General features: G+C 63.1%; 54 protein-coding genes (2 of these 54 only partly in view). 22 read left to right on the top strand and 32 right to left on the bottom strand.

Going from position 1 to position 56,378, the window contains the following annotated elements:
- Both FB598_RS05045 and FB598_RS05040 read left to right on the top strand, forming a co-directional pair.
- Window positions 1-474 carry the final stretch of a DUF2891 domain-containing protein gene (locus tag FB598_RS05045; RefSeq protein ID WP_141913273.1) on the top strand. Its footprint begins 531 nt before the window's first position, so only the last 474 of its 1,005 coding nucleotides appear in the window; the start codon falls outside the window, past its left edge; the stop codon is at window positions 472-474.
- A 293-nt stretch (window positions 475-767) separates the two neighbouring features.
- On the top strand, window positions 768-1,715 hold the full coding sequence (locus FB598_RS05040) for an EAL domain-containing protein (protein ID WP_141913272.1): 948 nt from the start codon (window positions 768-770) through the stop codon (window positions 1,713-1,715).
- Window positions 1,716-1,852: 137 nt separating this feature from the next.
- Here the strand turns inward: FB598_RS05040 and FB598_RS05035 are convergent, their stop codons facing one another.
- From FB598_RS05035 to rpsO, 3 genes are all read right to left on the bottom strand, one after another.
- The gene (locus tag FB598_RS05035; protein ID WP_141913271.1) at window positions 1,853-3,142 is read right to left on the bottom strand and encodes an NAD(P)/FAD-dependent oxidoreductase; all 1,290 of its coding nucleotides are present in this window, start codon (window positions 3,140-3,142) and stop codon (window positions 1,853-1,855) included.
- 570 nt (window positions 3,143-3,712) lie between these two features.
- Window positions 3,713-5,851, bottom strand: coding sequence for a polyribonucleotide nucleotidyltransferase (gene pnp, locus FB598_RS05030; RefSeq protein WP_141913270.1), 2,139 nt, complete (start codon window positions 5,849-5,851; stop codon window positions 3,713-3,715).
- Window positions 5,852-6,189: 338 nt separating this feature from the next.
- On the bottom strand, window positions 6,190-6,459 hold the full coding sequence (gene rpsO / locus FB598_RS05025) for a 30S ribosomal protein S15 (RefSeq protein WP_141913269.1): 270 nt from the start codon (window positions 6,457-6,459) through the stop codon (window positions 6,190-6,192).
- A gap of 269 nt (window positions 6,460-6,728) precedes the next feature.
- Between rpsO and FB598_RS05020 the strand changes: the two genes are divergently transcribed.
- Window positions 6,729-7,253: a hypothetical protein gene (locus FB598_RS05020; protein WP_141913268.1), complete on the top strand. Its 525-nt coding sequence runs from the start codon at window positions 6,729-6,731 to the stop codon at window positions 7,251-7,253.
- Window positions 7,254-7,367: 114 nt separating this feature from the next.
- On the opposite strand, the gene FB598_RS05015 is transcribed toward FB598_RS05020, so the two are convergent.
- The 4 genes from FB598_RS05015 to FB598_RS05000 form a co-directional block, all read right to left on the bottom strand.
- On the bottom strand, window positions 7,368-8,720 hold the full coding sequence (locus FB598_RS05015) for a GntP family permease (RefSeq protein WP_141913267.1): 1,353 nt from the start codon (window positions 8,718-8,720) through the stop codon (window positions 7,368-7,370).
- Between the two features lie 134 nt (window positions 8,721-8,854).
- Window positions 8,855-9,238 carry a RidA family protein gene (locus FB598_RS05010; RefSeq protein WP_050468372.1) on the bottom strand — a complete coding sequence of 128 codons (384 nt, stop codon included), beginning with the start codon at window positions 9,236-9,238 and terminating at the stop codon, window positions 8,855-8,857.
- A gap of 95 nt (window positions 9,239-9,333) precedes the next feature.
- Window positions 9,334-10,869: an amidohydrolase family protein gene (locus tag FB598_RS05005; RefSeq protein WP_141913266.1), complete on the bottom strand. Its 1,536-nt coding sequence runs from the start codon at window positions 10,867-10,869 to the stop codon at window positions 9,334-9,336.
- 1 nt (window position 10,870) lies between these two features.
- On the bottom strand, window positions 10,871-11,755 hold the full coding sequence (locus tag FB598_RS05000; protein ID WP_141913265.1) for a MurR/RpiR family transcriptional regulator: 885 nt from the start codon (window positions 11,753-11,755) through the stop codon (window positions 10,871-10,873).
- Between the two features lie 184 nt (window positions 11,756-11,939).
- On the opposite strand from FB598_RS05000, the gene FB598_RS04995 reads away from it, so the two are divergent.
- Window positions 11,940-13,232: an amino acid deaminase gene (locus FB598_RS04995; RefSeq protein ID WP_141913264.1), complete on the top strand. Its 1,293-nt coding sequence runs from the start codon at window positions 11,940-11,942 to the stop codon at window positions 13,230-13,232.
- Between the two features lie 28 nt (window positions 13,233-13,260).
- Window positions 13,261-14,181, top strand: a complete 921-nt coding sequence (locus FB598_RS04990) for a sugar kinase (protein ID WP_141913263.1) — start codon at window positions 13,261-13,263, stop codon at window positions 14,179-14,181.
- A 53-nt stretch (window positions 14,182-14,234) separates the two neighbouring features.
- Here the strand turns inward: FB598_RS04990 and FB598_RS04985 are convergent, their stop codons facing one another.
- Entirely contained in the window at window positions 14,235-15,572 is a 1,338-nt protein-coding gene (locus tag FB598_RS04985; protein ID WP_141913262.1) for a tetratricopeptide repeat protein, read from the bottom strand.
- A 171-nt stretch (window positions 15,573-15,743) separates the two neighbouring features.
- Complete coding sequence (locus tag FB598_RS04980) at window positions 15,744-17,270, bottom strand: PLP-dependent aminotransferase family protein (RefSeq protein WP_370454626.1); 1,527 nt, start codon at window positions 17,268-17,270, stop codon at window positions 15,744-15,746.
- A 225-nt stretch (window positions 17,271-17,495) separates the two neighbouring features.
- Between FB598_RS04980 and FB598_RS04975 the strand changes: the two genes are divergently transcribed.
- From FB598_RS04975 to FB598_RS04965, 3 genes are all read left to right on the top strand, one after another.
- Entirely contained in the window at window positions 17,496-17,864 is a 369-nt protein-coding gene (locus tag FB598_RS04975; RefSeq protein WP_141913261.1) for a hypothetical protein, read from the top strand.
- Window positions 17,865-18,075: 211 nt separating this feature from the next.
- Complete coding sequence (locus FB598_RS04970) at window positions 18,076-19,581, top strand: sensor domain-containing diguanylate cyclase (protein WP_141913260.1); 1,506 nt, start codon at window positions 18,076-18,078, stop codon at window positions 19,579-19,581.
- A 3-nt stretch (window positions 19,582-19,584) separates the two neighbouring features.
- Window positions 19,585-20,310, top strand: coding sequence for an alpha/beta fold hydrolase (locus FB598_RS04965; RefSeq protein ID WP_141913259.1), 726 nt, complete (start codon window positions 19,585-19,587; stop codon window positions 20,308-20,310).
- An 85-nt stretch (window positions 20,311-20,395) separates the two neighbouring features.
- Here the strand turns inward: FB598_RS04965 and pssA are convergent, their stop codons facing one another.
- The 7 genes from pssA to FB598_RS04930 form a co-directional block, all read right to left on the bottom strand.
- Complete coding sequence (gene pssA, locus FB598_RS04960; RefSeq protein ID WP_141913258.1) at window positions 20,396-21,262, bottom strand: CDP-diacylglycerol--serine O-phosphatidyltransferase; 867 nt, start codon at window positions 21,260-21,262, stop codon at window positions 20,396-20,398.
- A gap of 74 nt (window positions 21,263-21,336) precedes the next feature.
- On the bottom strand, window positions 21,337-21,981 hold the full coding sequence (locus tag FB598_RS04955; protein WP_141913257.1) for a phosphatidylserine decarboxylase: 645 nt from the start codon (window positions 21,979-21,981) through the stop codon (window positions 21,337-21,339).
- Between the two features lie 215 nt (window positions 21,982-22,196).
- On the bottom strand, window positions 22,197-22,724 hold the full coding sequence (locus tag FB598_RS04950; RefSeq protein ID WP_141913256.1) for a vesicle formation protein: 528 nt from the start codon (window positions 22,722-22,724) through the stop codon (window positions 22,197-22,199).
- A 115-nt stretch (window positions 22,725-22,839) separates the two neighbouring features.
- A complete protein-coding gene (locus FB598_RS04945) occupies window positions 22,840-23,613 on the bottom strand; it encodes an SIMPL domain-containing protein (RefSeq protein ID WP_141913255.1) in 774 nt (257 codons plus the stop codon).
- Window positions 23,614-24,414: 801 nt separating this feature from the next.
- Entirely contained in the window at window positions 24,415-25,431 is a 1,017-nt protein-coding gene (gene ilvC, locus FB598_RS04940) for a ketol-acid reductoisomerase (RefSeq protein WP_141911472.1), read from the bottom strand.
- A gap of 77 nt (window positions 25,432-25,508) precedes the next feature.
- The gene (gene ilvN / locus FB598_RS04935; protein WP_079214366.1) at window positions 25,509-26,000 is read right to left on the bottom strand and encodes an acetolactate synthase small subunit; all 492 of its coding nucleotides are present in this window, start codon (window positions 25,998-26,000) and stop codon (window positions 25,509-25,511) included.
- A 2-nt stretch (window positions 26,001-26,002) separates the two neighbouring features.
- Window positions 26,003-27,721, bottom strand: coding sequence for an acetolactate synthase 3 catalytic subunit (locus FB598_RS04930; protein WP_141913254.1), 1,719 nt, complete (start codon window positions 27,719-27,721; stop codon window positions 26,003-26,005).
- A gap of 550 nt (window positions 27,722-28,271) precedes the next feature.
- Between FB598_RS04930 and FB598_RS04925 the strand changes: the two genes are divergently transcribed.
- From FB598_RS04925 to FB598_RS04905, 5 genes are all read left to right on the top strand, one after another.
- Window positions 28,272-28,841: an RNA polymerase sigma factor gene (locus FB598_RS04925; protein ID WP_141913253.1), complete on the top strand. Its 570-nt coding sequence runs from the start codon at window positions 28,272-28,274 to the stop codon at window positions 28,839-28,841.
- Window positions 28,838-29,248: a DUF3619 family protein gene (locus FB598_RS04920; protein ID WP_141913252.1), complete on the top strand. Its 411-nt coding sequence runs from the start codon at window positions 28,838-28,840 to the stop codon at window positions 29,246-29,248. The genes FB598_RS04925 and FB598_RS04920 overlap by 4 nt, the downstream gene beginning before the upstream one ends.
- Complete coding sequence (locus FB598_RS04915) at window positions 29,245-30,078, top strand: DUF3106 domain-containing protein (RefSeq protein ID WP_370454624.1); 834 nt, start codon at window positions 29,245-29,247, stop codon at window positions 30,076-30,078. The genes FB598_RS04920 and FB598_RS04915 overlap by 4 nt, the downstream gene beginning before the upstream one ends.
- Before the next feature lie 218 nt (window positions 30,079-30,296).
- Entirely contained in the window at window positions 30,297-30,830 is a 534-nt protein-coding gene (locus FB598_RS04910) for an RDD family protein (protein ID WP_141913251.1), read from the top strand.
- Window positions 30,831-30,953: 123 nt separating this feature from the next.
- The gene (locus FB598_RS04905; RefSeq protein WP_141913250.1) at window positions 30,954-31,883 is read left to right on the top strand and encodes an alpha/beta fold hydrolase; all 930 of its coding nucleotides are present in this window, start codon (window positions 30,954-30,956) and stop codon (window positions 31,881-31,883) included.
- Between the two features lie 84 nt (window positions 31,884-31,967).
- Here FB598_RS04905 and FB598_RS04900 read toward each other — a convergent pair whose 3' ends face one another.
- Both FB598_RS04900 and FB598_RS04895 read right to left on the bottom strand, forming a co-directional pair.
- On the bottom strand, window positions 31,968-32,315 hold the full coding sequence (locus FB598_RS04900; protein ID WP_141913249.1) for a hypothetical protein: 348 nt from the start codon (window positions 32,313-32,315) through the stop codon (window positions 31,968-31,970).
- 149 nt (window positions 32,316-32,464) lie between these two features.
- Complete coding sequence (locus FB598_RS04895) at window positions 32,465-33,310, bottom strand: ferritin-like domain-containing protein (RefSeq protein ID WP_141913248.1); 846 nt, start codon at window positions 33,308-33,310, stop codon at window positions 32,465-32,467.
- 135 nt (window positions 33,311-33,445) lie between these two features.
- Here FB598_RS04895 and FB598_RS04890 point away from each other — a divergent pair, with 135 nt between their 5' ends.
- Entirely contained in the window at window positions 33,446-33,970 is a 525-nt protein-coding gene (locus tag FB598_RS04890) for a gamma carbonic anhydrase family protein (protein WP_141913247.1), read from the top strand.
- 61 nt (window positions 33,971-34,031) lie between these two features.
- On the top strand, window positions 34,032-34,961 hold the full coding sequence (gene hslO, locus FB598_RS04885; protein WP_141913246.1) for an Hsp33 family molecular chaperone HslO: 930 nt from the start codon (window positions 34,032-34,034) through the stop codon (window positions 34,959-34,961).
- Between the two features lie 114 nt (window positions 34,962-35,075).
- Here the strand turns inward: hslO and FB598_RS04880 are convergent, their stop codons facing one another.
- Both FB598_RS04880 and FB598_RS04875 read right to left on the bottom strand, forming a co-directional pair.
- Window positions 35,076-35,792 carry a pseudouridine synthase gene (locus tag FB598_RS04880; protein WP_141913245.1) on the bottom strand — a complete coding sequence of 239 codons (717 nt, stop codon included), beginning with the start codon at window positions 35,790-35,792 and terminating at the stop codon, window positions 35,076-35,078.
- On the bottom strand, window positions 35,785-36,621 hold the full coding sequence (locus FB598_RS04875) for an RNA methyltransferase (RefSeq protein WP_141913244.1): 837 nt from the start codon (window positions 36,619-36,621) through the stop codon (window positions 35,785-35,787). Before FB598_RS04875 ends, FB598_RS04880 begins: the two co-directional genes overlap by 8 nt.
- Before the next feature lie 277 nt (window positions 36,622-36,898).
- Between FB598_RS04875 and FB598_RS04870 the strand changes: the two genes are divergently transcribed.
- The 5 genes from FB598_RS04870 to FB598_RS04850 all read left to right on the top strand — a co-directional run bounded on the left by FB598_RS04870 (window position 36,899) and on the right by FB598_RS04850 (window position 41,338).
- On the top strand, window positions 36,899-37,696 hold the full coding sequence (locus FB598_RS04870) for an inositol monophosphatase family protein (protein ID WP_141913243.1): 798 nt from the start codon (window positions 36,899-36,901) through the stop codon (window positions 37,694-37,696).
- Window positions 37,697-37,770: 74 nt separating this feature from the next.
- Window positions 37,771-38,316, top strand: coding sequence for a VOC family protein (locus tag FB598_RS04865; protein ID WP_141913242.1), 546 nt, complete (start codon window positions 37,771-37,773; stop codon window positions 38,314-38,316).
- Between the two features lie 9 nt (window positions 38,317-38,325).
- Window positions 38,326-39,081 (top strand): alpha/beta fold hydrolase, encoded by a 756-nt coding sequence (locus tag FB598_RS04860; protein WP_141913241.1) that lies wholly within the window; start codon window positions 38,326-38,328, stop codon window positions 39,079-39,081.
- A 223-nt stretch (window positions 39,082-39,304) separates the two neighbouring features.
- Window positions 39,305-40,825 (top strand): DEAD/DEAH box helicase, encoded by a 1,521-nt coding sequence (locus FB598_RS04855; protein WP_141913240.1) that lies wholly within the window; start codon window positions 39,305-39,307, stop codon window positions 40,823-40,825.
- A 27-nt stretch (window positions 40,826-40,852) separates the two neighbouring features.
- Window positions 40,853-41,338: a GNAT family N-acetyltransferase gene (locus tag FB598_RS04850; RefSeq protein ID WP_141913239.1), complete on the top strand. Its 486-nt coding sequence runs from the start codon at window positions 40,853-40,855 to the stop codon at window positions 41,336-41,338.
- Here FB598_RS04850 and FB598_RS04845 read toward each other — a convergent pair.
- The 8 genes from FB598_RS04845 to FB598_RS04810 all read right to left on the bottom strand — a co-directional run bounded on the left by FB598_RS04845 (window position 41,335) and on the right by FB598_RS04810 (window position 49,652).
- Window positions 41,335-42,372, bottom strand: a complete 1,038-nt coding sequence (locus tag FB598_RS04845; protein ID WP_141913238.1) for a fimbrial protein — start codon at window positions 42,370-42,372, stop codon at window positions 41,335-41,337. The two genes, FB598_RS04850 and FB598_RS04845, sit on opposite strands and share 4 nt — an antisense overlap.
- A gap of 161 nt (window positions 42,373-42,533) precedes the next feature.
- Window positions 42,534-43,667 (bottom strand): ABC transporter ATP-binding protein, encoded by a 1,134-nt coding sequence (locus tag FB598_RS04840; protein WP_141913237.1) that lies wholly within the window; start codon window positions 43,665-43,667, stop codon window positions 42,534-42,536.
- Entirely contained in the window at window positions 43,664-44,314 is a 651-nt protein-coding gene (locus FB598_RS04835) for an ABC transporter permease (protein WP_141913236.1), read from the bottom strand. Before FB598_RS04835 ends, FB598_RS04840 begins: the two co-directional genes overlap by 4 nt.
- 12 nt (window positions 44,315-44,326) lie before the next feature.
- Window positions 44,327-45,232 carry a glycine betaine ABC transporter substrate-binding protein gene (locus FB598_RS04830; RefSeq protein WP_141913235.1) on the bottom strand — a complete coding sequence of 302 codons (906 nt, stop codon included), beginning with the start codon at window positions 45,230-45,232 and terminating at the stop codon, window positions 44,327-44,329.
- A 15-nt stretch (window positions 45,233-45,247) separates the two neighbouring features.
- On the bottom strand, window positions 45,248-45,961 hold the full coding sequence (locus FB598_RS04825; protein WP_141913234.1) for an ABC transporter permease: 714 nt from the start codon (window positions 45,959-45,961) through the stop codon (window positions 45,248-45,250).
- A gap of 573 nt (window positions 45,962-46,534) precedes the next feature.
- Window positions 46,535-47,233, bottom strand: a complete 699-nt coding sequence (locus tag FB598_RS04820; protein WP_141913233.1) for a DUF4197 domain-containing protein — start codon at window positions 47,231-47,233, stop codon at window positions 46,535-46,537.
- Window positions 47,234-47,336: 103 nt separating this feature from the next.
- A complete protein-coding gene (locus tag FB598_RS04815; protein ID WP_141913232.1) occupies window positions 47,337-48,671 on the bottom strand; it encodes an MFS transporter in 1,335 nt (444 codons plus the stop codon).
- Window positions 48,672-48,863: 192 nt separating this feature from the next.
- Complete coding sequence (locus FB598_RS04810) at window positions 48,864-49,652, bottom strand: helix-turn-helix transcriptional regulator (protein ID WP_141913231.1); 789 nt, start codon at window positions 49,650-49,652, stop codon at window positions 48,864-48,866.
- Between the two features lie 148 nt (window positions 49,653-49,800).
- On the opposite strand from FB598_RS04810, the gene FB598_RS04805 reads away from it, so the two are divergent.
- Both FB598_RS04805 and FB598_RS04800 read left to right on the top strand, forming a co-directional pair.
- Window positions 49,801-50,715 carry a DMT family transporter gene (locus tag FB598_RS04805; RefSeq protein ID WP_141913230.1) on the top strand — a complete coding sequence of 305 codons (915 nt, stop codon included), beginning with the start codon at window positions 49,801-49,803 and terminating at the stop codon, window positions 50,713-50,715.
- A gap of 166 nt (window positions 50,716-50,881) precedes the next feature.
- Window positions 50,882-51,286, top strand: coding sequence for a TM2 domain-containing protein (locus tag FB598_RS04800; RefSeq protein WP_141913229.1), 405 nt, complete (start codon window positions 50,882-50,884; stop codon window positions 51,284-51,286).
- A gap of 246 nt (window positions 51,287-51,532) precedes the next feature.
- Here the strand turns inward: FB598_RS04800 and FB598_RS04795 are convergent, their stop codons facing one another.
- The 4 genes from FB598_RS04795 to FB598_RS04780 form a co-directional block, all read right to left on the bottom strand.
- A complete protein-coding gene (locus FB598_RS04795; protein ID WP_141913362.1) occupies window positions 51,533-52,402 on the bottom strand; it encodes a DNA ligase in 870 nt (289 codons plus the stop codon).
- A gap of 179 nt (window positions 52,403-52,581) precedes the next feature.
- Entirely contained in the window at window positions 52,582-53,919 is a 1,338-nt protein-coding gene (locus FB598_RS04790) for a hemolysin family protein (protein ID WP_141913228.1), read from the bottom strand.
- Between the two features lie 157 nt (window positions 53,920-54,076).
- The gene (locus tag FB598_RS04785) at window positions 54,077-55,612 is read right to left on the bottom strand and encodes a sulfite reductase flavoprotein subunit alpha (RefSeq protein WP_141913361.1); all 1,536 of its coding nucleotides are present in this window, start codon (window positions 55,610-55,612) and stop codon (window positions 54,077-54,079) included.
- A 97-nt stretch (window positions 55,613-55,709) separates the two neighbouring features.
- Window positions 55,710-56,378 carry the 3' portion of an FAD:protein FMN transferase gene (locus FB598_RS04780; protein WP_141913227.1) on the bottom strand. Its footprint extends 345 nt past the window's final position, so 669 of the gene's 1,014 nt are visible here — the last part of the coding sequence; its start codon lies off the right edge, out of view; it ends in the stop codon at window positions 55,710-55,712.

The following is a 56,378-nucleotide window of genomic DNA, read 5'->3' as shown; positions in this document are numbered from 1 at the left end:
CAGGCCCGCCATATTCAGGACGCCGAACTCGAAACCGCCATCATCGATGCCGCCAGGCGTTATTACGCCAACGACACCGACTACCCCGCGCACTATGAGCCGGGCGGCGACGAATACATCTCCGGCGCACTGACCGAAGCGCTGCTGATGACCAAGGCGCTGCCGGACGGTGGCTTCCAGCCCTGGTTCGACAACTACCTGCCGCGCATCGCCGACATCGCTCAACTCATGCAGCCGGCCACGGTGAGCGACCGCACCGATCCCAAGATCGCCCACCTCGACGGCCTGAACCTGTCGCGCGCCTGGTGCATGAAGCATATCCTGCGCAACCTGCACGCCGACCATCCGGCGCGCGCGGCCATCGGCGCCGCGGCCGAACGCCATATCGCGGCCTCGCTCGACCATGTGGTAGGCAGCCACTACAGCGGCGGCCACTGGCTGGCGAGCTTCGCCCTGCTGGCTCTGGAAGGCTGAAGCCGTGCGCGGCAACGGCGGCCCAGGATCGTTGCGCCTGGGCCGCCGCATCTCCCCCTCAGAATCCCCAATGCGCGCCCGTTTTACGCGGGTATGCGCTGCCAACGCTGCCTCCGGAAAGTCATTTAGTACTAGTCCGATAGGATTGAAAAGCTATTCATTCTTGTCAGATAGGGCAAATCCGCCTGGCCTCCTATACTGAATTTGCTGTGCCGCCAACCGGTTTCACAGCCACTCGAACGGCCCGCCTCAAGGGCCGGCAAGAGTTGAAACAAGAACAGGAGCCAGCAACCATGTGGAACAACATCAGCAACAACCTCGGCGATGCGCCCCGACACCTCGTGGCAGGCGTTTCCGAACAGGCCTTCCGGGAAGATGTGCTGTTGGCCAACAGCCTGCTGGACGATCTCCGCCTGAACAAGCTGGCGGTTGCCTTCCAGCCGGTCACCACGGACGGATCTTCCGAAGCCGGCTCCTCGATGTACTACGAATGCCTGCTGCGGCGCCTGGGCCCCAAAGCCGCGCATGGCGACTACAACGTGCCGGATGCGATCCAGGCGCTGGAACGCCTGGACCTGGTGGACCGCCTCGACCGCAGCATGCTGTGGACCACCCTGGGAGCATTGGCTGACAGCGAGGCGCTGAGCCTGGGTTGCAATGTCTCGGCCCGCTCCTTTGTGATTACAAGCTGGTGGAGCGAACTGATGGCGCATCTCGAGGATCGTCCCGACCTGGCGCAACGGCTGGTGATCGAAATCACGGAAACCAGCACCTTCCCCTCGGAGGCCGGCTCGCTGGCGCTGATTCAGCACCTGCAACTGCTGGGCGTTCGCATTGCGCTGGACGATATCGGCAAGGAGCCCGGTTCGCTGGCTATCCTGGACAAGGTGCACGCCGATATCGTCAAGTTCGACAAGTCCGTGCTGGAAGAGTCCGCCGATGGCGCGCTGCCGCTGCAACTGCTGCGCCAGATGGCGAGCGTGTGCAAGGCGCGCGGCGCGAGCGTGGTGGCGGAAGGCATCGATACGACCGCCAAGCTGGAGGCGGCGCTAGGCGCCGGCGCCGCCGGCGTGCAAGGCTATCTGATCGCGCGTCCATCCCTGCATTGGCACGGATTGTCCGGCCATGTGCTGCAGGTCAAGGCCAGCTTGCGCAGCAAGACCTCGTTGATACAGGGCACATACGCCAAGGACGCCGGCCGGCATGCCGCCTCCGATGGGAAAGCAAGGTTGTATGGGTAATACATGCCCTTGGGGGCTGGATGGAAAAACAAAACGGAAGCGCAAGGCAAAGGCCCTCGTGTTGCACATGCAAACACGAGGGCCTTTGCCTTTACCGCCGGATGCCGCACGCCACACACCAGACGCCGGGCAGGCGCCTACTCAAGCAGTGTCTTCTTGTCCGGCGTCTCCTGTTGCCCGTGCATGGTGCTGGAAATGACCCGCGCGCTGCGCTTGAAGGTCAGGTAGGCCCAGGCCCAGTCGCTCATCACCATCACGCGGTTGCGGAAACCGATCAGGAAGTACACGTGCACGAACAGCCAGAACAGCCACGCCGGAAAACCTGAGAACTTGAACTTGCCGACCATCGCAATGGCCGCCTTGCGGCCGATGGTGGCCAGCGAACCGTAGTCCTGGTACCTGAAGGCTTGCAGCGGCCGGTTGGCGATGCGGTTCTTGATGTTGCGCGCAGCCACCCGCCCCATCTGCTTGGCCGCCGGCGACACGCCGGGCACCGGCTTGCCATCCGACTGGGCGGCCGCCAGGTCGCCGATCACATAGACGTCGTCGCGCCCGGCGATGTTCAACTCGGGCGACACCGGCACGCGGCCGGCGCGGTCCAGCTCCACGCCCAGCGACTTGCCCAGCGGCGAAGCCGCCACGCCGGCCGACCAGATCACGGTACGCGAAGCCAGCGTCTGCTCGCCGTCGAAATTGGCATAGCGCACGCATTGCTCGTCGATATGCACCACCCGGCTGCCGGTGCGCACGTCCACGCCCAGTTTTTGCAGTTGCTCGCGCGCTTTCTCGGAGAGGTCGTGCGGATAGGCGCCGAGGATGCGGTCCGAGCCCTCGATCAGCACCACCCGCGCCGAATGCGGGTCGATGTTGCGGAATTCGCCGCGCAGCGTGTGGCGCGCGATCTCGACCAGGGTGCCGGCCATTTCCACGCCGGTGGCGCCGCCGCCGATGACGGTAAAGGTCAGCCACTCCTGGCGGCGGCGCATATCGGTTTCGCGCTCGGCATATTCGAAAGCCATCAGGATGCGGCGGCGGATGTCGAAGGCGTCTTCCAGCGTCTTCAGGCCCGGCGCCAGGCCGGCCCATTCATCGCGCCCGAAATAGCTGTGGGTGGAACCGGCAGCCACGATCAGGTGGTCGTAGCCGATGCGCGTGCCGTCTTCCAGGCAGACCGACTTGCCATCGACATCGATGGAGACGACATCGGCCATCAGCGTGGTGACATTGCGTTGCCCCGACAGGATGTTGCGGATGGGGGCGCTGATGGCCGGGGCCGACAGGCCTGCGGTGGCGACCTGGTACAGCAAGGGCTGGAACAGGTGGTGGTTGCTGCGATCTATCATGGTGATGCGCACATCCGCGCCGGCCAGTTCGCGGGCGGCGGCCAGTCCGCCGAAACCGCAGCCGATGATGACGATGTGGGGCATGGGCTTCCTTTCAAAAGTAAATTGTTTTTATGGCGACCCCGGCCTGTCGGCCGCGGCGGCGCTGTCCCCTACTCTCTATTCGGATCTGCTTGCGTTGCCCGGCCGCGCTTTCCCCATGACATTGCGGCCGCGAAGAAATTTGATCTTCCTCAATGCAGACGGACAGAATCTCACAAATTTGGTTCGAAAGCACTTGGCCACTTTGTCATACCCCAGCCGCCCTGGTAAGCGGTCCCAATCAGCGGCCCAATAAGCCCTAATGCCGTTCAGTTAAGCCGAAATTTCCCCGTCGTCCTGACGAAGGTCAGGGTCCAGCGTCGCGTCATTCGTCATTCAACGGCCATTGAGGCGCAACGAAAGACACTGGATCCCGGCCATCGCCGGGATGACGAGTTGCAGATGGAAGGCTTGACTGAACAGCATTACCCAATAAGCCCCCCAATAAGCAACCCAAGCAAGCGGCCCAAGCAAGCGGCCCACAAAAGAACATCCCCCGCAGCCTTGCGGCCACGGGGGATGTTCAAGCGTTGCTCATGTCCGGCGCCAGGGCCGGGCATTGGCAAGCAGGTCTTACTGGGCTTCGTTCGAAGCAGCCGCTTCCGGCGCCTCTTCAGCTTGCGCAGCCTTCATCGACAGCTTCAGGCGGCCGCGGTCGTCGGTCTCCAGGACCTTCACGCGCACTTGCTGGCCTTCCTTCAGGTAGTCGGCCACGGCGTTGACGCGCTCGTTGGCGATCTGGCTGATGTGCAGCAGCCCATCCTTGCCCGGCAGGACCTGGACGATCGCGCCGAAGTCCAGCAGCTTCAACACGGTGCCTTCGTAGACCTTGCCCACTTCGACCGAAGCGGTCAGCTCTTCGATGCGGCGCTTGGCTTCCTGGCCTGCCGACGCGTCGACGGAAGCGATGGTGACCACGCCTTCGTCGCTGATGTCGATCTGGGTGCCGGTTTCTTCGGTCAGCGCGCGGATCACGGCGCCGCCCTTGCCGATCACGTCACGGATCTTCTCGGGGTTGATCTTGATGGTGATCAGGCGCGGCGCGAAGTCGGACAGCTCGCCACGGCCGGCAGGCACGGCTTCCTGCATCTTGCCCAGGATGTGCTGGCGGCCTTCCTTGGCCTGCTCCAGCGCCACCTGCATGATTTCCTTGGTGATGCCCTGGATCTTGATGTCCATCTGCAGCGCGGTGATGCCTTCGGCAGTACCGGCCACCTTGAAGTCCATGTCGCCCAGGTGGTCTTCATCGCCCAGGATGTCGGTCAGCACGGCGAACTTGTTGCCTTCCTTGATCAGGCCCATGGCGATGCCGGCCACGTGCGCCTTCATCGGCACGCCGGCGTCCATCAGCGCCAGGCAGCCGCCGCAGACGGAAGCCATCGACGAGGAACCGTTGGATTCGGTGATTTCCGACACCAGGCGCACCGAGTAGCTGAACTCGTCGGCTGCCGGCAACGCAGCCAGCAGGGCGCGCTTGGCCAGGCGGCCGTGGCCGATTTCGCGGCGCTTCGGGGTGCCGACGCGGCCGGTTTCGCCGGTGGCGAACGGAGGCATGTTGTAGTGGAGCATGAAGCGGTCGGTGTACTCGCCCAGCAGGCCGTCGATCTTCTGCTCGTCGCGCGCGGTGCCCAGCGTGGCCACGACCAGCGCCTGGGTTTCGCCGCGGGTGAACAGGGCCGAGCCGTGGGTACGCGGCAGCACGCCGGTACGGATCGAGATCGGACGCACGGTGCGGGTGTCGCGGCCGTCGATGCGGGGCTCGCCTTCCAGGATCTGCGAACGCACGATCTTGGCTTCCAGGTCGAACAGGATGGAACCGACTTCAGCGGCATCGGCAGCCACGGTGCCGTTGGCCACGGCTTCGGCCACCAGCGCTTCGTTGACTTGCGCCGATACGCTCTTGAGCTTTTCGGTACGGGCTTGCTTGTCCTTGGTCTGGTAGGCTTCGCGCAGCGGGCCTTCGGCCAGTTGCGACACGCGCGAGATCAGCGCTTCGTTCTTGGCCGGTGCGGTCCATTGGACTTCCGGCTTGCCGCCGTCGCGCACCAGTGCATGAATGGCTTCGATCACGGCCTTCGATTGCTCGTGGCCGAACACGACCGCGCCCAGCATCACTTCTTCGGACAGTTGCTCGGCTTCGGATTCCACCATCAGCACGGCGGTTTCGGTGCCGGCCACGACCAGGTCCAGCTGCGAGGACTTGAGCTGGCTGGTGGTCGGGTTCAGAACGTACTGGCCATCGATGTAACCCACGCGGGCCGCGCCCACCGGGCCGTTGAAGGGGATGCCGGCCAGCGACAGCGCGGCCGAGGAGCCGATCATCGCCGGGATGTCAGGATCGATTTCCGGGTTGACCGACAGCACGTGCACGATCACCTGGACTTCGTTGAGGTAGCCTTCCGGGAACAGCGGGCGGATCGGACGATCGATCAGGCGCGAAGTCAGGGTTTCCTTTTCGGAGGGCTTGCCTTCGCGCTTGAAGAAGCCGCCGGGGATACGGCCGGCCGCATAGGTCTTTTCGATGTAGTCGACGGTCAGCGGGAAGAAATCCTGGCCGGGCTTGGCTTCCTTGCGGGCCACCACGGTAGCCAGGATGACGGTGTCTTCAACCGACACCAGCACGGCGCCGGAGGCCTGGCGGGCGATTTCGCCGGTTTCCAGCGTGACTTGGTGCTGGCCATACTGGAAGGTCTTGGTAACTTTATTAAACACGGTATTTCCTTTCTTTTATGGAGCCGGCCCCGACTGTGTCCACGGTGCGCGGGTTCCTTTTGCCGACAGATTTTCAGGCGCTGTCGTTCACCTCACCACAGCCGCAACCTATCGGCATGCGGCTTACGACGAACGTGGCCATACTGCGCCACGATGAGACTGAAACGTTGATCCGGACCTGCCAACCGCACTCAAGCCGGGAAACTTCCGCCAATGCCGCAGGCGGAAACGATTCCGCATGCAGCCATGGAATCGTAAAAAAACAAAATGCCCGCGTCAGCTGGTGACGCAGGCATTCTGGCTATGACCCGTGAAACGGATGGAAACGCGGAGTCAAATTACTTACGCAGACCGAGTTTTTCGATCAGTGCGCGGTAACGGTCGGCATCCTTGCCCTTCAGGTAGGAGAGCAGGCTCTTGCGACGGTTAACCATCTTGATCAGGCCGCGGCGGGAGTGGTGATCCTTGCTGTGTTCCTTGAAGTGGCCGTTCAGGTCGTTGATGCGCGCGGTCAGCAGCGCAACTTGCACTTCAGGAGAACCGGTGTCGTTCGTGCCACGGGCGTTATCGGAGATAATGGCAGCCTTGGCTGCTTTTTCGATGGACATGCTGTTTTACCTTTCACAAGCGGTGTGCGGAGCGACCGATCCGGGCCCTGCATACCGTGAACAAAAAATTGAATTCCGGCCAAAATGGCCAGACGCGGAAGTATATAGCAAAAACCAGTTTATTCAAATACTTAGAGACAACCGGATAGAAGGCGTATCACTGCATGGAAGAGCCATCGCACGCCCGACAGGCTGGCAACAGCCCTATACACCACTTTCCCGGCGGCACTACAATGACGGAATTACAATAAACTTCAGGACGACAAGCAATGCATAGCCCATTCCCCCTGCCGCGCCGCCCGCGCATGATGCTGGCGGCCGTACTCGCCGCGACATCAATGCTGGCCGGATGCGCGTCGCTGTTCCAGCCGCCGGTGGCGCCCGGCGAGGCTGAAGAACAAGTCCTGGCCCGCCTGGGGCCGCCGACCAACGTTTATCAGGATGGCAATACCCGCCTGTTCGAATACGGCGCCGGCGCCTTCGGCCAATACCAGTATATGGCCCGCATCGGCCCCGACCGCCGGCTGGTTTCCTACCAGCAAGTCTGGACCATCGAAAACTTCCGCGCCATCCGGGTCGGCCAGGATACGAAAGAAGATGTGCTGCACCGGGTCGGCCGCCCGACCGAGATCACCCGCTACGCGCGCATCCCGTACGAAGCATGGAACTACGGCTTCAAGGAAAGCGGCGTATGGAATTCGCAGATGACAGTCTATTTCACCGACCAGGGCACCGTGCAGAAAGTGGAAAACGGCCCCGATCCGCGTTTTGACGATTCACGCTTTCCCTTCTGACCCCCGCATCGCCATTCCATCCGCCGCACCCAAGCAAAAGGCCGCAAATGCGGCCTTTTGCTTTTGTCATACTGCGCCAATCACGGCAACAGGATGGGATGATGCCATGCCAGATCAGACCACGGTCGCCAGCGCCAGCGTGAACAGCAGCGCCACCACGGAAACGAGGGTTTCCATCACGGTCCAGGTCTTGAAGGTTTGCGGCACGGTCATGTTGAAGTACTCCTTGACCAGCCAGAAACCGCCGTCGTTGACGTGCGACAGGATCAGCGAACCGGCGCCGGTGGCCAGTACCATCAGCTCGGGACGGGTACCCGGCACGCTGGCGACGATGGGCGCCACGATGCCGCAGGCGGTGGTCATCGCCACGGTGGCCGAACCGGTCGCCACACGGATCAGCGCGGCGACGAACCAGCCCAGCAGCAGCGGCGACAGGTGCGCGTCGGTGGCGATGCCGACGATGGCCTTGGACACGCCGCCATCCATCAGGATGCGGCCGAAACCGGCGCCGGCGCCCACCACCAGGGTGATGCTGGCGATCGGCGCCAGACACTCGTTGGTGAACTTGAGGATCTGGTCGGCGCCGAAACCGCGCGCACGACCGAAAGTCCAGAAGCTGACCAGCGTGGCGATCAGCAGCGCGATCACCGAATTGCCGATCAGGCGCAGGAAGTCGTTGGCGAAGGTCTTGGGCGCGAAGAACAGGTCGGCCCAGCTGCCGATCAGCATCAGCACCACCGGCAACAGGATGGTGAACAGCGTGATGCCGAAGCCCGGCAGTTGGCGATCCTTCTTGTGCTCTTCGACGAACTGTGCGACCAGCGGATTGTCCGGATTGGGGATGACCACCTTGGAAATCAGCTTGCCGAAGATCGGGCCGGCGATGATCGCGGTCGGGATGCCGACGATCAGCGCATACATGATGGTGTGGCCGATGTCGGCGCTATAGGCGGTCACCGCCAGCAGCGCCGCCGGGTGCGGCGGGATCAGGCCGTGCACCACGGACAGGCCCGCCACCATCGGAATGCCCACCAGCACCATGTTGGTGCCGGTGCGCTTGGCCACGTTGAAGGCGATCGGCACCAGCAGCACGAAACCGACTTCGAAGAACACCGGCAAGCCGACGATGAAGGCCACGACCATCATCGCCCAGTGCACATTCTTCTCGCCGAAGGCCTGGATCATCGTATTGGCGATGCGCTCGGCGCCGCCAGACTCCGCCATCATCTTGCCCAGCATCGTGCCCAGGCCCACCACCAGGGCGATGTGCCCCAGCGCCCCGCCGACCCCGGTTTCGAAGGCCTTGACGATATTGCCCATCGGCATGCCCACGGCCAGGCCCAGTACCAGCGAGACGACGATCAGGACGATGAACGGGTTCATCTTGAATTTTGCGATCAGCACGATCAGCGCGATCACCGCCACCAGTGCGTACACCAGCAGCGCGGTTCCTTGTACAGCCTCCATCTGGCTCTCCTCTTCAGAAGGTAAAAACACCTGCCGGCATACGGCTCCCCTGCCGGCTCTTTATTTAATTCGCCAACTCATCTGCATCTGCGGCGACGCATCTTGAACCCGCTGCGCCACCGGTGCGTCGCCGGTCAGCGCTTGAACGCCACGCAATCGACCTCGACCTTGCAGTCCACCACCATGCTCGACACCACGCAGGCGCGCGCCGGCGGGTTGGCGCCGAAGTATTCCTTGAACACCTTGTTGAAGGATTGGAAGTCGCGCGGATCGTCCAGCCAGACGCCGCAACGCACCACGTGTTCCGGACCGTAGCCGGCTTCCTTCAGGATCGCCAGCACGTTCTGGATGGCCTTGTGCGACTGCGCGACGATGCCGCCGTCGATCACTTCGCCATTTTCCATCGCCACCTGGCCGGACACATACAGCCAGCCGTCGGCCGCCACCGCGCGGGCAAACGGCAAATGCTGGCCGCCGGTACCGCTGCCGCCTTCCACACCGAATCGTTGAATGCTCATTACTGCTCCTTTGATAAAAATGAATGCGCCTGCGACAGGGCATCCGGTTTGCGATTGGCTTACGTTCTTGTTGTTCGGATTCCTGCTGGCACTGCTTAATCGTGCGCGAAGGCCTGCCCGGCCTCCGCCGTGCGCGGCGAGCGCGCCAGGAAGTGCCCGGCGCGCTCGCCGGTGGCCTTCTTGTCGCTGCCGCGATAGGCCAGCTTGCCGTTGACCCAGACCGCATCGATGCCGTGCGCCGGCTGCATCGGGTCGGTGAAACTGGCGGCGTCGCGCACGGTATCGGCATCGAACAGCACCAGGTCGGCCCAATAGCCTTGCCGCACGAAGCCGCGCTCGTGCAAGCCGAAACGCAGCGCCGACAGGCCGGTCATCTTGCGCACCGCCGCCGCCAGCGAGAACAGCTTCTGCTCGCGGCTGTAATAGCCGAGCACGCGCGGGAAAGCGCCCCACAGGCGCGGGTGCGGCAACGGGTCGTTGGGCAGGCCATCGGAACCGATCACCGTGGCCGGATGGGACAGGATGCGGTTGACGTCATCGTCGGCCATGCAGTGGTAGACGGCGCCGGCCGGCATCAGGCGCGCGGCCGCGGCATGCAGGTCAAGCTGCCATTCGGCGGCGACCTGCTTCAACATCTTGCCGCCCTGCTCCGGATGCGGCTCGGACCAGGTGACCTGGATATCGTAAGCGTCGGTCACCTGTTTCAGGTCCAGGGTCGACGAACTGGCGGTATAGGGATAACAGTCGCAACCGACGTGCTGATGCTTGCCGGCCAGCTCCAGCGCCTTGAGCACTTCGCCGCTGCGGCCCCAGTTCTCGACGCCGGCGCACTTCAGGTGCGAGATCACCACCGGCACGCGCGCATGCTTGCCGATGCGGAAGGCCTCGTCCATGGCCTCGAGGATGTCGGCGAATTCGCTGCGCAGGTGGGTGGCGTACATGGCGCCGAACTCGGCCAGCGGCTCGGCCAGCGCCAGCACTTCGGCGGTAGGCGCGTTGATGGCGTTGCCGTAGGCCAGGCCGGTGGACAGGCCCAGCGCGCCATGCTCCAGCGCCTCGCGCAATTGCGCGCGCATGCCGGCGATCTCCGGTTCACTGGCGGCGCGGTCGAGGCGGTCCATGTGGTTGTTGCGCAGCGCCGTGTGGCCGACCAGCGCGGCGACGTTGATCGACGGCTGCGCGGCATCGACCGCCGCCACATAACTGGCAAAGGTCGGGTAATGGAAGGCCTCGGACTTGCCCAGCAGGTTCATCGGATCGGGCGGATCGCCCTTGAGGCTCACCGGCGCGGCGCTGATGCCGCAGTTGCCGACCACCACGGTGGTCACCCCTTGCGACAGCTTGGGAAACATCTCGGGCGTGCGGATGACGTTGGTGTCGTCATGCGTATGCACGTCGATGAAGCCGGGCGAGAGCACGCGGCCGCTAGCGTCGATGGTGGCGTGCGCCTGCCAGCCCGACAGTTGGCCGATGGCGGCGATGCGGCCGGCCGTCACGGCGACGTCGGCGGCGACCGGATCGGCGCCGGTGCCGTCAATGACGAGGGCGTTGCGGATCAGCGTGTCGCAACGGCCGGCAGCCGCGGCGGTGGCGGTGGCGGTGGCATTGGAAGTGGAATTGGCAAAGCTCATGTCAGTCTCCCAGCGGCTGGTGGCGATCGCCTCCGCCGCGATGCGTATCGAGCACGTATTTCAGCCGGCGCAGGCGTTCCTGGCTGTTCTCTTTCTGCAGCAGGGCCAGCTCCAGCACCAGCATGTCGAGCGTGACCATCATCGCGTAGCGCGATGATGACGGTTTGAAAATCAGGTCGGTTTCCAGCGTCTTGATCGGCAGCAGCACGTCGACCATCTTCGCCAGCGGCGAACCGAGTGCGGTAATGGCGATCATCTTGACGCCGTATTCGCGCGCCACCTCGCAATTGGCCAGCAGTTCAGGCACATTGCCGGTGGTGGAAAACACCAGCAGCACGTCGTTCTTGTCCAGCGTGGCGGCCACCATCTTTTGCAGCATGGCGTCGTGATAGGTGGCCACCGGGCGCCCTAGGCGCACCAGGCGATAGCGCGCCTCGTCGGACATCATGGTGGAGCCGCCGCCCATGCCGAAACAGTAGATCATGCGGGCATCGCGCAACAGGCCGGCGGCGGCCATCAGCATGTCCGGATTGAGCATGGCGCGGTTGAGTTCCAGCACCGCATGGATATCGTTGTAGACCACATCGGCCAGTTCCGGCGGCTGCGCCGAAGGCGCGGCCTTGGCGCCGTCGAAGAAGCGCTGCCCCACGGCCACCGCCTGCGCCAGCAGGAACTTGAATTCACGCACATCGCGGCAACCCATGGCCTTGGCGAAACGCGTCACGCTGGCCACGGAGACGCCGGCCTTGGACGCCAATTCGCCGATGCTGGCGCTGGCGGCCGACGACAGGTCGCCCAGAATGGCTTCGGCCACTTTCTGTTCGGCCAGGCGCAAGGTGCTGCTGCGCTCGGTGATGCGGGAGACGATGTCGAAAGTGTGCGCCATGAAATCGGGTCGAAGATTAGGGATGCAGGTTGTGCGCCGGGTTGCCGCGCGTTACCTTGCAGCATGTGCAAAATGTGCCGCGGGCGTTTCTTTCAAATAATTTATGTTATTTACTAACACGATTAAAACATAGTAAATTCAAGGGTATTATTACGTCAATCCAATTTTTACAGGAATAATTGCGATGAATGATACAAACTACCAAATTGCTTATCAGAGCGGCATCATCGACCCTGTAAACAAGGGCCTGGGTCCCCTGGAGCAACCGCTGGCGCCGCAACAGGCGGGTGCGGTCAAATGGAACCTGCTCAACGAAGACATCAGCCTGCCGGCCGCCGTCCTTTATGAAGAAAAGCTTGCCCACAACCTGAAGTGGATGCAGGACTTCGTCGGCCAGTACCAGGTGAAGCTGGCGCCGCACGGCAAGACCACCATGGCGCCCAAGCTGTTCAAGCGCCAGCTCGACACCGGCGCCTGGGGCATCACCCTGGCCACCGCGCACCAGACCCTGGCCGGCTACCGCCACGGCGTGCGCCGCGTGATCATGGCCAACCAGCTGGTGGGCAAGCGCAACATGGCGATCATCTCGGAGCTGCTGGCCGATCCCGCTTTCGAATTCTTTTGCCTGGTCGACTCGGCCGATCTGGTCGACCAGCTCGGCCGTTTCTTCGCCGAGCGCCGCCAAACCCTGAATGTGCTGCTGGAACTGGGCCCGGCTGGCGGGCGCACCGGTGTACGCAATGATGAGCAACAAGCCGCCGTGCTGGCAGCCGTCAAGCGTTGGGACAGCATCGCACTGGCCGGCGTGGAAGTGTATGAAGGCGTACTCAAGGAAGAAACGGACATCCGCCAATTCCTGCAGCGCGCGGTGGCCTGCGCCAAGGAACTCGCGCAGCAAGGCCTGCTGGCCAGGCGCGTGGCGCGCGGCCCGGCGGTGCTGACCGGCGCCGGTTCGGCCTGGTACGACGTGGTGGCCGAAGAATTCGCCCAGGCCGACATCGGCGTGCCGCTCGACGTAGTGCTGCGCCCCGGCTGCTACCTGACGCACGATGTCGGCATCTACCGCGCCGCGCAGGCGCAGATCCAGGTGCGCAACCCGGTGGCGCACAGCATGCGCAGCCAATTGCAGCCGGCCTTGCAGTTGTGGGCCTACGTGCAGTCGATCCCCGAGGCCGACAAGGCCATCATCGCGCTGGGCAAGCGCGACGCCGCCTTCGATGCCGGCCTGCCGCTGCCGGTGGCGCGTTTCCGTCCGGGCAGCGACAGCCTGCCGTCGGCCACGCCCGCGCACTGGGAAGTGACCGGCATGATGGACCAGCACGCCTACCTGAGGATCGCCGCCGGCGACGACATCAAGGTCGGCGACATGCTCGCCTTCGATATCTCGCACCCCTGCCTGACCTTCGACAAGTGGCGTCACTTGCCGGTGGTGGACGGCAAGTTCGACGTGATCGACATCGTCCAGACCTTCTTCTGACCCATCCGCAGCCAGCACAGCCAAGAACATGAGCAACAAGATCCTCGCCTACGGCGAAGCCATGGTGGAATTCAACCAAAGCATTTCCCAGTCGCGCAATTACCTGGAAGGCTTCGGCGGCGACACCTCCAACTTCGCCATCGCCGCCGCCCGCCAGGGCGCCGATTGCGCCTACATCAGCGCGGTCGGCGACGACCACTTCGGCCGCAACCTGCTGGACCTGTGGCAGGCCGAAAAGGTCGGCACCGAGCATGTCGGCGTGATGCCGGGCGCCTCGACCGGCATCTACTTCGTCACCCATGACGACGCCGGCCACCACTTCCATTACCTGCGCGCCGGCTCGGCCGCCAGCCGCTACACGCCGCAGCAATTGCCGCTGGACGCCATCGCCGGCGCCCGCGTGCTGCACCTGTCCGGCATCAGCCTGGCCATCAGCGAAAGCGCCTGCGACAGCGGCCTGGCGGCAATGGCCCATGCGCGCAAGCACGGCGTGCTGACCTCGCTGGACACCAACCTGCGGCTGCGCCTGTGGCCGCTGGAACGCGCCCGCGAGAAGATGGTCGAGGCCTTCAAGCTGTGCGACATCTGCCTGCCAAGCTGGGAAGACGTTGCCATGCTGACCGGCCTGGAAGAGCGCGACGCCATCGTCGACCAATTGCTGTCGTATGGCATCAAGCTGGTGGCGTTCAAGCTGGGCAGCGAAGGCTGCTATGTCGCCACGCCCGACGAGCGCCGCATGGTGGCGCCTTATCCGGTGCAAGCCCTGGACGCCACCGGCGCCGGCGACTGCTTCGGCGGCGCCTTTGTGGCGGAGTTGGTGGCGGGCCGCGATCCCTTCAGCGCAGCGCGCTATGCCAATGTGGCGGCGGCGCTGTCGACCACCGGCTACGGCGCGGTCGAGCCGATTCCACACCGTCTGAAAGTCGAAGCGGCCCTGGGGGCCTGTTAACCATTGCGCTTTGGTCGGGTTGCCGGCGCGGCCGGCAACCCGACTTACCTGACTTACCCGAGGCGCTTAGCCACGAACAGCATGCCCGCCACCGACTGCCGGATCTCTTCGCGCAGGATCTGGTCGCTGTCGTGCACCACTTCCATGCCGCTGTTATTCAGATGCCGGCGCACATGGTCGCGGCTGTGCCGATAGCGTCCGCTGGCGTGCAGGCAAAAGCCTGACGGCGCGACGTCCTGCGGCGTGACCGCTTCCACCGTGAAGATGAAATACCCATCCTTGCGCAACGCGCCGGCGACATCGCCGAACACGGCGCCCAGGTCGCCGAAGTAGATCAGGGTGTCGGCTGCCGCCACCAGGTCGCAGGAGCGGGGATGGCGGCTCAGGTAATCGCCGATCTCGGCCTTTTCCAGGTTGGCATAATGCCCGCCGGCCCGCGCCTTCTCCAGCATCTTGCCGGCCAGGTCGACGCCGGTGATCGTATGCGCGAACGGCGCCAGGTAGGGGCCGCACAGGCCGGTGCCGCAGCCGATGTCGAGCGCCTCGAACTGGCGCGCGGGCGCTGCCGCCAGGGCCAGGCCCTGGCCGATCAGGCCGGGGCCGCGGTAACCGAGGCTCTCCAGCAGGTTGGATTCGAAGGTGTCGGCGTAGCGGTCGAAATGGAATTCGACATAGCTGTCCGAAGCGCGCGCGGGCACCGCCTGCTGCGAACATGCGGCCAGCATGTGGGCCGCGATCGGATTGTCCGGCTCCTCCTCCAGCCAGGCGCTGTAAGCCTGTGCGGCTTCCTGCAGGCGGCCGAGGAAATAAAAGGAAATCCCCAGCATCTGCCGGGACTTGCCTTCCAGCGGCGGCAGCACGTAGGCGCGGCATTGGTAATGGGAGGCCTGCATCTTGTCGCCGGCGGCGTCGTAGATATTGCCCAGATGCAGCAAGGCGGGGACGCATTCGGGATCGATCTCCAGCACGCGCAGGAAAGATTGCGTGGCCTCCTCCGGCTTGCCTTGCTGCAGTTGGGCGGCGCCGAGGTTGCTCCAGATCGTGTGATCCTCGGGCGCGATGGCCAGTGCATCGCCATAGGCCTGCTCGGCCTCATCGAAACGCCCGAGCGCGAACAGCACATTGCCGAGATCGTTGTGCCAGCCGGCATCCTCCGACTCCAGGGCGCAGGACAACATCAGCTTTTCGACGGCCTCGTCGTGCCGCCCGACCTGGTGCAGGTAAATGCCCAGATAATGCAGCGCGGCCGGGTGGATCGGATCCTGCTCCAGCACCGCCTCATAGATGGCGGCGGCCTCGTCCGCCTGCCCCGCCATGTGGGCATCGATGGCTTGCTGCAGCGAGACGGGCGGCGCCGGATGGTTGTCGGAAAGCGGCTCTGGCGATGGCATTGAAGATCCCTGGACAGTGGTGGCAATGTTGCTCCAGTGTACAACCTCTTTACGTTTTCTTTACGCATGTAAACGCCACATGCCATGCAAGCCCGGCGCCAGAGATGGCGGCAGGCGAAAAAAAGCCGCCCTCATCGAAAGCGGCCTGGGGGAAATGCAGGAGTAACGCGCTCAGGCTGCCAGGCTATGCCCGATCTGCCCCAACTGGCGCAGCGCCTGGTCCAATTCACGCGTGAAAGGATGGCCACAGCAGATGCGCAGGAAATGTCCGTAGCGGTTGGAATTGGAAAAGATCGCGCCAGGCGATACCCCGACGCCCTGTACCAGCGCCTGCTCGAACAGGCGCTGCGAGCACACCTGCGAGGGCAGTTCCACCCACATGCCGACGCCGCCGCTGGGCACGGTCATGCGCGTGCCTTCGGGGAAGTAGGCGGCGATCGATTCGGCCATGCGCTCGCGCTGCTCCTTGAGCAGTTCGCGCAGACGGCGCAGGTGGCGGTCGTAAGCCGGGCTGGCCAGGAAATCGGCGGCCGTGATCTGGGTCCACTCCTCGTTGGCGCGGGTATGGGTGAACTTGAGCATCATCACCCGCTCATGCCAACGGCCGCCGTTCATCCAGCCCAGGCGCATGCCCGGCGCCAGCACCTTGTTCAATGAAACGCAATAGATCACATTGCCGCTGCGGTCGCGGCTCTTGAGCGTCGAGGGCGCCACGTTGCCGTCGGCCAGCTCGGTGTAGGCGTCGTCCTCGATCAGCGGCAGGCGCAATTCTTCGCACAGGCGCACCAGCTTGTCCTTGTTGGCGTCGGGCATGATGCAACCGAGCGGGTTCTGCAGGTTCGGCACCACCACCACGGCCTTGATGTTGCCGTAGGTGCGCACCGCCAGTTCCAGCGCCTCGGACGAGATTCCCGTGAGCGGGCTGGTCGGGATCTCCAGCGCGCGCATGCCGAGGTTTTCCAGCGCCTGCAACAGGCCGAAGTAGGTCGGCGACTCCACCGCGATGGTGTCGCCCGGGCCGGCGACGGCGCGCAACGCCAGGTTGAGTGCCTCGATGCAGCCGTGCGTGACCACCACCTCGTCGGCATCGATGCGCATGCCGGCATTGAGCGCGCGGCGCGCCACTGCCTGCCGGAACCCCTGGTTGCCGTTGTGCGGCATGGCGCTGGTGAGCAGCTCGGGATGGTCGCGCAAGGCGCGCATGGCGGCCTGCTTCAAGGTATCGACGGCATAGAGCTCGGGCGCGCAGGTCATGCCGGACAGGTCGATGCGCGGTGCGCACTTCTGGCGCAGCGCGATGTACTTGGAGACCTTTTCGTGGATGCCGACGTATTGGGCCGGATCGATCGCCATCAGGCTCTTGGGCTCCTGCACCGGGCGGATCGCCGAGCGGCGCGGCTGGCGCACGAAGTAACCGGAACGGGGGCGCGCCTCCAGCCAGCCGCCCTCTTCCATATGGCGCAAGGTCTGCAAGGAGGTCGACAGGCTGACCTGGTGCTGGCGCATCAGGTCGCGCACCGATGGCATGCGGTCGCCTGCCACCAGGGTACCGGCCTGTATCGCGCCCTGGTAATGCTCGGCCAGCTTGCGGTACAGCGGCATGCGGGAAGCGGCGGCATCGGGAGGATCCGAAACCGTCGCATTGGCCAGTGGCGGCCGGGTATCTGTAGGGTCGGGAATAAGCAGGCTGGTATCCATAACAGCATCATCTTCTTGCGGCAAAAACCAGAACAGATACAGAGTATTCGAAAAAGAACGATAACAGATTCAAAATCCATCGCCTGTTACGGCACAGTCTGTTTTTTCCTGTGCCTGTTGCGCTTTTGCTGCCCTCCTTAGACTTCAATCACCTGTTCAACGCCTCGGCGAGATGTGGGCGCGATGTGGAACAGGCTCCCGGAACCCAACAGACAGAGGAACATCATGCAAAGCCCGTGGCAAGCCCCTACTCCCGCCGACTACCCGCTGGCCAGTCAAACGGTCAGGCTGGCGCGCGGCCAGACCATGCAAGTGTGGCTGCCCGCCGGCAGCCTGGTGGTGAACAACGCCCCGGCGGCACGGGTCACCCAGGCGCCGCAATGGCTGTTCGACCAACTGGTCGAACAACGCAGCGACCTGAGCGATGGGCAAGCCATGGCGATCGAACACGCCGGCTGGGTGGAAATCACGGCGCCGCAGGGGGGCGAAGTCCTGTGCCTGCGCCCGCAAGCGCAGTCATGGCGCCAGCGTCTGCAGTCGGCATGCAGGCGGCTGCTGAACTGGGGGCAGCGGACTGCGCCGGCCGGCCAGTGACGTTCTGGGCGGCGGGAAACATTTCCCGCCGTCAAATAAATTCCCGTCGCCAAGCCACTCGGCGTAGCGCGTTGGGACAGAATGCATTTCATCGACAGGCATGAAATGAGTTTTACATATTTGCGCAAATACTTTGCCCCAGGAACCGAAGTTACTGCAGAGATTTCCGCAAAACCATTACACTTCCGTCATCCCTCAAAGATGAAGTGTTATGCAGAACGACCATTCCTCCAGTGCCTCCCCGGCTTCCCGCAATCCTGCCCAGGCGTTGTCCGAGCAGGAAACTTTCGACCTGACCCCAGTCTCCCTCTGGAAAGAAGACTACAGCGGCATGAAGCGCCTGTTCGACGAATGGCGCGCGCAGGGCGTGACCGATCTGCAGGCCTACCTGAAAGAAGACATCACGCGCGCGCAAGCCTGCGCGCGCCAGATCCGCGTGGTCGACGTCAATCGCCGCACATTGGAGTGGTATGAGGCGCGCGACCTGGAACATCTGGTTGCCAACCTGGACAAGGTGTTTCGCGATGACATGATCGACACGTTCATCGATGAGCTGGCGCAGCTATGGGAAGGCAAGCTGAACTTCTCGAGCTACACGGTCAACTACACGCTGGGCGGCAAGCGCCTGGATATCCAGCTCTCCGGACGCATCATGCCCGGCAGCGAAGAAAGCTGGGATTACATCCTGCTCGCCATCGAGAATGTCACCGAACGTGAGACCGCGCGCAAGAAGCTCTCGCGCAGCGAAAACTATGCGCGCGGCCTGTTCGAGTATTCGCCGATCTCGCTGTGGGTGGAAGACTTCAGCCAGGTCAAGCGCCTGTTCGACGACCTGCACCGCATCGGCATCACCGATTTCCGCACCTTCACCGATGTGCATCCGGAATTCGTCGAGCGCTGCGCGCAGGAAATCCGCGTCATCGACGTCAACCTGCAAACGCTTTCCATGTTCGGCGCGCCGGACAAGGCGACGCTGCTGTCGCGCCTGTCGGATATCTTCCGCGACGACATGCATCATCATTTCAACGAACAGTTGCTCGAACTATGGAACGGCAACCTGTTCCATCAGCGCGAAGTGGTGAACTATTCGCTCAATGGAGACCAGTTGTACGTGCACCTGCAATTCTCGGTCTTCCCCGGCTACGAAGACAGCTGGGGACTGGTGCTGGTGGCGCTGACCGACATCACCGCGCGCAAGAAGGCCGAAGCCTACCTGGAGTTCCTCGGCAAGCATGACGAACTGACCAAGCTGTACAACCGCGCCTACATGGTCGAGGAGCTGAACCGGCTGGAGCGCAAGGGCCCCTTCCCGGTGAGCGTGATCGTGGCCGACCTGAACGGCCTGAAGCAAGTCAACGACGAGCTCGGGCACGCCGCCGGCGATGCCTTGCTGCGCCGCGTGGGCGAAGTGCTGGCCAAGGCGGTGGACCGCCCGGGCAGCGTGGCGCGCACCGGCGGCGACGAGTTCGCCATCTTGCTGCCGGCCACCGACGAACGCAACTGCGCCGCGCTGCTGGAACATATCCAGAAGCTGGTCGACCTCAACAACCAGTTCTATTCCGGCATCACATTGAGCCTGTCCATCGGCGCGGTCACTTCCATGCCGGGCGAACGCCTCGAACACGCGGTGCAACGCGCGGACGCGCTCATGTACGAGGCCAAGCGCCAATACTATGCCGGCACCCCGGGCCTGGAACGCCGCCAACAGCCGGACTGAGCCATGCATTCCATGCCGGCCGCAGGCGGCCATCGCATCATCAGGGAAGATGCCGCGTTGCAGGCTGGCGCGGAAACGCTGGCGTGCGATGTCATCTCCGCCGGTGGGTGCGGCGCCGTCCACACCCTGTTCCTGCATGGCGCCGGGCAAAGCACCCGGGAACGCCAGTGGCCGCTACGGGAAACACTCGCCCAGCGGGGATGCGCCAGCGCCGCCATCGATTTTTCCGGACATGGCCGCAGCACTGCGCTCACGCCCAATTCCCTGGCCAAACGCGTCGATGAAGCCCAGGCTGCGCTGGAGCGCTTCACCCAGGCGCCGCGTACGATCGTCGGCGTGAGCATGAGCGGAGAGATTGCCATGCGCCTGGCCTGCCGGCCGGAAAATCGGATCGCCCATCTGGTGACCATCGTCGGCGCCATCTATGATGGTGCCGCCTTCAATCTCCCTTTCGGCCCCGGCTTCAGCGCCGCGCTGCGGCGCCCGGATAGCTGGCGCGATGCCGACTCGCTGGCGCTGATCCGCAGCTATCGCGGCCGCATCACGCTCATCCGCGCCAGCCAAGACAAGGTCATCCCCAAGGAAATCGCAGAGCTGATCGCCGCCAATGCGCATGCGGCAAAGCAATGCCGCATCGTCGACCTGCCCGGCGTCGACCATCGCGTCAGCGAACATAGCGCCCAGGATGGGGATCTGCGCGCATTGCTGGCGACGCTGGTCGCGGACTAAGCGCCGCAAACAAAAACGCCCGGCAAAGCGGGCGTTCCTGGGAAAACCTGTCAGATTGCCGCGCGCCGCGGCCTAATGGCTGTGGCTAATGGCTGCCGTCCCCATGTTCATCCGTGGTCTGGACGATGCTGACCGGCTTGCCCTTGATGCGGCGCCAGACGTATACCCCATATCCCGACAAGCCGTACAGCACGAACAGGCCGAACAGCACCTTGGACGGATCGCTGGAAATCACCACCAGCAAGACCACCACCAGCAAAGCGGCGATGAACGGCACCGGCTTGCGGAAGTTGACGTCCTTGAAGCTGTAGAACGGCACATTGGTGACCATGGTGATGCCGGCGTAAAGGGTAATGACCCAGGCCGCCCAGCTGAGGTCGGTGCCGGCAAAGCGCAGGTCGTCCATCAGCCAGACGAAGCCGGCCACCAGCGCCGCGGCCGCCGGGCTGGGCAAGCCCTGGAAGTAGCGCTTGTCGACCACGGCGATGTTGGTGTTGAAGCGCGCCAGCCGCAATGCGCCGCCCACGCAGTACACGAAGGCGGCGAGCCAGCCGAGCTTGCCCATGCCGCGCAAGGACCATTCATAGACCACCAGCGCCGGCGCAGCGCCAAAAGACACCATGTCCGACAGGCTGTCGTATTGCGCGCCGAACTCGCTCTGGGTATTGGTCATGCGCGCCACGCGGCCGTCCAGGCTGTCCAGCACCATGGCGACGAAAATGGCAATGGAGGCATAGTCGAACTTCAGGTTCATCGCCATCACGATGGCGTAGAAACCGCAGAACAGCGCAGCAGTCGTAAACGCATTGGGCAACAGGTAGATGCCGCGCGACCGGCGGCGCACCACACCCGGCCCCGCCTCATCCAGCTGCGACGCATAGGCCTTGGGCCCGCGCAGGGATTTGGGGAAGGGGATGCCGCCTTTGGCTTTGCGTCGTCGGAAAGTTGCCATTGATGTTTATCGTTTGATATTGCAGGAAAGCGCGCGAAGAAAAAGCGGCTCCGCGCGGAGCGATCACCGGAAAGTCAGAGTTCGGCCAGAATGGTTTCGGTGGCCGAGACCTTTTCGCCGACGGTGACTTTGGGCGTGGCGCTAAGCGGCAAATATACATCCACGCGCGAACCGAAGCGGATGAAACCATAGCGCTGGCCGCGCGCCAGCACGTCGCCGGCCTTCACGTAGCACAGGATACGGCGCGCGATCAGGCCGGCGACCTGCACGCAGGTCACGCTGTGGCCGGCGGTGGTCGTAATGGCCAGCGCGTTGCGTTCGTTTTCCAGCGATGCCTTGTCGAGGTCGGCATTGACGAACTTGCCGGGGAAATACTGGACGGTCTCAATCTTGCCATCCACCGGCGCACGGTTGGAGTGGACGTTGAACACGTTCATGAACACGCTGATCTTCAGCGCTTCACGGTCGGTATAGGGATCATGGGCACGGGCCACTACCACGATACGGCCATCCGCCGGCGACAGCACGGCATTGGCCTGCTGCGGGATCACGCGCGGCGGGTCGCGGAAGAACTGCAATACGAACAGCGCGATGATCCACAAGGGCAGCGACCAGGCGCCGCAAAAGAAGGTCGTCAGCAGTGCCACCACGACGGCGATCGTCAGGAACGGCCAGCCTTCACGGGCGATAATGGGATGGGGATAGTGGTTATTGTTCAATGTTGCTCCAATGATCGCGGAAATTTCAAAAGTAAAAGCGTGCTTATTCTAGTCCAGCCCTTGCCAAATGCAACGAAATGCGGCTCCAACGGACGCAAAGAACGGGCTTTGCAGCCGGATTTACTATTGTTTGCGTGAGATCGGCCGGCATTTCGCGCGCGCCCCCGGCACGCACAATGCAGCACGTGCCCGGCTGCCTGCCGTAGCGATACGGATCAGGGACGCGCCGCAGCCCGCACGAAGGAGAACTTCAACTCATTGCGCGATACATTGGTGCCGGACTGGATACTGGTGACCTGCATCTGCCCCACCATCACGACCACCCCTGCATCGCCATAATCGAAACCGGTCACTTCCATGGCTCGCCGCAGATTGCCCTGGAGGCGCTCTTGAGGCTTGTCATTGATGATGCCCGGCGCTTGCTTCAACAAAGGCGGGCATGCCTTGATCCCGTCCACCATGCGCTGGTAGGCCTGGCCCAGTTCGGCCGGCGTGGCCAAACGCCAGATGCAGGAATAGCCGGCAGAGTCGCCGCTGATGGCGCAACTGCGCGCGCCGTCGAGCTGGAAGCTGGAACCGTATTCCTTCCTGGCGCCCTCCGTGCCTTCCGTGGCCTCCTTTTTCCAGCCATCGAAATGGGATTGCGACTGGCTGTAGATGGCGCCCATGTCCGCGCAGATGTCGGCATGCGCCAGCCCGGCCGACAACAGGCCGGTTGCCAGGAACGCGGAGAGATTCTTCATTACCCGCATGATGGGGGCCCTAAAAACGGAAAAGAGGCCGATTATAGCCTCCCTTCCTGTGGCGCCTGGCCAGCATGTCATGGCCGAGGCAATGGATTGTGGACGATGCGTCCGCTTACTTGAAGCGCACCTTGCCGACCAGGCGCATGCCGACCGTGGATTCACCCGGTTCGAAGCTGGGTTCGGCCACCGATGCCGCCTCCGGCGCCATGTCCGAGCGCATCATCATCGCTGCCTTGGGCGCCATCGGCCGGTCGTTGCCCGCGTAGTTGCCGGAACCTTCGAAATCCAGCGTCTCCAGCACCGCATCCGACGGCGTGCGATGCATGGAAGCGGCGATGAAGCCGATGCGCTCTTCCAGGTTCTTGTAGGTGGCATCAAACAGCGCTGCATCCAGCTTCTTGGTCGCAGCCGGGCTCAGTCCGAACTGCAGGCCGTTGAGGCTCAACAGGCTCTGTGCCGACGATACCGTCTTGGGCAGGCCGGCCAGGTTCTGCGTCACCACTTCCAGATACTGGCCGACGCGCCAGCCGACGATGGGGCGCGCCTTGGCGGCGGCGCGCGGCTGTGGCGGCGTCACCGGCTGCGGTTCGGCATAGATGGCATAGGTGTAATAGCCGTAGCTCTTGAGCGTAGCCTGCGGATCCTGGCGCTTGATGATGTCGATGCCCTGCTTCATCTTCTGGTTCACGCGCGAAGCGGCCGCCGTTTTGTCCTTGTCCTGCTCCTCGACCTGCAGCGTCACGCGCGCCTGGTCATTGGGCACGCTCAATTCGCCGGTGGCCGGCACCACCACCATGCTGCCGGTGGTCTGGATGGCCTGCGCCTGTACGGCCATGCATGCGGTCGCCAGTGCGGCGCCGAGCATCAGTTTGCGGGTAGTTGTCATGTTGTCCTCGCTTGGTGTTGTTGGTGGAGCGGGTTCCGCATGATGCGCATCGGCACCATCGACCCCGGCACTTCGACGATCTCGCTTCGCATTTAGTTCTTGCTTCGTATGCAACAAGGCGTAACGGCGGATACCAGGATGTTGTCGGGGCAGCCCCCTATTGCCCTGACGACATCTCCCCCGCCTTCGCATTTTGCCTCAAGACCTGCCGGGAGCACCATCATCCGATGATATGTTGATATATGTTGATATCAGGCCGATACCGCTTCAGCCGCACCTGAGAAAAAAAGGACGCCGAAGCGTCCTTTCCTTTTGTCCTGCGAGCAGACCAACGTTAGCTCTAGGTCTGGCCGACCAATTTCACGGCCCCCGTTCGGGCTGAGTAGGCCCGCCAGGGCCGTATCGAAGCCAGCGTGTCACCGTTGGCGCTCTTGCCTGCCCTTCGATACGCTGCTGCGCAGCTACTCAGGGCGAACGGAATCTGGACTCCACAAACAAAAATGCCGTTCAGCGCTTAACTGAACGGCATTAACGCAGAAGCGTCCTTTACTTTTTTTTGCGACTAAACCAGCTTGTTGGCCTTGATCCAATGCAGGACGCGCTTGCAAGCGCGTCCTGCCATGATGCTACCGGTCGCGACTAGAGCCGGTATTAGTTCTTGGTCTGGTCGACCAATTTGTTGGCTTTAATCCAAGGCAGGCTGGCCGGGGTTTCGCGAAGCACCGCTTCGCGCCGGCCTGCCCAGGACGCGCTTGCAAGCGCGTCCTGTCATGATGCCGCCGGTCGCGATTAGAGCCGGTATTAGTTCTTAGTCTGGTCAACCAGTTTGTTAGCCTTGATCCAGGGCATCATGGCGCGCAACTTCTCGCCCACAACTTCAATCTGGTGCTCGGCGTTGATACGACGACGCGACAGCAGGGTCGGCGCGCCCGCCTTGTTTTCCAGGATGAAGCTCTTGGCGTATTCGCCGGTCTGGATGTCGGTCAGCACTTGCTTCATGACCTTCTTGCTCTCTTCATTGATGATGCGCGGGCCGGTCACGTATTCGCCGTACTCTGCATTGTTCGAGATCGAGTAGTTCATGTTGGCGATGCCGCCTTCGTAGATCAGGTCGACGATCAGCTTCAGTTCGTGCAAGCATTCGAAGTAGGCCATTTCCGGCGCGTAGCCGGCTTCCACCAGCGTTTCGAAACCGGCCTTGATCAGTTCCACGGTGCCGCCGCACAGCACGGCCTGTTCGCCGAACAGGTCGGTTTCTGTCTCTTCGCGGAAGTTGGTTTCGATGATGCCGGCGCGGCCGCCGCCGTTGGCGGTGGCGTACGACAGGGCCACGTCACGCGCGGTGCCCGACTTGTCCTGGTACACCGCGATCAGGTGCGGCACGCCGCCGCCCTGGCTGTAGGTCGAACGCACGGTGTGGCCGGGGGCCTTGGGGGCGATCATGATCACGTCCAGGTCGGCGCGCGGCACAACCTGGCCGTAGTGGATGTTGAAGCCGTGCGCGAACGCCACGGTGGCGCCCTGCTTGGCGTACGGCGCGACGTTTTCGGCATAGACCTGGCCGATGTTCTCGTCCGGCAGCAGGATCATGATGACGTCGGCTTCCTTGACCGCGTCGTTGACTTCCGCCACCTTCAGGCCGGCCTTCTCGGCCTTGCTCCACGAGGCGCCGCCCTTGCGCAGGCCCACGGTGACCTTGCAGCCCGAATCCTTCAGGTTCAGCGCGTGCGCGTGGCCTTGCGAACCGTAACCGATGATGGTCACGTTCTTGTTCTTGATCAGGGACAGGTCTGCGTCTTTGTCGTAAAAAACTTTCATGATTTTTCCTATGTTCTTAGATAACTGAATAACTCAATGCTTGAATGAGGGTTCTTGCGTACTGGCGCTGCGGCCGCTCAGATCTTGAGGATCCGTTCGCCGCGGCCGATGCCGGAGCCGCCGGTACGGACCGTTTCCAGGATCGCGGTGCGGTCCATGGCGTCGATGAAGGCGTCCAGCTTGCTCTTGTTGCCGGTCAGCTCGATCGTGTAGGTCTTTTCGGTGACATCGATGATGCGGCCGCGGAAGATATCCGCCGTCCGTTTCATCTCTTCACGCTCCTTGCCCACTGCGCGCACCTTGATCAGCATCAGTTCGCGCTCGATGTGCGCGCCTTCCGTCAGATCGACGACCTTCACCACCTCGATCAGGCGGTTCAGGTGTTTGGTGATCTGTTCGATCACATCGTCCGAACCGGAGGTCACGATGGTCATGCGCGACAGGGTCGGGTCTTCGGTGGGTGCAACGGTGAGCGTTTCGATGTTGTAGCCGCGCGCGGAGAACAGGCCCACGACACGGGACAATGCGCCGGCTTCGTTTTCCAGCAGTACAGAAATGATATGGCGCATGATTAAAGATCCTCCGAACCCAACAGCATTTCAGTCAAGCCCTTGCCCGCCTTGACCATCGGCCAGACGTTTTCGGTTTGATCCGTAATGAAGTTCATGAAGACCAGCCTGTCTTTCATCGCGAAGGCTTCGCGCAGCGCGCCATCGACATCGCCCGGCTTCTCGATCTTCATGCCGACGTGGCCATACGACTCGACCAGCTTGTTGAAGTCGGGCAGCGAATCCATGTAGGACTCGGAATAACGGGAGCCGTAATCGATCTGCTGCCACTGGCGCACCATGCCCAGGAAGCGGTTGTTGAGCAGAATGATCTTGGGCGTGAGGTGGTATTGCTTGCAGGTCGCCAGTTCCTGGATGCACATCTGGATCGAGGCTTCGCCGGTGATGCAGGCGACGGTCGCGTCCGGGTTGGCCTTCTGCACGCCCATGGCGTACGGCAGGCCCACGCCCATGGTGCCCAGGCCGCCGGAGTTGATCCAGCGGCGCGGCTTGTCGAAACCGTAGTATTGCGCAGCCCACATCTGGTGCTGGCCGACGTCGGAAGTGATGAAGGCGTCGCCCTTGGTGACTTCCCAGACCTTCTGCACCACCGCTTGCGGCTTGATGAATTCATCCGAAGTGGCGAACTTCAGGCAGTCGCGCTCGCGCCACTTGTTGATCTGCTTCCACCAGTTGTCCAGCGCGGCGCCGTTGGGCTTGGTCTCCGTGGCATCCAGCTGGGCCAGCAGTTCCTGCAGCACGTCCTTGACGTTGCCGACGATGGGGATGTCGACCTTGACGCGCTTGGAGATCGACGAGGGATCGATGTCGATATGGATGATCTTGCGCGCGTTCGATGCAAAGTGCTTGGGGTTGCCGATCACGCGGTCGTCGAAGCGGGCACCGATGGCGATGAGCACGTCGCAGTGCTGCATGGCCATGTTGGCCTCGTACGTGCCGTGCATGCCGGGCATGCCGACGAACTTGTCGCTCGAGGCGCGGTAGGCGCCCAGCCCCATGAGCGTGTTGGTACAGGGGAAGCCCAGGCGATCGACCAGCTTGTTCAGTTCGGGAGCCGCGTTGGCCAGGATGATGCCGCCGCCGGTGTAGATCATCGGGCGCTCGGCCGACAGCAGCAGTTGCAGCGCCTTGCGGATCTGGCCCGAATGGCCCTTGTCGACCGGCTTGTACGAACGCATCTCGACGCTCTTCGGATATTCGAAGGCGCAGGTATGCATCGTGATGTCTTTGGGGATGTCCACCAGCACCGGACCCGGACGACCCGTGGTGGCGATGAAGAACGCCTTCTTGATCGTTTCCGCCAGGTCCTTCACATCCTTGACCAGGAAGTTGTGCTTGACGCAGGGACGGGTGATGCCGACGGTGTCGCACTCCTGGAAGGCGTCCTGGCCGATGGCAGTCGACGGCACCTGGCCGGAGATCACCACCATGGGAATCGAATCCATGTAGGCGGTCGCCAGGCCGGTCACCGCATTGGTGACGCCGGGGCCGGAGGTGACGATGCACACGCCCACCTTTTCCGAACTGCGCGAATACGCGTCGGCGGCATGCACCGCGGCCTGTTCATGGCGAACCAGGATGTGCTGGAATTTGTCTTGCTTGAAAATTGCGTCGTAGATGTAAAGGACGGCGCCACCGGGATAGCCGAACACGTGTTCGACGCCCTCTTCGGCCAGGCAACGGACGAGTATATCCGCGCCGGAAATCTGCTCAGAACTCATTACTGCTTCCTTTCAAGGTCCATTGGAAATTGATCGGATGTTCTCTCCTGACGGAATCGCAGTCGTCTGCCTGCCGTTGGCTTCCCTTTTTTGTGCGGTCACGCCATTTCTGCGCCCCAACCGTAGTGAGGTTCGAAATGCCGCTCAACGCGACTCGTTCAGCCTTGGTACAAGATGGACTTCTACTGATCCCTCGCGCTTGTGGCACGGGTTAGAACAAACAAGCTTTTTTTAATCAAAGCGCGTCTTTGAACCGGCACGACCTTATGTGAAGCACCGACAAAGAACATAAAACGCCCCAAGTGTGTGAGGCGGGAGACAAACAGTAATGCGTTGCATCATTTTGGTCAAGCAAAATCCTCTGAAAACTGCTCCAACACGCGCATTCCAGAGGCATTTGCAGAGAAACATCACGACAAATAGGGCCATTTTTGCTAGGATTCGGTCTGCTTTTTTGACAAATTTTTGCGTTCTCCCGCATTTCCCCGCCGGATGACGGTCTGTTTCCGATCGATCATTTCCGGCCGTCCGCCCTCGGCAACCGCACTGCATGGCAACTGACAAAGAACTCTCCGATTTTCTTGAAAATGTCGAACGCCGCGCCTTCAAACAGGCGGTGTATGCCGTACGCAAGGACGAAGCCGCGTTGGACATTGTTCAAGATGCAATGATCAAGCTCGCCGAGAAATACGGCGACAAGCCTGCGGACGAACTGCCGATGCTGTTCCAGCGCATCCTGCAGAACACCATCCACGACTTCTTCCGCCGCGAAAAAGTACGCAACACCTGGGTCAGCCTGTTTTCCAGCTTCGGCGGCGACAGCGAGGGACAGGAGGATTTCGACGTCCTCGAAAGCTTCGAAGCGCAGGACGGCTCGGAAGCCGCCGAGTCCAGCGCCGACAAGGTCGAGCGCGAGCAGACGCTGATGCTGATCGATGCCGAAATCCAAAAGCTGCCGACGCGTCAACGGGAAGCGTTCCTGATGCGTTACTGGCAGGACATGGACGTGGCCGAAACGGCCGCCGCCATGGGTTGCTCCGAAGGCAGCGTCAAAACCCATTGCTCTCGCGCAACCCATGCGCTGGCTCAAGCTCTGAGAGCCAAAGGAATCACACTATGAACAACAAGGAACTGCAATTCGCCTATAAGGTGAAGATGGCGCTCGACGCCAACCTGGACAACCTGTCCGACGATACCCTGCAAAGCCTGGCGGCGGCCCGCCGCGTGGCGCTCGCCCGCAAGAAAAAAGCCCCCTTCGCGGTGCGCGTGGAGCAACCTGTCTTTGCCGGCGCCCCGGGCATCGGCGGATCGGCGCCGTCCGGCCGCCCCTCCTGGCTCGGCCGCCTGGGCGTGGCCATACCGCTCCTGGCCGGCATCATCCTGTTCGCCGGCATCTACCAGCATGAGAATGCCAAGCGCGTGGCCGACCTGGCCGAGATCGACGCGGCCGTCCTGTCGGACGAACTGCCGCTGTCGGCCTACCTGGACCACGGCTTCAACGCCTATCTGGCGGAAAAAGGCCAATGACCATGCGCGACGCCATCGGCATCCTCGCCGCCGCACCTTGCCGCCGCTGGCGCATTGCGCTGGCGCTGGCGATGCTGGCCGGCGGATTGACCTGCTCTTGGACATCAGCGCAAAACGCTCCCGCTGCAACTCCGGCCATTCCGGCAACCGTGCCGACAGCGCCTGCAGCAACGCCCCAGGCAGAAGCGCCTGCGGCAACGCCTCCGAGCGCGCACTTGCCGCCGCCGGCCAAAGCCGGCGCCAAGTCGTCAGGCAAGAAACCCGACAACAGGCTCGCATGGGCTGCCCTGTCGGCGCCGCAGCAACAAGCCCTCGAACCGTTGTCCGGCGAATGGGTGAAGATGAGTGACCTCCAGAAGGAAAAATGGCTGGCGATCGGCAAAAAATTCACCAAGATGAAGCCGGAAGAACAGCAGCGCCTGCATGAGCGCATGCGCGACTGGGTCAAGCTGACCCCGGCACAACGCAGCGCGGCACGCACCAACTATGCCCGCGCCAAGAAGCTCGATGCCGAAGAAAAGAACGAGCAATGGAACAAATACCAGCAACTCTCCGCCGAGCAAAAGAAAAAACTGGCGCAAGCCAAGTTGCCCAAGCGAGTTGCCAAGCTGCCTTCCGCGCCAGGTAATGCAGCCCCCACCATCCAGTTGCCGGCAGAGGCGCTGGACCGTCCATTGCCGCCGGCCGCGGCCCCAGCGCTCGCCCCCGGTTCGCAGGCGCCGCCGCAACCTGGCGTGATGCTCCCCGCCCAGGCACAGGGGGCTGGCTTGCCGGCCGTGCCCCCGGGCGTCGTGGTGCCCGCCTCAACCACGGTTGCCGAGAGCAAGTAAGCCTCCCGTGCCGTTGGCTGTAGCCTGTTGGCCGCGGCATCCCCCTGCCAACGCCTGCCTCGCCGTGGCGTCCCCTGGCTTTCCAGCAATCCTGCCGGTAGGCAAGCCCCGCCGATTGCATTACCATCTGGCACACCATGGCAGCGGCAGGATCGCTATCGCCTGCCACGCCCATGTGCCGTAGAGGCCAATACAACAACTCCCAATACCGAGACACCATGCAGGACATGACCACGCCTTCGCTGCGCCGCCGCCTCAGCAGCATGCTGTACGAATCCATGCTGCTGTTCGGCGTCCTGTTCATGTCGGGCTGGTTGTTCTCGACCTTGTTGCAACAGCGCCACGCGCTCTATCTGCGCCATGCGCTTGAAGCCTGGCTGTTCTTGGTGCTGGCAGCCTATTTCATCTGGTTCTGGCTGCATGGCGGACAAACCCTGGCGATGAAGACCTGGCGTTTCAAGCTGGTGGATCTCTCGGGCCGGCCGGTCGGCATCTGGCGCGCTACCTTGCGCTTCCTGCTGGCCTGGCTGTGGGTGCTGCCCGGGCTGGCGCTGGCATCGACCATGCGCGACCAGCACTGGATGCTGGTGCTGATCCCGGCCGGCAATCTGCTGCTCTGGGCCTTGACGGTCTATCTCGATCCGCAGCGCCAGTTCCTGCATGACAGGATCGCCGGCACGCGGCTGGTCAACGCCACCCCGCCAACCCAATCCAGGGCCGCCGCCGGCGCCGCCGATGCGAAAAACACATAGGCGCACATAGGCGCTCCCGGCCGGCATAGCGTCATGGATCCGACACGGGGCTCTGCTATGCTCTGCGCAAACGCATTTTTCCTGTATGTCCGCTTTCCCTGACCGCATCGGACCCTGCCACGCATGATTTCCCGCATTTCCAGAACCCTGCTCCTGATCCAGCTTGGCATCGCGGTTCTGCTCTACTTCCTGTTGCGGCATTTCGACTGGCCCATTGCGCTGGCCGCACTCGGCGGCATCGGCATCGTGCTGCTGCTGCGCGCGCAGGTCACCGCCAACAGCTTCTTCCTGACCTGGCCCTATCGCGGCCGCACCTCGAACCTGATCGAAATCACCTGGCTGCAAATCGGCAAGCTGTTCCTGCGCGAATACCGCGCCACCATGCTCTGTTCCTCATGGGCGATGCCCTTCCTGCGCTTCGACCAGTTCACCTATCCCGACACCACCTCCCTGCCGGTATTGCTGATCCACGGCTACGGCTGCAACAGCGGCTACTGGCGCTGGATGAGCCTGGCCCTGCGCGAAGCCCACATCACCCATTACGCGCTGGACATGGAACCGGTGTTCGGCAGCATCGACGGCTATGCGCCGCTGGTCAACGCCGCCGTCAGGCGCGTGCAGGCCGAGACCGGGCAAAAGAAGATCGTCATCGTCGCCCACAGCATGGGCGGCCTGGCCGCGCGCGCCTACCTGCGCGACCACGGCACCACGCATATTGCCAAGGTGGTCACGCTGGGCACGCCGCACCATGGAACCGCCATTGCCAACTTCGGCATCGGCATCAACTGCGGCGAGATGAACTGGCTGGGACGCTACGAAGAAGGCCGCAGCAGCGAATGGCTGCAAAGACTGGCCGCCACCGAGGAGGCCGAGGCGCTGGGCGCCATCGTTTCCATCTATTCGCATCATGACAACATCATCTCGCCGCAAAGCTCGGCCCACCTGGCGGGCGCCCGCAATATCGCGGTGCCGGGCATCGGCCATGTCGCGCTGGCGCTGGAGCCGTCGATACAGCAGATGGTGATCGAAGAAATCCACAGCGCGCAGGATTAACGCCCCGACCCGGGAAATGAAAAAGCCTCCGGAGAACAATCGGGAGGCTTCTGGTTTTTACCGCCTTGCCGGCGCAAAGCAAGCTTACTTCTTGGACGCCTCCTGGATCTTCTGGCCGGCCTCCTCCATCTTCTCGCCAGCTTTTTGCGTCAGTTCCTTGGCGCCTTCCTTGGTCTTTTCATAGGCGGACTGGGCATCGGCCTTGGCCTGGTCCACCGCCTCGCCCAGCTTGCTGCCGGTATCCGCGGACTGCTCCTTGGCCTTGTCGGTCGCCTGCTCGACCTGCTTGCCGGCTTCCTGCACGGCGCTGTCGATCTGCTTGCCCAGCGCTTCGGCCGGGCCGGCTTCCTCCTTCTTCTGGCATGCGGCCAGCAGCGTAACGGCAGCGCCCGCGGCCGCCAGGCCGAACAACAGTTTGGACATGGTCTTCATAGTGTCACCCTTTCCTGAAATGAAATCCCTCGATGGGGCCGAACCCGGCAGTAATACCATGGCTGTTATCGCATTGCCGGCCGACGAAAACAAGCCCCGATACAAAAACATGCGATTTTCACAAAACATCCGACCCAATCCCGCCGCACTCAACCTCGCCCGTCCGCCATATCTTTGAACATCAGCAATTCCTCGTCCGAAAACCCCGCGGCCTTCCTCGCCTCCAGATTGAACGGCCCGCGCAACGGCGGCGCCTTGTAACGGGCCGACAATTCGGCAAAGGTAGGCACCGGATCCAGCCCGCGCTGCTCGCACAGCCAGGCGAACCAGCGATTGCCGGTCAGCACATGCCCTACCTCGTCGCGCAGGATGATGTCGAGGATTCCGGCCGCCGCCTGGTCGCCGGCCTGGGCCAGCTTGGCGCGCACCGGCGGCGCAGCATCCAGGCCCCGGGCTTCCAGCGTGCGCGGCACCAGGGCGATGCGGGCCAGCACGTCGAAGCGGGTCTTCTCGGCCATGTCCCATAGGCTGTTATGGGCCGTAAAATCGCCATAGGCATGGCCCAGCGTCTGCAAATGCGCCGCCAGCAGCGAGAAATGGTAAGCCTCTTCCGCCGCCACCTGCAGCCAGTCGGCATAGAACTGGCGCGGCATGCCGGCAAAACGCCAGACCGCATCCAGCGCCAGGTTGATGGCGTTGAATTCGATATGTGCCAATGCGTGGATCAACGCCGCGCGGCCCTCGGGCGTGCGCATCGAGCGCGACTTCACTTGCAACGGCGGCACCAGCTCCGGCTTGTCCGGACGGCCCGGAATGCCGTCGCCGCAGTCGTCGGCGGCCAGGTCGTCCTGTTGTTCCAGCGCCAGGCCATCGTTATGCCAGGCCGCATGCAAGGCCTTGACCGCCGTGCATTTGGCCGCCGGCCGGGTTTCTTTGAGGCAAACCAGGGCGCCGGCGCGCAGGCCGGTGAATGAAAGGATTTCAAGTGAAGGCAAGGCGTGATCCAAGGATGCTTCTTTCAAGGGACGGTAAAATACGCGGTTGATGAGGCCGGCTTCGCCACCATATAGGCGCAAGCGGCAAACAAGCCGATTCAAAAGGCGGGTTCAACACGAGGAGACGATTTTATTATGGCAATCTACCAATTAGAGCAGGATATTCCCGACATCCACGAAACCGCCTTCGTGGCCGAATCGTCGACCGTGGTCGGCAAGGTGAAGCTGGAAGCGCATTCCAGCGTCTGGTTCAACGTCGCCATCCGCGGCGACAACGAACTGATCACCATCGGCGAAAACAGCAACGTGCAGGAAGGCGCGGTGCTGCATACCGACATCGGCTATCCGATGGTGATCGGCAAGAATGTCACCGTCGGCCACCAGGCCATGCTGCACGGCTGCACCATTGGCGAGGGCGCCCTGATCGGCATCCAGGCCGTGGTGCTCAACGGCGCCCAAATCGGCAAGAACTGCCTGGTCGGCGCCGGCGCGCTGGTGACCGAAGGCAAGCAATTCCCCGACAATTCGCTGATCATCGGCGTCCCGGCCAAGGCCGTGCGCCAGCTCTCCGAAGAAGATATCGCGCGCATGCACGCCGGCACCGACAGCTACGTCGAGCGCGCGCAACAGTTCAAGGCCAAGCTCAAGCGCATCGCCTGAGCGCATCGCGCCTGGACTGGCATTGACAAGGCAGCGCCGGCGCGCTGCCTGGAAAGAAAGAATGAAAGATACGCTGCAAAAATTCCTGGTCGACAACGCACCCGTACGCGGCGAGCTGGTCGAGATTTCCGACACCTGGCAACAGGTGCAGGCCCGCCGCGACTACCCGGCCGCGGTCAAGACGCTGCTGGGCGAAATGCTGGCGGCATCGGCCCTGCTGTCGGCCAACCTCAAGTTCAACGGCATGATCGTCATGCAGATCCACGGCGACGGCCCGATCAAGCTACTGGTGGTGGAGTGCGATTCCGAGCTGCAATTGCGCGCCACCGCCAAGCTGGCCGATGGCGCCGCCATCGCCGACGAAGCCACGCTGAGCGAACTGGTCAATGCGACCGGCCACGGCCGCTTCGTGATCACGCTCGACCCCAAGGACAAACTGCCCGGCCAGCAACCCTACCAGGGCATCGTGCCGCTGGACGGCGACAGCGTGGCCACCGTCATTGAAAACTACATGCTGCGCTCCGAGCAATTGGACACCAAGCTGTGGCTGGCGGCCGACGGCAAGGTATCGCGCGGCCTGCTGCTGCAAAAGCTGCCCAGCGAAGGCGGCATCAACGCGCCGACCACCAGGGCCGAAGGCAGCGAACTGGAGACCTGGAACCACTTCGTCATGCTGGGCAACACCCTGCGCCGCGAGGAACTGCTGTCCACCGACATCAGCACCCTGATGCACCGCCTGTTCTGGGAAGAGACCATCCGCGTGTTCGAGCCGGCGCATCCGCGCTTCCACTGCTCCTGTTCGCGCGAAAAGGTCGGCAACATGCTCAAGATGCTGGGCCGCGAGGAAGTCGAGGAAGCGCTGACGCAAATGGACAAGCTCGCCATTGACTGCGATTTCTGCGGCCAGCACTACGAGTTCGATGCGGTGGACTGCGCGCTGTTGTTTGCCGACACCTTGAGCAGCAGCGAGGCTGGGCAAGCGCGGCACTAATTTCGCCTTCGATACGCGGCGTTGCCGCTACTCAGTCCGAACGGTACTTTATTGGCTACCGTTCGGGCTGAGTAGCCGCATAGCGGCGTATCGAAGACATGAATACCGCTGCAATCAATCCGGCGCCAGCAGCGCCATCTGCTCCGCATCGAGGTAACACCACTCCCCCTCTTCCAACTCCAGCGCATCCAGCTGCAAGCCGCCGATGGCGGTGCGGCGCAAGGCGCTGCAATGGTTGCCGGCCGCGGCCAGCATGCGCTTGACCTGGTGGTACTTTCCCTGCTCCAGCACGATCTCCAGCAGATGCTCGCCCAGTTGGCGGCAGCGCGACGCCGCCAGCGGCGCCGGTTCGTCATGCAACTGCACGCCCGCCATCAGTTGCGCGATCAGCGCGTCTGTCACCGGTTCGGCCGTGGTGGCCGCATAGACCTTGGGCACGTGGCGCTTGGGCGAGGATTGCGCGTGGATGAAGCTGCCGTCGTCCGACATCAGCAGCATCCCGGTGGTGTCGTGGTCGAGCCGGCCGACCGGCTGCACGTCGCGCCAGGTGAACTGCTCCGGCAGGATGGTCAGCACGCCGGGATGGTGGCTGGGCTTGCGCGAGCATTCGAAATTGGGCGGCTTGTTGAGCACGATGTAGACGTGCTCGCGGTATTCCCACTCCTCGTCGAACAAGGTCAGCGTGAGATTGACGGTGTCGGGCGTGGCGCGGTAGTCGTCCACCACTTCGCCGTTGACCGCCACTTCGCCGTCCTCGATCAGTTCGCGGCAATACTTGCGCGAGCCGAAGCCCTGCGATTGCAGGATGCGGTCCAGGGTCAGCTTAGCCATGCTGCGTACCTCCGTCGTCCGGCTTGTCCGCCGCGCCGGCCTTGGCTTGCTTGGGCGCCAGGATCTGGCGCGCGATGCCGCGCAGGATGTTGACCTCTTCGGTTTCCAGTTGCGCGCGCGCGAACATGCGTTTGAGCCTCGGCATCAGTTTCTTGGGATTGTCGGGATTGAGGAAGTCGATCGCCACCAGCGCCTGCTCCAGATGCGCGAACATGCCCTCGATCTCGGCCACGCCGGCGCTGCTGCCCTGGAACCCGACCTCGCCCGGCGCGCGGGCGTCACCGCTGGTTTGCATCGGGCCGCCGCGCAGCTCCAGCTCGGTCATGCGGCATTCATAGGCCAGCACCTGTACCGCTTGTGACAGGTTCAGCGAGGAGTAATCGGGATTGGCCGGGATGTTGATCAGCGCCTGGCATGTCTGCACCACCTCGTTGGGCAGGCCGAAACGTTCGTTGCCGAACAGCAGCGCGGCGTCCAGGCCGATGTCTTGCGACAGTTGCCGGGCCAGCGCGCGCGGCGTCACCACCGGCGGCGAAAATTCGCGCAGGCGGGCGCTCACGGCGGCGGCAAAGTTGCAACCTTGCAACGCTTCCTCGACGCTGCCGACCACGCGCGCGTTCTGCAACACGTCCAGCGCGCCGCTGGCGAAAGCCACGGCTTCGGCTTCATGCACGGCGTCGGGAAAGCGCGGATTGACCAGCACCAGCTCGGAAAAGCCCATGGTTTTGATGGCCCGCGCGGCCGAGCCGATGTTGCCCGGACTGCTGGTATTGACCAGCACAAACCGCAGCCGGGTGAAAAGAGAGTGTTCGGATTCTTGCTTGTTCATTTAAAATAGCGGGATTCGCGCCTGAAATGCGGATGTTGGCAAAACGCCATCACACCGCAATTCGGCAAGTCCGCAAGCATACCGCCACGGACGGCGCATCGCTCATTAATTTCACTGTCGCCAGTGTCGTTTCACTGCTGTACTTTCATTCGCAGGCGTGCCGTTTCCGTGATTTCCCGGATACCTCGGACACGCATTCGCGAAAAGAGAGACGGGGTCGACGGATACCAACGCGGTCATCAGCATCGATCATCGCAATTTTAACGGAACCATCGGAATGATCATCCCACCCATGCTCAACACGGCGATCAAGGCAGCCCGCCGCGCCGCAACCGTCATCAACCGGGCGTCGTTCGACGTCTCGCTGCTGAAAGTCACCCAGAAGGCGCACAACGACTTCGTCACCGAAGTCGACAAGGCCGCAGAAGACGCCATCATCGACGTGCTGAAGACCGCCTACCCCGACCACGCCATCCTGGCTGAAGAGTCGGGCGCTTCCGACAACCTGCACGACGAGAACGAAAACGTCTGGATCATCGATCCGCTGGACGGCACCACCAACTTCATCCACGGTTTCCCGCAATACTGCGTCTCGATCGCGCTGCAGCAGCGCGGCATCATCACGCAGGCCGTGGTCTACGACCCGACCCGCAACGACCTGTTCACCGCCTCCAAGGGCGCCGGCGCCTACCTGAACGAAAAGCGCATCCGCGTGGGCAAGCGCGACAAGATCGCCGACGCCCTGATCGGCACCGGTTTCCCCTTCCGCGACCTGGACGGCCTGAACGAATACGTCAAGATGTTCAAGGTCATGACCGAGCATAGCGCCGGCCTGCGCCGTCCGGGCGCCGCCGCGCTGGACCTGGCCTATGTCGCCGCCGGCCGCCTGGACGGCTTCTTCGAGAAGGGCCTGAAGCCCTGGGATATCGCCGCCGGTTCGCTGCTGGTGACCGAAGCGGGCGGCCTCGTCGGCACCTTCAAGGGCGACTCGGATTACCTCTACAAGGGCGACGTGATTGCCGGCAGCCCGAAAATCTTCTCGCAACAGGTCAACCTGCTGTCGGAATTCGCCTAATTTGCATACACTGCTCTCCTGAACCTCTCCCGCACACGGCGTCCGCCGCGGCGGGAGACGGCCGAGGAGACGACATGCCCATCCAGCCCATCCAGCCGGCCATCCCTGCCGGCGCCAGCCCAACCGCTCCCGCAACCTCTACCTCAAGCGCGCCCTACGCGCTGCCTCCCGGCTACCACAGCGTCACGCCTTATCTGATCGTCAATGGCACCGCCGCCGCCATCGACTTCTACCGCCGCGCTTTCGGCGCCACGGAAATCATGCGCCTGAACGGCCCCGGCGGAAAAATCTGGCATGCCGAAATCCAGATCGGCAACGCGCGCGTGATGCTGGCCGACGAATATCCGGAACTGGGTTTCGTCAGCCCGCAAACCCTGGGCGGGGCCGGCGTCAGCCTGCTGGTCTACGTTTGCGACGTCGACGCCGTCTTCGGCCAGGCCATCGCGGCCGGCGCGGCGCAGTTGCGCGCGGTGCAGGACCAGTTCTACGGCGACCGATCCGGCATGCTGCGCGATCCCTACGGCCACGTCTGGTCGATCGCCACTCATATCGAAGACCTCAGCACCGCAGAGATTTGCGCCCGCTCGCAAGCGTTGCTGGCCAAGCGCTGCAATAAATAAGGAAAAAACATGCCATTCGCCTTGAGCGACGGACGCCAGATCCACTATCAGGTCGAGGGCCAAGGCGCGCCACTGTTGCTGCACCACGGCTTCACCAGCAGCCTGGAAGCCTGGCGCTTCTTCGGTTTCACCGCCGCGCTGCGCGAACGCTACCGCGTCATCATGTTCGACGCGCTGGGCCACGGCCAGAGCGACAAACCGCACGAAACCAGCGCCTACAGCCAGCCCCAGCGCTGCCGCGACGCGCTCGCCGTGCTGGATGCGCTGGGCATCGAACGTGCACATTTCTTCGGTTATTCGCTGGGCGGCTGGGTCGGCTACGGCCTGGCGCGGCATGCGCCCGAACGCCTGTCCAGCCTGATCCTGGGCGCCGCCCATCCGGATGAAGACTTGAGTTGGAATGCCTTCCACGGCATCGATGGCCGCGATCCGGAAGCCTTCATCGCCGCCTTCGAGACGCTGCTCGACGAACGCATCTCGCCCCAGGTGAAGATGCTCATCCGCGCCAACGACCTGCAGGCCCTGGCCGCGGCAGCCCAGCAGCCGCGCCCCTCGCAGCAGGATGTGCTGGCGCGCATGGACATGCCCTGCCTGCTGTTTTGCGGCGACGCCGATGCGCGCCACGGCGCCGTGCAGCGCACCGCCGCACGGCTGGCACGGGGCGAGTTCGCCACCCTGCCCGGCGTGACGCATTTCGGCGGCCTGATGCAAAGCGCCCTGGTGCTGCCGCCGGTGCTGGATTTTCTGGCGCGCCAATCCGGCTGAACCTGTCGCCTCGATGCGCCATATCGCGCATCGGGGGACGGGCCTGGCAACAACAAAAGTCACGCGCAGAAAATAATTCTCTTCCAGCGCAAGCTGCGGCTGTTATACTGCGGCCAGCGCGGCATCCCTCCAGTCAAGTCCGCTGCCCTCTCCGAGTTTCAACCCCGTCTGCCTGCGACTGGCGCCCACTGCGGCGACAGGCCGAACCCATTTTCAGAGTCTCATGTCATTTTCCGCGCTCGGCTTGTCCGACGAAATCGTTCGTGCCGTTTCCGAACAAGGCTATACCTCCCCCACCCCAATTCAAGCTCAGGCCGTCCCTGCCGTCCTTTCCGGCGGCGACCTGATGGCCGGCGCCCAGACCGGCACCGGCAAGACCGCCGGCTTCACCCTGCCGCTGCTGCAGCGCCTGGCATCGGCGCCGCGCAACAAGGTCAACGGCCAGATCCCGATCCGCGCCCTGATCCTGGCCCCGACCCGCGAGCTGGCGGCCCAGGTCGAAGAAAGCGTGCGCCTGTACGGCAAGTACCTGCCGCTGACCTCGGCCTGCATCTTCGGCGGCGTCGGCATCAATCCCCAGATCGCGCTGCTGAAGCGCGGCATCGATATCCTGGTGGCCACGCCCGGCCGCCTGCTCGACCACATGCAGCAAGGCACGGTCAACCTCCAGCACATCCAGATCCTGGTGCTGGACGAGGCCGACCGCATGCTGGACATGGGCTTCATCCGCGACATCCGCAAGGTGCTGGCGGCGCTGCCGCCCAAGCGCCAGAACCTGCTGTTCTCGGCCACCTTCGCCGACGAGATCAAGAAGCTGGCCGACAGCCTGTTGACCAACCCGGCCCTGATCGAAGTGGCGCGCCGCAATTCCACCGTGGAAGTGATCTCGCAAAAGATCCACCCGGTCGACCGCGACAAGAAGCACCCGATGCTGGCGCACCTGATCAAGGCTCATCAATGGAAACAGGTGCTGGTCTTCACCCGCACCAAGCACGGCGCCAACAAGCTGGTCGAACAACTGGCGCGCGACGACATCAGCGCCATGGCGATCCACGGCAACAAGAGCCAGTCTGCGCGCACCAAGGCGCTGGCCGAATTCAAGGACGGCAAGCTGACCGCGCTGATCGCCACCGATATCGCCGCGCGCGGCATCGACATCGACCAGTTGCCGCACGTGGTCAACTATGACCTGCCCAACGTGCCCGAAGACTACGTGCACCGCATCGGCCGCACCGGCCGCGCCGGCGCCACCGGCGAAGCCGTGTCGCTGGTCTGCATCGACGAGCGCGACCTGCTGCATGACATCGAACGCTTCATCAAGCGCGAGATCCCGGTGGAAGTCATCCCCGGGTTCGAACCCGACCCGACCGCCAAGCCGCAGCCGATCCAGCTGCGCAGCGGCGGCGGCCGCCACCAGAACCAGGGCGGCGGACGCGGCCAGCGCAATGCGCCGCCGCGCAAGGCTGGCGGCAATGCTCCGGCCGGCGCCAAGCCGGCCCAGGGGCAAGGCCAGGGCCAACGCGGCAATGGCAATGCCAACCAGGCGGCCAAGCCGCGCAATCCCGCCAATGGCGCGCCGAATGCCGGCGCCGGACCGCGCAAACCGGCGCGTCCGCAAGGCGCCCACGGCGGCAATGCCGGCAACGGCGGCGGCCATCAGGGTCAGCCGCGCAGCCAGGGCCAGCGCAATGCCGGCGGCGGCAAGCCATCGGCGCTGACGCATGGCGGCACACGAGGCAAATAAGCACGCTTACCTTCGCTGCCAGAGCCCATGCAAATCGACATCATCAAGGCCGATCTGGACCTGCCGGCCCACGCCGCCGCCCTGTTCGAGGTATTGAATGCCTATGCATCCGATGCCATGGGCGGCGGCAAGTCGTTGCCGGATTTCGTCCGCGACAACCTCGCCATCGAATTGAAGAAACGCCCCACCGCGCACGTCTTCCTGGCGTTCGACGGCGAACGGGCGGCTGGCCTGGCGACCTGCATCGAAGGGTTTTCCACCTTCGCCTGCAAGCCGCTGCTCAATATCCACGACCTTGCCGTCATGCCCTCATACCGGGGACAAGGCATCGCCCGCCGCCTGATCGCACGGGTCGAAGATGAGGCGCGTGCGCTGGGCTGCTGCAAGGTCACGCTGGAAGTCCTCGAAGGCAATGCCGTGGCGCGTGCGCTCTACCGCAGCAGCGGCTTCGCCGGCTATGAACTGGATCCGGCCACGGGCAAGGCCATGTTCATGCACAAGCTGCTGGATTAATAGAAGGTGAAATTGACCCTGGCGCCGGCAGTGACCCGGCCAGGCGTCACCGTAGCCCCCGGCGCCGCACTCATGCGCGCCCTGAAAGCATAGCGAGCCATCGCCGGCTGGGCGCCAAAATCAATATCCGTATTCAGTGGAATGGGTTCACCGGCCGCGCTGAGCAACTGCACGTTGACACCGGCGGCAGCCTCTGTTGCGGCGGCAGTGTTGCTCAGCGTGCCCTCCATTCCCCTGACCGCCATCGAGCCTGCCGCTGGCGTGAAACGGATTTTCACCATCGCATTGTTCTGGCAGTTCATCTCCAGATTGAAGTTCTCCTGTGCCGAATGACGGTCGGCCTGCATGGTTGCGGCCGTAACCCTCCCCAGCCGAACCACGGAAGGCATGCTGAATGTGCAGGGATTGACCACCACCGTACCGCCGGCGAGTTGATAACCGATCGTCGCGTAATTGTCGACCCGTGTGGTGAATACTGTTTCTCTCGCCAGGCTGGCGCTGGCCAATGCATCGGAGGTTTTGACAAAAACCAGTTTGAGTACGGAATTTCCCGACGAAAAACCTACGGGCACGCCATTGTAAATTGCATAAGCATTGCAACGAAGCTCATCCCTTGCCCCCAAGGCGTAGATACCACCGCCCCCTGTGCAGACACTATTGCTCCCTCTGACGTAACTCCCTGTAGGAACGAAACGCACTCCCAATCCCGGAATCAGCCTGCCATTGCTCCCCATCACGGGCATGATGCCATTTGTAAGGCCTTCCAGCGGCCGAACCGTTGCGCTCGTCCGTACATTATTGGGCGTACTGCAACTAATTTCGTAACTGTTGGGTTGACTGCTCACCTCGCCTAGCACCGCCCCTACCGGCACATCGCGCGTTATGGTCAGGTTCGGCGCCGGAATGATGACTGGAGCGGTCGACCCTCGTTCCGTGCATGGCGCAGCCATACTGTTTGCGTGCAATAGATACGCCACGAAGAACGGCGCGGATCGCCAGCAGGTTCGGCATAATTCGGAAACGAATCGCATCATTTCTCTCCACACAAATGGAATCAGGATCGCGATAGTCTATTGAGCACTCCCTTGGGTTTCTTTAAGAAAAATCTGGAAATAGCCCTAACCCGGCATTTCTTTGGGCAGGCATAAAAAAAGCGGCGCATATGCGCCGCTCTTGCCACTGGCCCAACACCTGCTTATGCCGCCATCGCCATGCCGCGCGAACGGCCTGAGCTCAGGTAACTGGCGATGGAATCCTGGGTGACTTCACCGACATAGCTGCCGTCGCTGTCGATCACCGGCATCCAGCTGGTGCTGTGCTTGTACATCTTCGAGAGCACCACGCGCAGGTTCTCGTCCGGCGCCGCGTTCATGGTGAACGGGCGCACCTTCCCGGCCGCATCGCCCGCATTGCCGCGCACGTCGCGGCGGGTCAGGTAGCCGATGGCGCGATTGTCGCTGTCGGTGATGGTCAGGTAACGGGCATCCTCGTCGTCCATCAATGACAGCGCCTGGTCGCAGGACACATCCGGGCGGGCGGTCTGGGGCGTGGTGGCGGCCTCGCCGGCGCGCACCAGCAACAGGCGTTTCAAGGTATGGTCCTGGCCGACGAAGGCGCCGACGAACTCATCTTTCGGACGCGCCAGCAAGGCATCGGGATGGTCGAACTGCACCAGCTTGCCGGCGCGGAAGATCGCCACCTTGTCGCCCAGCTTGATCGCCTCGTCGATATCGTGGCTGACCATGATCACGGTCTTCTTCAGTTGGCGCTGCATCTGGAAGAACTCGTTCTGGATCGTCTCGCGGTTGATCGGATCGACCGCGCCGAACGGTTCGTCCATCAGCAGTACCGGGGCGTCGGCCGCCAGTGCGCGGATCACGCCAATGCGCTGCTGCTGGCCGCCGGACAGTTCGCGCGGATAGCGCTTGAGGAATTTCACCGGATCCAGGGCCACCATCGCCATCAGTTCGGCGGCGCGCTCGCGGCAGCGCTTCTTGTCCCAACCCAGCAGGCGCGGGACGATGGTGATGTTTTCTTCGATGGTCATGTTGGGAAACAGGCCGATCTGCTGGATCACATAGCCGATATGGCGGCGCAATTCGACTTCATCGATGCCGGTGGTGTCTTCCCCGTTCAACAAGACCCGGCCCGAGGTCGGGCGGATCAGGCGGTTGATCATCTTCAGGGTGGTGGTCTTGCCGCAGCCGGACGGGCCGAGGAAGACGCAGATCTCGCCTTCGGCGACCTTGAGGCTGACGGTGTCGACCGCCTTGACCTGGATGCCGTCTTTCTGGGTGTAGGTTTTGCTCAGTTGGTCCAGTTCGATCATTTTTGCAGTCCTTTCGGAGTCAAGATTGTCTGCAGGCGTTGCAGCAGGAAGTCGGCGATGATGGCCAGCACGCTGATCATCACGGCGCCGACGACGAGTTTTTGCATATTGCTTTGGCTGATGGCGTGCAGGATCAGCACTCCCAGGCCGCCGGCACCGATGACGGCAGCGATGGCCATCACGCCGATGTTCATCACCACGGCGGTGCGCACGCCGCCCAGGATCACCGGCACCGCCAGCGGCAGTTCCACCATGCGCAGCCGTTGCCAGAAGGTCATGCCGATGCCGATGCCGGCTTCCTTGATGCCGGCTTCGATGTTATCCAGCGCCAGGTAGGTATTGCGCACGATCGGCAGCAGCGAATACAGGAACACCGCGGTGATCGCCGGCAACGGGCCGATGCCGGCGCCGAACTGCGAAAACACCGGGATCATCAGGCCGAACAGCGCGATTGACGGTATCGTCAGCACCACGGTCGCCAGGCTCAGCAAAGGGCTGGCCAGCCAGCGCACGCGCACCACCAAGATCCCCAGCGGCACGCCGATGAGGATCGCCAGGCTGACCGCGATGCCCACCAGCTTGAGATGCTGCAGCGTCAAATTGAAGATGTTGTGCCAGTCGGACTGGAGGTATTGGAAGATATCCATGCTCATCCCTCCTCAGATCAGGCCGGCTTGCTTGAGGAAATCCGCCGCGACCTTGCTGACGGGTTCCTGGTCGATGTCCACGCGCTTGTTGAGCTCGGTCATCTTTTCGGTGTCGATGCTGGCGGCCAGCGCATTGAGCTGTTCGGCCAGTTGCGGGTTACGGTCCAGGATCTCCTGGCGCACCACCGGCGTGGCCTTGTAGGCGGCGAAGTAGCCCTTGTCGTCATCCAGCAGCTTCAGGTCGAACCCCTTGATACGGCCATCTGATGCATAGGTCAGGCCCACGAACAGTTGCTCGTTCTTGAGCGCCGTGTAGACCAGGCCGGGATCCATCTGCTTGACAGCGCCGCGCTCCAGCTTGAAACCGTACAGTTCCTGCATCGGGCCCAGGCCGTCCGGGCGCGATGCGAATTCGTAGTCCACCCCCATCAGGCGCAGATTCTTGGCGCCGTCCTGCGCATCGGCATTGATGCGGTCGGCCAAGTCTTGCAGCGAATTGATGCCGTATTCGTCGGCGATCTTTTGCGGCATGGCGAAAGCGTAGGTGTTGTTCAGTTCCGACTCGTTCAGCCATGCCAGGCCGCGCGGCACGTCCAGTTCCTTGACCTTTTCGTAGATCTGTTCGGGTTCGAGTTTCTCTTCGATGTGGTTGTAGACGATCAGCGCGGTGCCGGTGTAATCCCAGACGATGTCGAGCTGGCCGCTCTCCAGTGCCGAACGCATCAGCGTGGTGCCCAGGCCGTTCTTGAGATCGGCGCCATACCCCTTGGCGCGCAGGTATTGCGCGGTCATGTTCGACAGGATCAGCTGCTCAGTGAAATTCTTGCCGCCGACGACCAGGTTCTGCGCCTGTGCCCTGGCGGTGCCGAACATGGCCAGTGCCATGATCAGCGCGCATGCGATGTATTTTGTTTTCATGATGGTCCTCCCTGATTAAGCGCGCAAGCCGCGGCGGGAAAGATAGATGCCCGACAGCGTGGTGACCAGCGCATCGAGCGCCAGCGCCAGCACCGCGGTGGCGGCCGCACCCAGCAGCAGCTGGCCCTGGTTGTTGAGATAGATGCCGGGGAAAATCAGCCCGCCCAGGCTTTCGCCGCCGATCAGCATCGACAGCGGCGCCGTGCCGACATTGATCGCCAGCGCGGTGCGCACGCCGCCGACGATGATGGGCAAGGCATTGGGCAGTTCGACCCGGAACAGGATCTGGTACGGCTTCATGCCGATGCCGCGCGCCGCTTCCTTCAGGGAAGCCGGCACGTTCTTCAAGCCTTCATAGGTGTTGCGCACGATGGGCAGCAGCGAAGCCAGCCACAATGCCAGGATGGTCGGCCAGTTGCCGATGCCGAAGAATGCCAGCGCCAGCGCCAGCACCGCGATCGACGGGATGGTATTGCCGATGTTGAAGATCTGGATGAACGCCTCGGCGAAACGTTGCGCCGAAGGCCGGGACAGCGCGATGCCGGCCGGGATGCCGGCGGCCAGCGCCAGCGCCATGGAACAGAACACCAGTTCCAGGTGCTTGCCGGTATAGTAGATCAGGTCGCCCCGGTACTTGTGGATGACATCGGGGCCGATCCACCAGACCAGGCCCGCGATGACCAGCGCAAATGTGGCTGCGCCAGTAAAGACGTGACGAAGACGCGTCATGTTACCCCCTTGGTATAGCTGACGCGACATGACGCCGCGGCAACGGGTTTTAAGAATCGATTGTGCGTGGTTCGTTGCCCGGTGGAGGGCGAATCATTTGGATACGAACCGAAAGCTGCAGGGCAGCGATGAAACCGAAGAAAGCTTCGGCGATGATGCTTACCGGACAAGAAGGATGGCCGAAGAGGCGATCCGCACTGCATGCCGGAAAATTTGACTACCCGCGAACGGGCCAGGAATTGCTAAGGGTCGTTGTTGAACAAATTATGTCACCAGGACAACCGATAGTATAAAGCAATCTCTTAATGAAGTCCAGAAATGTAGGAATTGAAAGTCATAACCCCGGGATCTTAAGCGGCCAAAATAGTTCCCAATGCGGGGCAATAAGATAAAAAACCCACACAAAATGCAGGGATAAAATTGCCGTCCCGCCCTTTCCCGGCCGCGCTTCCTGCCCATCCCGGGACGCGCCTGCCACGGTAAAAAAATCGCCTGCCCCGAACATCGAAGCAAGCGATTTTCATGCATCTCGCCGCCGATCCGTACAGCGCCGGCGGTCATGCCATCACGGCCTCACTTGAGCGCACCGAACACCTTGCCAATGATCGCGCTGCCGCTGCCGACCGGATCCTTGCGGATGGCTTTTTCTTCCTCGCTAATCATCAGGAACAGGCCATCCAGCGCACGCTGCGTCACATAGCCCTCGACCGTGCTCTGGTCGCCCGATACCAAGCCGGTCTTGGCGACCTGGCCCATGGTGGCGTTATACCTGGACGAAAGGCCATTCTTGTCGGTGATTTTCTTGACAATAGGCAGGAATTTGGTGGCCAGCTCGCCCGAGGTCTTCTGGCGGAAGAAATCCGTCACCGAAGTATCGCCGCCGGACAGGATGTTCTTGGCGTCCGACACCGACATCGACTTCACGGCATTGACCAGCAGCGGCTTGGCCAGCGGCACCGCAGCCTCGGCGGCGTGGTTCATGTCCACCACCAGGTCATCCACCTTCTGTCCCTGGCCGGTCATGCGAATGAGCGGCATGGCCTGTTCCAATGCGCTGGGCAGCTTGATCTTGACCTTGTCGTTGTTGAGAAAACCGTTTTGCTGGCCCAGCTTGGAGACGGCCACATTGGCGCCCTTCTCCAGCGCCGCCTTCAAGCCGCTGGTCGCATCCTGATTGCTGATGTCGGACAGCGAAAAGGCGAACGCGGCGGTGGCCGACAACAGCGACACGCCCAGGACGGCACGGCGCAGGGAAAAAGAAATCAGGGACATGGAGAACTCCGGTAAGTGACGGGACGATGCCCGCGTGTCGATGGCATCTTCGCGATCATACCGGCCTTGGGCCGGTCAAGCCAAGAACGGCTTGACCGGCGCCTTACTTGCCGCGGGACAGTTCCAGCCCGGCATTGCGCGGCAACTTGCCGGTGATGGGCACCGAAGCGATCGAGAACAGGCCGATCACCAGGAAAGCCGGCCAGAAGTCCGATTCCACGATGGTGGCATGGCCCTGTACGTAGTTCGACAGTTGCAGCACGATGCCGGCGATGGTCACGCCCATGCCCAGCGAAAGCTGCTGGATCACGCTGGCCAGGCTGGTGACGCGGCCGGCGTCGCGGCTGTCGATGTCGGCATAGGCGATCGAATTCAGGCAAGTGAATTGCAGCGCCGGGAAGATGCCGCCCATGAGCACGATCAGCGCGATCAGCAGGTACGGCGTGTGGATGCTGAAAATGCCGTAAGCGGCCAGCGCGATGCCGGCGAACACCGCATTGACCATCAGCGTCGTGCGAAAACCGTAGCGACGCAGCACGGAAGACGCAATCAGGCGCATGAACAGCGAACCGAATGCCGAGGCGCAGGTAATGGTGCCGGCCTGGAAGGCCGTCATGCCCAAGCCTTCCTGCAGCGCCAGCGGCAGCAGGAACGGCACCGCCCCCAGGCCGATGCGAAACAGCGAACCGCCCACCACGCTGGCATGCAGCGTCGGAATGCGCAGCAAGCGGAAGTCCAGCAGCGGATAGTCGATCTGGGTCGAATGGCGGTAATACATGACCAGCGCGATAGCGCCGATGGCGCACATGGCGATCGGCGTGGCGCCGTCAACCAGATGGGTGCCGAACAGCGACAGGCCCAGCATGATCAACGCGGCGCCCACCGAGGTCAGCACGAAGCCCTTCACATCCAGCGGCGCCGGGTCGTCTTCGACGAAATTTTCGATATAGCGTCCGGCCAGGTAAAGGCCGAGGAAACAGATCGGGATGTTGATCAGGAACACCCAGCGCCAGTGGAAATAGGTGGTGATGAAACCGCCCAGCACCGGCCCGACCACCGGCCCCAGGAGCGCCGGCAACGTCAGGTAACTGACCGCCTTGACCAGCTCCGCCTTGCTCACCGAACGCGCGATGATGACGCGCCCCACCGGCACCATCATGGCGCCGCCGATGCCCTGCAGGAAACGCGCCGCCACGAACGTGACCAGCGAACCCGATACCGCGCACAGGATGGAGCCGACCATGAACACCACCATGGCCGAGCGGAACACCTTGCGCGCGCCCAGCTTGTCGGCCATCCAGCCCGAAATCGGGATGAACACGCCAAGCGCGGCGACGTAGGCCGTCATCGCCAGCTTGAGGGTGATCGAATCCTGGTTGAGGTCGCGCGCGAGCGCAGGAAGCGAAGTGGCCAGAACCGTGGCGTCCATGTTTTCCATGAACAGGGCACAGCCGACAATAAGAGGGACAAGCAACGAAGGTCGCACGGTTGCAACGGATGGCTGGTGAATGAAGCGGAAGCCTTCGCTCCCGACAGCGCATCAGTTTACACCAGTTGACGTTTCCCTGCGGGAAGCCCTGCCGTGCGTGGCATTTAGAACTCACTTCATCAATGGGCGTGAGATGCGTTCTTACGCATCGCCCGCGCCATTGCGGAAGAACCGGCTGGGCACGCAGCCGAAATGCTTGCGGAACATGGCGGCGAAGGCGCTCTGGCTGGTGTAGCCATGCGCCAGCGCCACATCGATCACCTTGTCGCCGCGCGCCAGTTGTTCCAGCGCGAGCAACAGCCGCGCCTGCTGGCGCCAGTGGCCGAAGCGCATGCCGGTGTCGGCCAGAAAGCGCCGATGGAAAGTGCGGGTGGCGATCGACAGCCGTTGGGCCAGTTGCGCCACCGATATCGCCTGCTCCGGCTCGGCCATCAGCGCCTGGCAGATACTGCGCAGTCCCGGCTCCGCCGGCAACGGCAGATACAGCGGCAACACCGGCACCGAGCGCAGTTCCAGCACCAGCAAACGCAACAAGTGCCATGCCCGCGAATCCGGCAGCAGTTCGGCCCCCAGTCCGAGGCCGACCGCGGACACGATCAGCTCCCGCAACAGCGGCGGAATGTCCAGCACGCAGCTTTGCTGCGGCAGGTTAGGCAATTCCGGGGGATTGATGAGGACGGTGCGCATCTTGACGTCGCCGCGCATGCGCACCAGATGCTCCACCTCCGGCTGCAGCCAGACACCGCGTGTAGGCGGCACCACCCAACGGCCATCGGCGGTTTCCACGCACAGCACGCCTTCGATCGCATACAGCAACTGGGCATGCGGGTGGCGATGCGGCGCAATGACGTGGCCGTGCGGGTAATCGATGGCCAATGCGCCACAAGGCGCATTGGCCGCGATCAGATCTTGGTAATGGGTAGGATCCACGAGCGCGAAATACGACCAAGTGTCACTTTTGAGATAAGAAAAGGCATTTTAGCACGCGAACGACTACGCAAATCCGGGCAGGATGGCATGGCGCTGGAGGACAGTCTCCAGCCGCCCGACCTTCCATCCACCCATCAGCGTTCATGCCATGCCACTGACCTCCTATCTTTATCCCTTCCTCGCCATCGTGCTCTGGGCCGGTAACGTCATCGTCTCCAAGCTGGCCGCCTCGGCCATTTCGCCGGTGGCGATCACCTTTTACCGGCTGGTCCTGCTGCTGGCCCTGATGAGTCCCTTCGTCCTCCGGCCGTTGTGGAACAACCGCGCGCTGATCCGCCGGCATTGGTGGCAGCTGGCCCTGTCCGGCCTGCTGGCCATGGCCGTTTTCCAGAGCCTGTCCTACCGCGCGGCCGAAAGCACCACGGCCACCAACATGGCCATCGTGACGGCGCTGATCCCGCTCCTGACGGCCCTGCTCTCGGTCGTGGTACTGGGCGAGGCGGTCACGCTGGGCATGGCCGGCGGCGGGGCGCTGTCCTTCCTCGGCCTGCTTTACTTGGTCGGCCACGGCGACATCTCGGCGGCGCTGCGCGGCGGCGTGCATCTGGGCGATGCGCTGATGCTGCTGGCGGCGCTGTCTTACGCCTTGTACGGCGTTCTGCTCAAACGCTGGAAGATGAACGTGCCGGCCTGGCAGGCGATCTACATGCAAGCCATCGCCGCGCTGCTGTTCATGCTGCCGCAATTCCTGATGCTGGCGCCAGGCGCCGCCGCGCTCGATGCGCGCACGCTGCCGCTGATCGCCTACTCCGGCATCGGCTCGTCGATCCTGCTGTCCTTCCTGTGGATAGAAGGCGTCAAAAAGCTCGGCCCCAGCCGCTGCAGCATCTTCATCAACCTCCTGCCGGTGCTGACCGCGCTGTTCGCCATCGCCTGGCTCGATGAAAGCATGCACGCCTACCATGCCATCGGCGGCGGCGTCAGCCTGATCGGCGTGCTGCTGACGCAAATCGTGCAAAGGCCGCTGCTGGGCGCGCGCAGGCTGCCGGCCAACCGTATCTGAACCGTATCTGAAGGCTCGCCGACCAGCAGAAAGCCAAAGGAAAAACTTGGAGGGACCTTGAACAGGTTCTAAGATGGGGCTCCGGGAGGGTCGACTACAATATAATCGCCCTCCCCAAAAACCGAGGCATCGCACACCTCACACATTTTTAATATACGGAGCCCGGATGACCAACGACACCCATAGCAAAACCCTCGGCTACCTGCTCTGGATCTTCGGATTCACAGGCGCGCACCGCTTCTACTACGGCAAGCCGGTGACCGGCACGATCTGGTTCTTCACCCTCGGCCTGCTCGGCATCGGCTGGATCATCGACCTGTTCCTGATCCCCTCGATGGACCGCGAAGCCGATACCCGCTTCGTCGGCGGCGACAACAATTATTCGCTGGCCTGGCTGCTGCTGACCTTCCTCGGCATCTTCGGCGTGCACCGCATGTATATCGGCAAATGGCTGACCGGCATCCTCTACCTGCTCACCGGCGGCGTGTTCCTGCTGGGCGTGCTGTACGATTTCTGGACCCTCAACGCGCAAATCTCCGAACGCAACTTCCGCAGCAAGGCGCCGGCCTGAACCGCATGCAGCCGGAGAACCGCCCCAGGCTGCAGATGATCCGCGCATAAAAAAGGCCCGCATCCTTTCGGATGCGGGCTCCCCACTCCATAACGACATTACTTCCGCCACCTGCTCCCCCACGAGCACAACCAATTCATGAGCAGGTGACAGTTCCAGTATCGTCAGCGCGATCTGGCTTGAATATAAGAAAATTCTCAAAAAAATCGGATAAATATTGCATCAAAAGCAACCGTCATCCTTGCCTCAATCGCTGCGTTCCCGCAGCAGCACGGCAAAACGCGGCTTGCCGCTGGCATGCCGGCCCCGAAAGCGATAGGTGATGGTGCTGCCCAGCGGCGGCGGCGTGCGACGTTGCGCATCGGTGAGGCCGCTGCCGATATTGAAACGCACCCCATCCGCAGTCTCCACCGACAACGCGCCGACCATGCCCTGGTACTTGCCCTTGCCGGGCAGATAAGCGACTACCCTGGCTTCGGCATCTTCCATCGATTTGAACTTGAGCAGGTCGTCAGTGCGCCCGGCCAGGTAGAGCGAGGCGCCGCGATGCAGCATCAGGCCTTCGCCGCCCTGCTTTTCCACCTCATCCAGCCATGCCTGCAAGGCCCGGTGGCTGGCCACCTTGCGCTGGCGCACCGCCACCACCCAGTCTTGCGAAATCGCGCCCGCCAGCGCCGGCAAGGCGGCCAGCCGCCGATCGAAGTTTCCCGGTTCCTGCGGCAGATCGAACACCATGAAACTGATGCCGCGCCACGCCTGCTCATCCGGCACTTGCCGGCGCACCGTGGAGACAGTCTGCTCGAACCGCCCGCGTCCGCCCCATAACTCGCCATCCATCGCGCGCTGCGGCCAGCCGCGCGTAAACCATGCCGGCGCCTGGATCGTCTCGCCGCCGCGCGTGAGCAGGCTGCGGCCATCCCAATAGGCGCGGATGCCGTCGTATTTCTCGCTCACCCAGAAATCGGCCAGCGGCACGCCCTCGCGGTACACATTGGCCAGCATCAGGGGCGGCTTGCCCGCGGCCTGCGCCGGCGCTGCCAACCATCCTGCCGGCAGCGCCAATGCCGGCAGCAAGCGCAATGCCGCGCGCCGGTTCGGCCTGTGCCGCGGCCCCATGCCAGGCGACAGCCGGGAATACGTCTTGGCGATCCGGCTCGCAACGGCGGCAAAAAGAATCGAATGAAGAGAGAGGATGCGACGGCGGATAGGCATGCGGGTTCCTGTTCTTTCCCGCCCGCCGGCGCGCCGCTGCGATGCGGCACGCGCGCCCCGTCATGTTGGTGTCGACCGGATGGTCAGAGGTTGCCGGCAGCTTCCTTGCTGGTCTGCGGTTCGCTCTTTTCTTGTTTGAAGCGAGTGACCAGCAACTGGTTGATTTTGTTTCCCTCGATATCGACCGCCTCGAACTTGAAACCCGAAAAGAGCACAAAGTCGGTTTTTTTCGGGATCTTGCGCAGCATGTACATGATGAAACCGGCCAGCGTCTCGTAGCCGACCGGGTTCGGATACTCTTCGATGTCCAACTCGTTCATCACGTCATTCAAGGGCGTCAAGCCATCCATCAGCCATGAGTTCTCGTCGCGCCGCACGATTTGCTGCTCCTCCTCCGGCATGGACAGCAAGTTCCCCATCAGCACGTTAGTGACATCGGTGATGCTGATGATGCCCACCACCAGCGCATATTCGTTGACCACGATGGCCAGGTCCTCGTCCATCGCCTTCATCCGCTCCAGCACCTCCCACAGGTTCAGGCTGTCGGGAATCGACAAGGGGCTATGCACCAGGCCCTTGTCCGCCAGAGAAAAACGTTCGCCCTTGAGCAGGCGCTTCAAGACATCCTTGCTGTCGATGTAGCCCAGCACGACGTCGATGTTGCCGTCGCACACCAGGAAACGCGAATGCGGGTGGTCGATGATCTTTTGCTGGATGGTTTCCTCGCTGTCGTTCAACAGGAAGTAGACGATATTCTCGCGCTGCGTCATGGCCGACGGCACGTAACGGCTCTCCAGCTCGAACACGTTTTCGATCAGGTGATGCTCCTGCGTGAGCAGCACGCCGGCCTGGGCGCCGGCATCGACCATCGCGTGGATCTCATTGGGCGTGATCACCTCCTGGCGCACCTGCGGCAAGCCGAACAGCGTGAAGATCCATTTCGACAGGCTGTTGAAAAACCAGACCAGCGGCCTGAACAGGGTTTCCAGCAGCAGCATCGGCTTGACCAGCGCAACGGCCGCGCGTTCCGGCGCCACCATCGCCAGCCGCTTGGGCATCAGGTCGGCGAACAGGATGAAGAAGGCCGTCACCGCCAGGAAGGACATGGCGAAGCTGATGCTCTCCAGCCAGGGGCCTTGATAGAACGTTTCGACAATCAGGCGCATGTGCGGCGTCAATGCCGGCTCGCCGACCACGCCGCCGAGGATGGCGACGGCATTGAGCCCGATCTGCACCACCGTGAAAAAATTGCCCGGCTGCGCCTGCAGCGCCAGCACGCGGTCGGCATTGGCATCTCCCTCCTTGGACATCATCTCCAGGCGGATCTTGCGGGAAGCGGCAATGGAAATCTCGGCGCAGGAGAGGAAGGCGCTGATCACCACCAGGAGAAGGATCAGCAAAAAGCTGGCGAATATGCTCATTTTGTTCTTCTCTCTTTGATTTGACGCCCCATTTTCTCGCGCAACGGGCAGAAAACGCAAATCATCGAAAAAGAATATCCCGTTACGCCGGCCCAAGGATCGGGAAAACCGCATACCGGATGCGCCGGCAGCCGGCCTCAAGATCGTGCACAGGTTCTCAGTACACGTCGCGCCGGTAGCGCCCTTGCTCGGCCAGCGCGATCAGCGCCTCTGCGCCGAGGATATCCTGCAAGGCGGCCGCGACGCCCGCCGCCATCCCCTGCAGGCTGCCGCACACATAGATGTACGCGCCTTGCCCGACCCACTGGCGCAAGGCATCGGCAGACTGGCGCAGCCGATCCTGCACATAGACGCGTCCGGCCTGGTCGCGCGAGAACGCCAGGTCCAGGCGCTCCAGCATTCCCTGCGCCTGCCAGGCTTCGATCTCGTCGCGGTGGAAGAAATCGGTAGCGCGCGAACGCTCGCCGAACACCAGCCAGTTGCGCCGGTGCCCGGCCGCCGCCCGCGCGCGCAAGTGGGCGCGCAAACCGGCCAGCCCGGTGCCGTTGCCGACCAGGATCAGCGGACTGGCGTCGGGCGGCGCGTGGAAACCGCTGTTGCTGCGCACGCGCAGCGCCAGCTCCTGCCCTTCCCGCGCATTCAGGGTCAGCCAGCCGGAACCGATGCCGGGACGGCCATCGGCCTGCGCCATGCGGCGCACCAGCAGGTCGAGCGTGCCGTCCTGCGGCAAGGAGGCGATGGAATATTCCCGATGCGGCAAGGGCGGCAATTGCGCCAGCATCTGCGCCGGCGCCAGGCCGCGCAAGGCATCGATGGCCGCTGCTTCCTGCGGCAGCATCCGGCTCGCCAGCTCCCGCGCCAGCGGCTCGCCTGCCAACGACAGCGTCTGCATGAAACGATGCACCTCCTCATCGCCGTTGCGCGGGCCGATCTCGGCGATATCGCCGGCCTGCCATTGCGGCGCCGGCAAGTCCAGCGGCGTCAGCGACAAGTGAAACGCCGGTCCGCCCGCACTGCCCGGGTTCAACAGGCGACGCTGCGCCAGGCGCCAGCGGCCGTAGCTTGGCGCGCTCCAGTCGGCATCGTCGGTATGGCCGGACAGCACGCCAAGCTGGTGCTGCCAATGGCGCAAGGCCCCTTCTTCGCCATTGTCGACTTCGACCGTATCGAACAACGGCTGGGCGCGACGGCGGCGCAGCCAGGCCGCCAGCGCATGGCCGAAAGCGCAGTAGCGCGCATAGCTGCGGTCGCCCAATGCCAGCACACCGAACTGCAGGCCCGCCAGCGAGGCATCTCCCATCGCGTCAGCCATGCGGCGCGCGAAACCCGCGGCGCCGTCAGGCGCGTCGCCCTCGCCGGTAGTGCTGGCGATAAACAGCGCCTGGCGCGCCGCCTGCAAATCCTGTTCCGTGAGCCGGCCCAGCGGCAGCACACGCACCGCCATGCCGCCCTTGCGCAGGCTTTGCGCAGACTGCAACGCCAGTTGCTCGGCAAAACCGGTCTGGCTGGCGAAGACGACCAATACCGTCCCGTCGGCGGCGCACGGATCGGTATGGCTAGCATCGGCCGCCCACAATTTTTCCTGCTCGCGCTGGGCGCGCCTGTACTTCAATACGGTCACTGTGCAAAACACCAGATACGCCAGCGCGATCAACGCCGCCAGCAACCAGCGGCCCTGCATGCTGTCGGCCATGTGCGTGCGCCAGGCGCCCCAGCCGGCCAGCACGGCCGCGGCGCAGGTAGCGACCAGTTGCGTGGAAGTCGATGCCGTCAGCTTGCCCATCGCGCCTTCAATCCAGCATGGCGGCCAAAGCCGGCGTCATGCTTTCGCTGAAACCGGACGCGCCGCCGCCGATGAACAGCGCCGCGATATTGCGCTCGCGGGCGAAGGCCATGCCCTCTTCCACGCCCAGCACGGTCAGCGCGGTGGCCAATGCATCGGCCACCATGCATTGCGGATGCAGCACCGTGACCGAGGCCAGGTCATGCCGCACCGGACGGCCGCTGCGCGGATCGATGGTGTGCGCATAGCGCCGGCCGTCGCGTTCGAAATAGCGCCGGTAGTCGCCCGAGGTGGCGATCGCCAGCCCGTGCAGCGCCACCAGCAGGCCTTGCGCCGCCGTATCCTGCGGCGGCCGTTCCAGCGCCACCCACCAGGGCTGTCCATCCGCCTTCACCCCGAAGCCGGAAAGCTCGCCTCCCACTTCGGCCAGCCAGCTCACGCAACCGGCTGCGCGCAACGCCTGCGCCACCAGGTCGACCGCATAGCCCTTGGCGATGCCGGAGAAATCCAGGTAGGCCCCGCCCGGCTGCAGCGCGCTGCGCGCGGAACGGTCCAGCGCGATGCGTTGCCAGCCGCAGCACGCGCGGGCCGCCTGCAACGCAGCTTCGTCCGGCACTTCGCGAAACGGCACAGCACGCTCGCTCTGCGGCCCGAACCCCCACACATTCACCAGCGG

Source organism: Herbaspirillum sp. SJZ106 (assembly GCF_006715495.1).
Lineage (GTDB): Bacteria > Pseudomonadota > Gammaproteobacteria > Burkholderiales > Burkholderiaceae_D > Herbaspirillum.
The sequence above is the reverse complement of the archived record's forward strand: the minus strand, read 5'-3'. Positions and strand labels throughout refer to the sequence as shown.

What these genes read in the sequence shown, in the direction of transcription:
- FB598_RS05040 (WP_141913272.1), top strand. Translation starts at nt 768, where the DNA reads ATGTGGAACAACATCAGCAACAACCTCGGCGATGCGCCCCGACACCTC.
- FB598_RS05035 (WP_141913271.1), bottom strand. Translation starts at nt 3,142, where the DNA reads ATGCCCCACATCGTCATCATCGGCTGCGGTTTCGGCGGACTGGCCGCC.
- rpsO (WP_141913269.1), bottom strand. Translation starts at nt 6,459, where the DNA reads ATGTCCATCGAAAAAGCAGCCAAGGCTGCCATTATCTCCGATAACGCC.
- FB598_RS05020 (WP_141913268.1), top strand. Translation starts at nt 6,729, where the DNA reads ATGCATAGCCCATTCCCCCTGCCGCGCCGCCCGCGCATGATGCTGGCG.
- FB598_RS05015 (WP_141913267.1), bottom strand. Translation starts at nt 8,720, where the DNA reads ATGGAGGCTGTACAAGGAACCGCGCTGCTGGTGTACGCACTGGTGGCG.
- FB598_RS05010 (WP_050468372.1), bottom strand. Translation starts at nt 9,238, where the DNA reads ATGAGCATTCAACGATTCGGTGTGGAAGGCGGCAGCGGTACCGGCGGC.
- FB598_RS05005 (WP_141913266.1), bottom strand. Translation starts at nt 10,869, where the DNA reads ATGAGCTTTGCCAATTCCACTTCCAATGCCACCGCCACCGCCACCGCC.
- FB598_RS05000 (WP_141913265.1), bottom strand. Translation starts at nt 11,755, where the DNA reads ATGGCGCACACTTTCGACATCGTCTCCCGCATCACCGAGCGCAGCAGC.
- FB598_RS04995 (WP_141913264.1), top strand. Translation starts at nt 11,940, where the DNA reads ATGAATGATACAAACTACCAAATTGCTTATCAGAGCGGCATCATCGAC.
- FB598_RS04990 (WP_141913263.1), top strand. Translation starts at nt 13,261, where the DNA reads ATGAGCAACAAGATCCTCGCCTACGGCGAAGCCATGGTGGAATTCAAC.
- FB598_RS04985 (WP_141913262.1), bottom strand. Translation starts at nt 15,572, where the DNA reads ATGCCATCGCCAGAGCCGCTTTCCGACAACCATCCGGCGCCGCCCGTC.
- FB598_RS04980 (WP_370454626.1), bottom strand. Translation starts at nt 17,270, where the DNA reads ATGGATACCAGCCTGCTTATTCCCGACCCTACAGATACCCGGCCGCCA.
- FB598_RS04975 (WP_141913261.1), top strand. Translation starts at nt 17,496, where the DNA reads ATGCAAAGCCCGTGGCAAGCCCCTACTCCCGCCGACTACCCGCTGGCC.
- FB598_RS04970 (WP_141913260.1), top strand. Translation starts at nt 18,076, where the DNA reads ATGCAGAACGACCATTCCTCCAGTGCCTCCCCGGCTTCCCGCAATCCT.
- FB598_RS04965 (WP_141913259.1), top strand. Translation starts at nt 19,585, where the DNA reads ATGCATTCCATGCCGGCCGCAGGCGGCCATCGCATCATCAGGGAAGAT.
- pssA (WP_141913258.1), bottom strand. Translation starts at nt 21,262, where the DNA reads ATGGCAACTTTCCGACGACGCAAAGCCAAAGGCGGCATCCCCTTCCCC.
- FB598_RS04950 (WP_141913256.1), bottom strand. Translation starts at nt 22,724, where the DNA reads ATGAAGAATCTCTCCGCGTTCCTGGCAACCGGCCTGTTGTCGGCCGGG.
- FB598_RS04945 (WP_141913255.1), bottom strand. Translation starts at nt 23,613, where the DNA reads ATGACAACTACCCGCAAACTGATGCTCGGCGCCGCACTGGCGACCGCA.
- ilvC (WP_141911472.1), bottom strand. Translation starts at nt 25,431, where the DNA reads ATGAAAGTTTTTTACGACAAAGACGCAGACCTGTCCCTGATCAAGAAC.
- ilvN (WP_079214366.1), bottom strand. Translation starts at nt 26,000, where the DNA reads ATGCGCCATATCATTTCTGTACTGCTGGAAAACGAAGCCGGCGCATTG.
- FB598_RS04930 (WP_141913254.1), bottom strand. Translation starts at nt 27,721, where the DNA reads ATGAGTTCTGAGCAGATTTCCGGCGCGGATATACTCGTCCGTTGCCTG.
- FB598_RS04925 (WP_141913253.1), top strand. Translation starts at nt 28,272, where the DNA reads ATGGCAACTGACAAAGAACTCTCCGATTTTCTTGAAAATGTCGAACGC.
- FB598_RS04920 (WP_141913252.1), top strand. Translation starts at nt 28,838, where the DNA reads ATGAACAACAAGGAACTGCAATTCGCCTATAAGGTGAAGATGGCGCTC.
- FB598_RS04915 (WP_370454624.1), top strand. Translation starts at nt 29,245, where the DNA reads ATGACCATGCGCGACGCCATCGGCATCCTCGCCGCCGCACCTTGCCGC.
- FB598_RS04910 (WP_141913251.1), top strand. Translation starts at nt 30,297, where the DNA reads ATGCAGGACATGACCACGCCTTCGCTGCGCCGCCGCCTCAGCAGCATG.
- FB598_RS04905 (WP_141913250.1), top strand. Translation starts at nt 30,954, where the DNA reads ATGATTTCCCGCATTTCCAGAACCCTGCTCCTGATCCAGCTTGGCATC.
- FB598_RS04900 (WP_141913249.1), bottom strand. Translation starts at nt 32,315, where the DNA reads ATGAAGACCATGTCCAAACTGTTGTTCGGCCTGGCGGCCGCGGGCGCT.
- FB598_RS04890 (WP_141913247.1), top strand. Translation starts at nt 33,446, where the DNA reads ATGGCAATCTACCAATTAGAGCAGGATATTCCCGACATCCACGAAACC.
- hslO (WP_141913246.1), top strand. Translation starts at nt 34,032, where the DNA reads ATGAAAGATACGCTGCAAAAATTCCTGGTCGACAACGCACCCGTACGC.
- FB598_RS04880 (WP_141913245.1), bottom strand. Translation starts at nt 35,792, where the DNA reads ATGGCTAAGCTGACCCTGGACCGCATCCTGCAATCGCAGGGCTTCGGC.
- FB598_RS04875 (WP_141913244.1), bottom strand. Translation starts at nt 36,621, where the DNA reads ATGAACAAGCAAGAATCCGAACACTCTCTTTTCACCCGGCTGCGGTTT.
- FB598_RS04870 (WP_141913243.1), top strand. Translation starts at nt 36,899, where the DNA reads ATGATCATCCCACCCATGCTCAACACGGCGATCAAGGCAGCCCGCCGC.
- FB598_RS04865 (WP_141913242.1), top strand. Translation starts at nt 37,771, where the DNA reads ATGCCCATCCAGCCCATCCAGCCGGCCATCCCTGCCGGCGCCAGCCCA.
- FB598_RS04860 (WP_141913241.1), top strand. Translation starts at nt 38,326, where the DNA reads ATGCCATTCGCCTTGAGCGACGGACGCCAGATCCACTATCAGGTCGAG.
- FB598_RS04855 (WP_141913240.1), top strand. Translation starts at nt 39,305, where the DNA reads ATGTCATTTTCCGCGCTCGGCTTGTCCGACGAAATCGTTCGTGCCGTT.
- FB598_RS04850 (WP_141913239.1), top strand. Translation starts at nt 40,853, where the DNA reads ATGCAAATCGACATCATCAAGGCCGATCTGGACCTGCCGGCCCACGCC.
- FB598_RS04845 (WP_141913238.1), bottom strand. Translation starts at nt 42,372, where the DNA reads ATGATGCGATTCGTTTCCGAATTATGCCGAACCTGCTGGCGATCCGCG.
- FB598_RS04840 (WP_141913237.1), bottom strand. Translation starts at nt 43,667, where the DNA reads ATGATCGAACTGGACCAACTGAGCAAAACCTACACCCAGAAAGACGGC.
- FB598_RS04835 (WP_141913236.1), bottom strand. Translation starts at nt 44,314, where the DNA reads ATGGATATCTTCCAATACCTCCAGTCCGACTGGCACAACATCTTCAAT.
- FB598_RS04830 (WP_141913235.1), bottom strand. Translation starts at nt 45,232, where the DNA reads ATGAAAACAAAATACATCGCATGCGCGCTGATCATGGCACTGGCCATG.
- FB598_RS04825 (WP_141913234.1), bottom strand. Translation starts at nt 45,961, where the DNA reads ATGACGCGTCTTCGTCACGTCTTTACTGGCGCAGCCACATTTGCGCTG.
- FB598_RS04820 (WP_141913233.1), bottom strand. Translation starts at nt 47,233, where the DNA reads ATGTCCCTGATTTCTTTTTCCCTGCGCCGTGCCGTCCTGGGCGTGTCG.
- FB598_RS04815 (WP_141913232.1), bottom strand. Translation starts at nt 48,671, where the DNA reads ATGGAAAACATGGACGCCACGGTTCTGGCCACTTCGCTTCCTGCGCTC.
- FB598_RS04805 (WP_141913230.1), top strand. Translation starts at nt 49,801, where the DNA reads ATGCCACTGACCTCCTATCTTTATCCCTTCCTCGCCATCGTGCTCTGG.
- FB598_RS04800 (WP_141913229.1), top strand. Translation starts at nt 50,882, where the DNA reads ATGACCAACGACACCCATAGCAAAACCCTCGGCTACCTGCTCTGGATC.
- FB598_RS04795 (WP_141913362.1), bottom strand. Translation starts at nt 52,402, where the DNA reads ATGGGGCCGCGGCACAGGCCGAACCGGCGCGCGGCATTGCGCTTGCTG.
- FB598_RS04790 (WP_141913228.1), bottom strand. Translation starts at nt 53,919, where the DNA reads ATGAGCATATTCGCCAGCTTTTTGCTGATCCTTCTCCTGGTGGTGATC.
- FB598_RS04785 (WP_141913361.1), bottom strand. Translation starts at nt 55,612, where the DNA reads ATGGCCGACAGCATGCAGGGCCGCTGGTTGCTGGCGGCGTTGATCGCG.